The sequence below is a fragment of the Streptomyces sp. CLCI03 genome, from assembly GCF_053615355.1.
On record NZ_CM132132.1, the window covers coordinates 2,815,346 to 2,871,920 of the forward strand.

50 protein-coding genes (1 of these 50 only partly in view) are annotated in these 56,575 nt (G+C 72.6%); 22 read left to right on the top strand and 28 right to left on the bottom strand.

All coding sequences use genetic code 11. The features are described 5' to 3' along the window. On the bottom strand, positions 1-152 hold the 5' end (the start) of the coding sequence (locus ACWG52_RS12620) for an AurF N-oxygenase family protein (protein WP_033218781.1). Its footprint begins 778 nt before the window's first position; the window shows 152 of its 930 coding nt (coding positions 1-152); the start codon lies at positions 150-152; the stop codon falls past the left edge of the window. 168 nt (positions 153-320) lie between these two features. Here ACWG52_RS12620 and ACWG52_RS12625 point away from each other — a divergent pair, with 168 nt between their 5' ends. Beyond that, entirely contained in the window at positions 321-1,430 is a 1,110-nt protein-coding gene (locus ACWG52_RS12625) for a ferritin-like domain-containing protein (RefSeq protein ID WP_389805735.1), read from the top strand. Here ACWG52_RS12625 and ACWG52_RS12630 read toward each other — a convergent pair. Together ACWG52_RS12630 and ACWG52_RS12635 are read right to left on the bottom strand one after the other, a co-directional pair. Next, the gene (locus ACWG52_RS12630; RefSeq protein WP_389805737.1) at positions 1,427-2,902 is read right to left on the bottom strand and encodes a penicillin-binding transpeptidase domain-containing protein; all 1,476 of its coding nucleotides are present in this window, start codon (positions 2,900-2,902) and stop codon (positions 1,427-1,429) included. The genes ACWG52_RS12625 and ACWG52_RS12630 overlap by 4 nt on opposite strands. Beyond that, entirely contained in the window at positions 2,899-4,269 is a 1,371-nt protein-coding gene (locus ACWG52_RS12635; protein ID WP_389805740.1) for an FtsW/RodA/SpoVE family cell cycle protein, read from the bottom strand. The genes ACWG52_RS12630 and ACWG52_RS12635 overlap by 4 nt, the downstream gene beginning before the upstream one ends. 106 nt (positions 4,270-4,375) lie before the next feature. Here ACWG52_RS12635 and ACWG52_RS12640 point away from each other — a divergent pair, with 106 nt between their 5' ends. The 6 genes from ACWG52_RS12640 to ACWG52_RS12665 all read left to right on the top strand — a co-directional run bounded on the left by ACWG52_RS12640 (position 4,376) and on the right by ACWG52_RS12665 (position 8,721). Further along, complete coding sequence (locus tag ACWG52_RS12640) at positions 4,376-4,783, top strand: DUF6325 family protein (protein ID WP_033218774.1); 408 nt, start codon at positions 4,376-4,378, stop codon at positions 4,781-4,783. Further along, on the top strand, positions 4,783-5,175 hold the full coding sequence (locus tag ACWG52_RS12645) for an SHOCT domain-containing protein (protein WP_390137984.1): 393 nt from the start codon (positions 4,783-4,785) through the stop codon (positions 5,173-5,175). The genes ACWG52_RS12640 and ACWG52_RS12645 overlap by 1 nt, the downstream gene beginning before the upstream one ends. An 84-nt stretch (positions 5,176-5,259) precedes the next feature. Further along, positions 5,260-5,727, top strand: coding sequence for a hypothetical protein (locus ACWG52_RS12650; protein ID WP_453128708.1), 468 nt, complete (start codon positions 5,260-5,262; stop codon positions 5,725-5,727). 213 nt (positions 5,728-5,940) lie between these two features. Further along, complete coding sequence (locus ACWG52_RS12655; protein WP_453128709.1) at positions 5,941-6,414, top strand: carboxymuconolactone decarboxylase family protein; 474 nt, start codon at positions 5,941-5,943, stop codon at positions 6,412-6,414. A 78-nt stretch (positions 6,415-6,492) separates the two neighbouring features. Next, a complete protein-coding gene (locus ACWG52_RS12660) occupies positions 6,493-7,416 on the top strand; it encodes an RNA polymerase sigma-70 factor (protein WP_389805751.1) in 924 nt (307 codons plus the stop codon). Positions 7,417-7,551: 135 nt separating this feature from the next. Continuing rightward, positions 7,552-8,721 (top strand): C40 family peptidase, encoded by a 1,170-nt coding sequence (locus tag ACWG52_RS12665; RefSeq protein WP_390137980.1) that lies wholly within the window; start codon positions 7,552-7,554, stop codon positions 8,719-8,721. Here ACWG52_RS12665 and ACWG52_RS12670 read toward each other — a convergent pair. The 5 genes from ACWG52_RS12670 to ACWG52_RS12690 are packed head-to-tail and all read right to left on the bottom strand — an operon-like array spanning position 8,673 to position 14,501. Then, positions 8,673-9,932, bottom strand: coding sequence for a styrene monooxygenase/indole monooxygenase family protein (locus ACWG52_RS12670; protein ID WP_390137978.1), 1,260 nt, complete (start codon positions 9,930-9,932; stop codon positions 8,673-8,675). The genes ACWG52_RS12665 and ACWG52_RS12670 overlap by 49 nt on opposite strands. Positions 9,933-9,957: 25 nt before the next feature. Beyond that, a complete protein-coding gene (locus ACWG52_RS12675; RefSeq protein WP_390137976.1) occupies positions 9,958-10,590 on the bottom strand; it encodes a GTP-binding protein in 633 nt (210 codons plus the stop codon). After that, positions 10,571-10,960, bottom strand: coding sequence for a DUF742 domain-containing protein (locus ACWG52_RS12680; protein ID WP_030730968.1), 390 nt, complete (start codon positions 10,958-10,960; stop codon positions 10,571-10,573). The genes ACWG52_RS12675 and ACWG52_RS12680 overlap by 20 nt, the downstream gene beginning before the upstream one ends. Continuing rightward, positions 10,957-11,442: a roadblock/LC7 domain-containing protein gene (locus ACWG52_RS12685; RefSeq protein WP_389805763.1), complete on the bottom strand. Its 486-nt coding sequence runs from the start codon at positions 11,440-11,442 to the stop codon at positions 10,957-10,959. The genes ACWG52_RS12680 and ACWG52_RS12685 overlap by 4 nt, the downstream gene beginning before the upstream one ends. Next, positions 11,439-14,501: a sensor histidine kinase gene (locus ACWG52_RS12690; RefSeq protein ID WP_453128713.1), complete on the bottom strand. Its 3,063-nt coding sequence runs from the start codon at positions 14,499-14,501 to the stop codon at positions 11,439-11,441. Before ACWG52_RS12690 ends, ACWG52_RS12685 begins: the two co-directional genes overlap by 4 nt. Positions 14,502-14,898: 397 nt before the next feature. Between ACWG52_RS12690 and ACWG52_RS12695 the strand changes: the two genes are divergently transcribed. Further along, a complete protein-coding gene (locus ACWG52_RS12695; protein ID WP_389805768.1) occupies positions 14,899-15,672 on the top strand; it encodes a protein phosphatase 2C domain-containing protein in 774 nt (257 codons plus the stop codon). A 21-nt stretch (positions 15,673-15,693) separates the two neighbouring features. Here ACWG52_RS12695 and ACWG52_RS12700 read toward each other — a convergent pair whose 3' ends face one another. The 5 genes from ACWG52_RS12700 to ACWG52_RS12720 form a co-directional block, all read right to left on the bottom strand. Beyond that, positions 15,694-16,134, bottom strand: a complete 441-nt coding sequence (locus tag ACWG52_RS12700) for a MarR family winged helix-turn-helix transcriptional regulator (protein WP_033218751.1) — start codon at positions 16,132-16,134, stop codon at positions 15,694-15,696. A gap of 116 nt (positions 16,135-16,250) precedes the next feature. Continuing rightward, positions 16,251-18,656 carry an endopeptidase La gene (lon, locus tag ACWG52_RS12705; protein WP_389805772.1) on the bottom strand — a complete coding sequence of 802 codons (2,406 nt, stop codon included), beginning with the start codon at positions 18,654-18,656 and terminating at the stop codon, positions 16,251-16,253. A 94-nt stretch (positions 18,657-18,750) separates the two neighbouring features. Beyond that, positions 18,751-19,515 (bottom strand): DUF4097 family beta strand repeat-containing protein, encoded by a 765-nt coding sequence (locus ACWG52_RS12710; RefSeq protein ID WP_390137972.1) that lies wholly within the window; start codon positions 19,513-19,515, stop codon positions 18,751-18,753. A gap of 92 nt (positions 19,516-19,607) precedes the next feature. Continuing rightward, entirely contained in the window at positions 19,608-20,513 is a 906-nt protein-coding gene (locus ACWG52_RS12715) for a sulfurtransferase (RefSeq protein WP_390137970.1), read from the bottom strand. An 85-nt stretch (positions 20,514-20,598) separates the two neighbouring features. Then, on the bottom strand, positions 20,599-21,993 hold the full coding sequence (locus ACWG52_RS12720) for a hypothetical protein (protein ID WP_390166262.1): 1,395 nt from the start codon (positions 21,991-21,993) through the stop codon (positions 20,599-20,601). Positions 21,994-22,029: 36 nt separating this feature from the next. Here ACWG52_RS12720 and ACWG52_RS12725 point away from each other — a divergent pair, with 36 nt between their 5' ends. Then, complete coding sequence (locus tag ACWG52_RS12725; RefSeq protein ID WP_390137966.1) at positions 22,030-22,623, top strand: hypothetical protein; 594 nt, start codon at positions 22,030-22,032, stop codon at positions 22,621-22,623. 41 nt (positions 22,624-22,664) lie between these two features. Here ACWG52_RS12725 and ACWG52_RS12730 read toward each other — a convergent pair whose 3' ends face one another. Further along, positions 22,665-23,327: a TetR/AcrR family transcriptional regulator gene (locus ACWG52_RS12730; RefSeq protein ID WP_390137964.1), complete on the bottom strand. Its 663-nt coding sequence runs from the start codon at positions 23,325-23,327 to the stop codon at positions 22,665-22,667. 201 nt (positions 23,328-23,528) lie between these two features. On the opposite strand from ACWG52_RS12730, the gene ACWG52_RS12735 reads away from it, so the two are divergent. The 6 genes from ACWG52_RS12735 to ACWG52_RS12760 all read left to right on the top strand — a co-directional run bounded on the left by ACWG52_RS12735 (position 23,529) and on the right by ACWG52_RS12760 (position 32,287). Continuing rightward, on the top strand, positions 23,529-25,286 hold the full coding sequence (locus tag ACWG52_RS12735) for a glycoside hydrolase family 3 protein (protein WP_453128715.1): 1,758 nt from the start codon (positions 23,529-23,531) through the stop codon (positions 25,284-25,286). A gap of 223 nt (positions 25,287-25,509) precedes the next feature. Next, the gene (locus tag ACWG52_RS12740) at positions 25,510-26,250 is read left to right on the top strand and encodes a response regulator transcription factor (RefSeq protein ID WP_030730938.1); all 741 of its coding nucleotides are present in this window, start codon (positions 25,510-25,512) and stop codon (positions 26,248-26,250) included. Between the two features lie 17 nt (positions 26,251-26,267). Continuing rightward, positions 26,268-27,338, top strand: coding sequence for a HAMP domain-containing sensor histidine kinase (locus tag ACWG52_RS12745; RefSeq protein WP_033219085.1), 1,071 nt, complete (start codon positions 26,268-26,270; stop codon positions 27,336-27,338). Positions 27,339-27,609: 271 nt separating this feature from the next. Further along, the gene (locus tag ACWG52_RS12750) at positions 27,610-31,518 is read left to right on the top strand and encodes a multifunctional oxoglutarate decarboxylase/oxoglutarate dehydrogenase thiamine pyrophosphate-binding subunit/dihydrolipoyllysine-residue succinyltransferase subunit (RefSeq protein WP_390137959.1); all 3,909 of its coding nucleotides are present in this window, start codon (positions 27,610-27,612) and stop codon (positions 31,516-31,518) included. A gap of 103 nt (positions 31,519-31,621) precedes the next feature. Continuing rightward, positions 31,622-31,777 (top strand): hypothetical protein, encoded by a 156-nt coding sequence (locus tag ACWG52_RS12755; RefSeq protein ID WP_389805806.1) that lies wholly within the window; start codon positions 31,622-31,624, stop codon positions 31,775-31,777. 60 nt (positions 31,778-31,837) lie between these two features. Further along, complete coding sequence (locus tag ACWG52_RS12760) at positions 31,838-32,287, top strand: hypothetical protein (protein ID WP_453128718.1); 450 nt, start codon at positions 31,838-31,840, stop codon at positions 32,285-32,287. Positions 32,288-32,497: 210 nt separating this feature from the next. On the opposite strand, the gene ACWG52_RS12765 is transcribed toward ACWG52_RS12760, so the two are convergent. After that, positions 32,498-33,166, bottom strand: coding sequence for a YdcF family protein (locus ACWG52_RS12765; protein WP_390166256.1), 669 nt, complete (start codon positions 33,164-33,166; stop codon positions 32,498-32,500). Further along, entirely contained in the window at positions 33,163-34,251 is a 1,089-nt protein-coding gene (locus tag ACWG52_RS12770) for a helix-turn-helix domain-containing protein (protein WP_390166254.1), read from the bottom strand. Before ACWG52_RS12770 ends, ACWG52_RS12765 begins: the two co-directional genes overlap by 4 nt. Before the next feature lie 317 nt (positions 34,252-34,568). Between ACWG52_RS12770 and ACWG52_RS12775 the strand changes: the two genes are divergently transcribed. Further along, positions 34,569-34,775, top strand: a complete 207-nt coding sequence (locus ACWG52_RS12775; RefSeq protein WP_389805816.1) for a hypothetical protein — start codon at positions 34,569-34,571, stop codon at positions 34,773-34,775. A gap of 305 nt (positions 34,776-35,080) precedes the next feature. On the opposite strand, the gene fxsT is transcribed toward ACWG52_RS12775, so the two are convergent. From fxsT to ACWG52_RS12810, 7 genes are all read right to left on the bottom strand, one after another. Next, positions 35,081-38,113: an FxSxx-COOH system tetratricopeptide repeat protein gene (fxsT, locus tag ACWG52_RS12780; protein ID WP_453128720.1), complete on the bottom strand. Its 3,033-nt coding sequence runs from the start codon at positions 38,111-38,113 to the stop codon at positions 35,081-35,083. A 63-nt stretch (positions 38,114-38,176) separates the two neighbouring features. Next, positions 38,177-39,433 carry an HEXXH motif domain-containing protein gene (locus tag ACWG52_RS12785; RefSeq protein WP_389805822.1) on the bottom strand — a complete coding sequence of 419 codons (1,257 nt, stop codon included), beginning with the start codon at positions 39,431-39,433 and terminating at the stop codon, positions 38,177-38,179. Next, a complete protein-coding gene (locus tag ACWG52_RS12790; RefSeq protein WP_453128722.1) occupies positions 39,430-41,013 on the bottom strand; it encodes an FxsB family cyclophane-forming radical SAM/SPASM peptide maturase in 1,584 nt (527 codons plus the stop codon). The genes ACWG52_RS12785 and ACWG52_RS12790 overlap by 4 nt, the downstream gene beginning before the upstream one ends. Positions 41,014-41,152: 139 nt before the next feature. Further along, positions 41,153-41,347, bottom strand: coding sequence for an FxSxx-COOH cyclophane-containing RiPP peptide (gene fxsA / locus ACWG52_RS12795; protein WP_030730904.1), 195 nt, complete (start codon positions 41,345-41,347; stop codon positions 41,153-41,155). A 112-nt stretch (positions 41,348-41,459) separates the two neighbouring features. Next, on the bottom strand, positions 41,460-44,711 hold the full coding sequence (locus ACWG52_RS12800; protein ID WP_453128724.1) for an SAV_2336 N-terminal domain-related protein: 3,252 nt from the start codon (positions 44,709-44,711) through the stop codon (positions 41,460-41,462). 6 nt (positions 44,712-44,717) lie between these two features. Further along, on the bottom strand, positions 44,718-45,797 hold the full coding sequence (locus tag ACWG52_RS12805; RefSeq protein ID WP_389805832.1) for an AAA family ATPase: 1,080 nt from the start codon (positions 45,795-45,797) through the stop codon (positions 44,718-44,720). A gap of 131 nt (positions 45,798-45,928) precedes the next feature. Then, positions 45,929-48,082, bottom strand: a complete 2,154-nt coding sequence (locus tag ACWG52_RS12810; protein WP_389805835.1) for a VMAP-C domain-containing protein — start codon at positions 48,080-48,082, stop codon at positions 45,929-45,931. Positions 48,083-48,187: 105 nt separating this feature from the next. Between ACWG52_RS12810 and ACWG52_RS12815 the strand changes: the two genes are divergently transcribed. From ACWG52_RS12815 to ACWG52_RS12825, 3 genes are all read left to right on the top strand, one after another. Further along, the gene (locus ACWG52_RS12815) at positions 48,188-48,376 is read left to right on the top strand and encodes a DUF6104 family protein (protein ID WP_030730893.1); all 189 of its coding nucleotides are present in this window, start codon (positions 48,188-48,190) and stop codon (positions 48,374-48,376) included. 121 nt (positions 48,377-48,497) lie between these two features. Next, the gene (locus tag ACWG52_RS12820) at positions 48,498-48,866 is read left to right on the top strand and encodes a hypothetical protein (protein ID WP_453128726.1); all 369 of its coding nucleotides are present in this window, start codon (positions 48,498-48,500) and stop codon (positions 48,864-48,866) included. 64 nt (positions 48,867-48,930) lie between these two features. Continuing rightward, positions 48,931-49,356 (top strand): HD domain-containing protein, encoded by a 426-nt coding sequence (locus ACWG52_RS12825; protein WP_390138215.1) that lies wholly within the window; start codon positions 48,931-48,933, stop codon positions 49,354-49,356. 211 nt (positions 49,357-49,567) lie between these two features. Here the strand turns inward: ACWG52_RS12825 and sodN are convergent, their stop codons facing one another. After that, positions 49,568-49,963 carry a superoxide dismutase, Ni gene (sodN, locus tag ACWG52_RS12830; RefSeq protein WP_030009413.1) on the bottom strand — a complete coding sequence of 132 codons (396 nt, stop codon included), beginning with the start codon at positions 49,961-49,963 and terminating at the stop codon, positions 49,568-49,570. A 171-nt stretch (positions 49,964-50,134) separates the two neighbouring features. On the opposite strand from sodN, the gene sodX reads away from it, so the two are divergent. Further along, positions 50,135-50,557 carry a nickel-type superoxide dismutase maturation protease gene (gene sodX / locus ACWG52_RS12835; RefSeq protein WP_390137937.1) on the top strand — a complete coding sequence of 141 codons (423 nt, stop codon included), beginning with the start codon at positions 50,135-50,137 and terminating at the stop codon, positions 50,555-50,557. Here the strand turns inward: sodX and ACWG52_RS12840 are convergent. Beyond that, on the bottom strand, positions 50,461-51,090 hold the full coding sequence (locus ACWG52_RS12840) for a CGNR zinc finger domain-containing protein (protein WP_033218713.1): 630 nt from the start codon (positions 51,088-51,090) through the stop codon (positions 50,461-50,463). The genes sodX and ACWG52_RS12840 overlap by 97 nt on opposite strands. An 83-nt stretch (positions 51,091-51,173) precedes the next feature. On the opposite strand from ACWG52_RS12840, the gene ACWG52_RS12845 reads away from it, so the two are divergent. Continuing rightward, the gene (locus ACWG52_RS12845; protein WP_390166244.1) at positions 51,174-51,962 is read left to right on the top strand and encodes a methyltransferase domain-containing protein; all 789 of its coding nucleotides are present in this window, start codon (positions 51,174-51,176) and stop codon (positions 51,960-51,962) included. Between the two features lie 105 nt (positions 51,963-52,067). Here ACWG52_RS12845 and ACWG52_RS12850 read toward each other — a convergent pair whose 3' ends face one another. The 3 genes from ACWG52_RS12850 to ACWG52_RS12860 are packed head-to-tail and all read right to left on the bottom strand — an operon-like array spanning position 52,068 to position 54,775. Beyond that, positions 52,068-52,832: an amino acid ABC transporter ATP-binding protein gene (locus ACWG52_RS12850; RefSeq protein WP_390137932.1), complete on the bottom strand. Its 765-nt coding sequence runs from the start codon at positions 52,830-52,832 to the stop codon at positions 52,068-52,070. Then, positions 52,832-53,773 carry an amino acid ABC transporter permease gene (locus ACWG52_RS12855; RefSeq protein ID WP_390137930.1) on the bottom strand — a complete coding sequence of 314 codons (942 nt, stop codon included), beginning with the start codon at positions 53,771-53,773 and terminating at the stop codon, positions 52,832-52,834. The genes ACWG52_RS12850 and ACWG52_RS12855 overlap by 1 nt, the downstream gene beginning before the upstream one ends. Before the next feature lie 39 nt (positions 53,774-53,812). Continuing rightward, positions 53,813-54,775, bottom strand: coding sequence for an ABC transporter substrate-binding protein (locus tag ACWG52_RS12860; RefSeq protein ID WP_390137928.1), 963 nt, complete (start codon positions 54,773-54,775; stop codon positions 53,813-53,815). Positions 54,776-55,301: 526 nt separating this feature from the next. Between ACWG52_RS12860 and ACWG52_RS12865 the strand changes: the two genes are divergently transcribed. Next, positions 55,302-56,504, top strand: a complete 1,203-nt coding sequence (locus ACWG52_RS12865; RefSeq protein ID WP_150259204.1) for an NAD(P)-dependent malic enzyme — start codon at positions 55,302-55,304, stop codon at positions 56,502-56,504. Positions 56,505-56,575: the final 71 nt, after the last annotated feature.

Here is a 56,575-nt window from a genome sequence, read left to right on the forward strand (position 1 = left end):
CCCTCGATCGGCGGGGCGTCCCAGTCGAGTTCCTTGTCGGGGTCGAAGGAGTGCTTGGCCGAGGATTCGAGCAGGCGCTCGGCTATCTGCTCGCGGTCCTTGAGCAGGCCGAGGGCGTCCTGGAGCGCGGCTCGTTCGGTCACGGTGGTCATGGGTTCGGACACCTCGTCGTCGAGTTACCGGCTGTCACTTCTTATGAGACTGCCTGTCAGCAAGGTCGTCAATCCCTCGCGCACGACTTGTTGACCCCGTGTCTACCAACGTGTGACGCTGCCAACTGTCCGGTCCCACACGGCGGTACGTGAGACGAGGGGGCGTCAGTGTCGACGCATGAGCTCTACACCGAGAACCCGGGCGAGTCGGTCTGGCAGGTCCCCGCCGCCGGCTCCGCCCGCTTCAGCTGGGAGTACGCCGACGGCCGCGAGCGGCTGCTGGCGCTCTACCAGAAGGGCAAGGACAAGCAGTGGGACGGCGGGAAGCGCATCGACTGGGACATCGAGGTGGACCCGTACGATCCGCTGGGCACCCCCGAGGAGGCCCTGCCGCTGTACGGGACGCGGCACTGGGCCAAGCTCACCGCGAAGGACAAGGGCGAGCTGCGCCGGCACTACGCCTCCTGGAACTTCAGCCAGTTCCTGCACGGCGAGCAGGGCGCGATGGTGTGCGCGGCACGCATCGTGGAGTCGGTGCCGGACCTGGACGCGAAGTTCTACTCCGCCACGCAGACCATGGACGAGGCCCGGCACGCCGAGATCTTCGGGCGCTTCCTGCACGAGAAGGTCGGGATGCTGTACCCGATCAACGACAGCCTCCAGGGACTGCTGGGCGACACCCTGCGCGACTCCCGCTGGGACATGCCGTACCTGGGCATGCAGGTGCTCATCGAGGGGCTGGCCCTGGCCGCCTTCGGCATGATCCGCGACACGACGACCAAGCCGCTGCCGAAGCAGCTCCTGGCGTACGTGATGCAGGACGAGGCCCGGCACGTGGCCTTCGGGCGGATGGCGCTGCGCGACTACTACAAACAGCTCACGGACGCCGAGCTGCGCGAACGCGAGGAGTTCGTGATCGAGGGCTGCTACCTGATGCGGAACCGGCTGCTCGGGGTCGAGGTGCTGGAGAACTTCGGCATCGGGGCCGAGGAGGCGACGCTGCTCAGTGAGCAGTCGGAGTTCCTGCACCTCTTCCGCAAGCTGCTGTTCAGCAGGATCGTGCCGTGCGTGAAGGACATCGGGCTGTGGGGCGAACGGCTGCAGCGGGCCTACCTGGACCTCGGCGTCTTCGACCTGGGCGACTCGAACCTGGACCTGCTGATGAGCCAGGACGAGGAGATCGCCGAGGCCCTCGACCGCGAGCGGTTCGCCGCCGAGGAGTCGGCGCGGGTGGCGGAGGTCGCCTCCGCCGTCGCCGAGGGGGCGGAGGCTCCCTAGAGGGCCTGCTGTCGGTCGGTGGCCAGGGCCGCTTCCATCACGGCGCGCGCGATCGGGGCCGCCGCGCCGTTGCCGCTGATGTCACCCCGGTCGGCCGACGCGTCCTCGACCACCACCGCGACCGCCACCTGCGGCAGGGCCGTGCCCTCGGCCTTGGCCCAGGAGATGAACCAGGCGTACGGCGTGCCCGCGTTGCCGACCCCGTGCTGCGCGGTGCCCGTCTTGCCGCCGACCACCGCGCCCGGGATCGCGGCGTTGCGGCCGGTCCCGTTCTCCACGACCTTGACCATCAGGTCCTGCAGCCGGACGGCGGTGGCCGGGTTCATCGCCCGGCCCAGGCTGCGCTCGCCCCCGCGCCGGACCTGGGAGCCGTCGTCCTGGGTGGTCCGGTCCACCAGGTAGGGGTACTTGAGCTCGCCGCCGTTCGCCACGGCCGCCGCGACCATCGCCATCTGCAGCGGGGTGGCCTTCGTGTTGAACTGCCCGATCGATGACAGGGCCAGCTGGTCCTGGCTCATGTCGGTGTCGAAGTTCGACCGGGACACCCACGCGGGCACCCGCAGACCCTCACTGTTGAATCCGAAGCGGCGCGCCGCCTCCACCATGCCGCGCAGCCCGACCCGCACACCGATCTTCGCCATGACCGTGTTGCAGGACCACTGCACGGCGTCCGCCATCGAGGCGTCCTCGCAGCCGGTGCCCGCGTTCGGCAGCAGGGTGCTGGTCCCGGGCAGCGGATAGGGGTCGGGGGTCCGGGTCGGCGCGTCCACGTCGGTGACCACGCCCGCGTCGAGGGCGGCCGCCGCCGTCACGATCTTGAAGGTGGAGCCGGGCGGGTACGTCTCGCGCAGCGCCCGGTTGAGCATCGGCCGGGCAGGATCGGCGTTCAGGGCGGTCCAGGCCTCCTTGACCTTCGTGCCCGTCCCGGAGAGCACCGAGGGGTCGTACGAGGGGCTGCTGACCAGCGCGAGGATCTTCCCGGTGGCCGGCTCGACGGCGGCCACCGCGCCGCGCTTGCCCGCGAGCCCGGCGTACGCGGCCCGCTGCATGCCGGCGCGGACCGTGGTGGCGGCGTTCCCGCCGGCGGGGCGGCCACGGGCCAGTTCGTACCAGAGCGGGAAGGCCGAGAGCCCCGGGTCGGTGCCCGAGAGGATCGCGTCCTCGGCGCGCTCGACGAAGCTGGTCCCGTAGGTCTGGGAGGAGAAGCCGGTGACGGGCGCGTAGAGCGGGCCGTTCGCGTACGTGCGCTCGTAGCGCAGGAGTTGGCCGCTGTCGCGGGAGCCGGTGACGGGGCGCCCGTCGACCAGGATGTCCCCGCGGGGTTCGGCGTAGCGCTCGATGGCGGGGCGCTTGTTGGCCGGGTTCGCGCCGTAGGCGGCGGACTCCCAGACCTGCACGCGGGCGATGTTGACCAGCAGGGCGACCAGCAGGAGGGCGCAGAAGTACGCGCACCAGCGGATGTAGCGGATCACTCGGCCGGCTCCTTCGCGGGGCGGGGTCTGCGGGCGCTGTCGCTGAGCCGGACCAGTAGCGCGACGATGATCCAGTTGGTGACGACGGAGGAGCCGCCCTGGGCGAGGAAGGGCATGGCCATGCCGGTGAGGGGGATCAGGCCGGTGACGCCGCCCGCGATGACGAACACCTGGAGCGCGACGATCGAGGCGAGCCCGGTGGCGAGCAGCCGCCCGAAGGGGTCGCGCAGGGCGAGCCCGGCGCGGAATCCGCGGGCGACGAGGAGCCCGTAGAGGAGCAGGATCGCGGCGAGGCCGACGAGACCGAGCTCCTCGCCCGCGGTGGCGAGGATGAAGTCCGACTTGGCGGCGAAGCCGATGAGGAAGGACTGGCCGTGGCCGAGGCCGGCGCCGAGGAGGCCGCCGGCGCCGAAGGCGAAGAGGGACTGGGCGAGCTGGCCGGGACCCTCGCCGCGCTCGATGGAGGCGAAAGGATTCAGCCAGTCGTCGACGCGGCTGTGCACGTGCGGTTCGAAGGTCCCGACGGCGTAGGCGCCGAGGGCGGCGAGCAGCAGCCCGATCGCGATCCAGCCGATCCGCCCGGTGGCCGTGAACAGCATGATCACGAAGAGTCCGAAGAACAGCAGCGAGGTGCCCAGGTCCCGCTCCAGGACCAGGACGCCGACGCTGAGCAGCCAGATCGCGAGGATCGGGCCGAGGACACGGCCGGGGAGGAGTCGGAGCTTCCAGAAGAGCCGGCGGCCGGTGAGGGCGAGCGCGGTGCGGTTCGCGGCGAGGTAGGCGGCGAAGAAGACCGCGAGCAGGATCTTGGCGAACTCCCCCGGCTGGAAGGAGAGCCCGGCGAACCGGATCCAGATGTGCGCGCCGTTGACCGCCGGGAAGAAGACGGGGATCAGCATCAGGACGAGGGCCACGGCGACGGAGAGGTAGGCGTACCGCTGCAGCACGCGGTGGTCACGGAGCAGTGCGACGACCAGGACGAAGAGCGCCACGCCCAGGGCGGACCACAGGAGTTGGTCGCCGGCGGTGAGATGGCCGGGGGTGGTCACGTCCAGGCGCTGGATGAGGACGAGGCCGAGGCCGTTGAGGAGGACGGCGATGGGGAGCAGGAGGGGGTCGGCGTACGGGGCCCGCAGGCGGACGGCGACGTGTGCGAGCAGGGCGGCGGCGCACAGGCCGGTGGCGTAGCGGGCGGCGGGGCCGGGGAGGTGGCCGGTGGTCACGAGGCCGACGTAGAGGTGACCGAGGACGGAGATCAGGACGGCTCCGGCGAGGAGCGTCAGCTCGACGCCGCGACGCTTGGGGGCGTCGGCGCCGGGGGGCGGGGGCGGGACGGGCTCCGTCACCTTCGCCGTCAGAGCGGTCATGCACCGAAACGTAGCAAGCAGACGGATGATATGTCCGCTTATGCCATAGTGTGCCGAAGAGTCGTCACAAACGGTCGGAAGTATCGAAAGTGAGGAGCCGAGGCGCATGGGACCTGTGGAATTCATCGTCCTCGCCTTCCCGGAGGAGCAGCTGCGGGCCCCGGCGGTCGAGGCCGTGATGGGGCTGCGCAAGACCGGGGTGGTCCGGCTGATCGACGGGATCGTGGCGACGAGAACGGCGTCGGGAGATGTCCTGGCGGCCGAGTTCGACGAGTTCGTCGAACTGAACGGGCTGCTGACTGGCCGGGACGTGGCACGGCTGATCGGGCCGGAGGACATCCAGGAGGCGGCGGGGCTGCTGGAACGCGGGAGCTGCGCGCTGCTCCTCGTCGTCGAGCACCTGTGGGCCGAGGACGCGGCCATCGCCGTACGGGCGGCGGGCGGCCGGATCGTCGGCTCGGTCCGCATCCCGCCGGACCGGGTACCGGCCGATCCACGGGCGGGGGTGGCCTGATGTTCATCCGCCCGATGGGAGTGACGGTCCGCGCGGCGAACCGCCCGCCGGGGCACCCGTTGCTGCGGGGCCTGCTGGCGCGGGCCTCCGGAGCGGCGGAAGCGACGACGGGCTCGGTGGGGACACCGGGCCCGGCGACCACCACGGGCCCGGCGGACGCCCCGGACCGGGGCGGGGTACAGGCCGAGCGGCCCCCGACCGGGGCACCCTTCGAAGCCCCGCCCGAGCCCCCGCAGCCGGCCGGACCGGAGCCGGCGGCGGCGAGCACGCCCGATCGCCCCGCCCCGGCCGGCCTCGTGGCGGAACTCACCCAGCTGGCCGACCTCGCCCGCGAGGGCCTGCTGACCCCCCAGGAGTTCACGACGGCCAAGGCCCGCCTGCTGCGGGGCTGACCGCGCCGGCCGGAACGGAGCCCACGGTCCACGCGACCGCACCGGCGCGGCGCGTTGTCGGTGGCCGGATCCAGAATCGACCGCATGAGTGACTACCACGACCTGTTCCTGACGGTGGAACTGCCGGAGGACCTGCCCGAGCCGGCGATGCGGGAGCTGAGGTGGCTCCTGGGCGAGGCCGAGGCGCCGACCCCGCTCACCTCGGCCGACTGGGAGACCTGGGGGTACCCGTGGCAGGTCTTCGACGGCGGCATCCCGAGCCACGCCTTCGACGGCGTGGACAGCTCGTCCCTGCTGCGGACCGAGCGGACGTACGCGGACGGCAGCACGCCCTGGGCCCTGACCGTCCGGACCTGCGTCCACGAGGACGAGTTCGGGATCGTGATGGAGGTCGTCGCATGGGTGCTCCGGCTCGCGAGCACCCGGGGGTGGGTCGGCTTCCTGCGGTATTCCGGCTCGGACACGGTCCAGCACCTCCTGCGCCATGAGGACGGGTTCGACGTGGCCGACGTCCGCGCGACGGGGCGGCCGGACCGGGTGACCTTCGAGTAGCCGCGCACCGTGGGCCGTTCGGTTCGGCCGTCGCCCCCTCGCCCCCGAGGCGCCCCTCGGCCAGGACGCCCGCGACGCCCGTACGCGCCGGCTCCGGCGCGTGCTCACGCGGTCCGCGAGCCGGGAGACGTAGGTCACACGCGTCCATGTCACAGGGGGTCGGGCCATCTCGTCCCAGGGATGTAGCCGACGACGACCACCGAGGAGCACACCATGGACGCGCGACTGAACCTCTTCGCCGGACCGACCACCGGCAAGGCCCTGAAGCACCTCATGTCGGCCGGCAAGGTGATCAAGGACTCGCCGCTGCCGGCCGCGACGCAAGAGCTGGTGTCGCTGCGCGTGAGCCAGATCAACGGCTGCGCCGTCTGCATAGACATGCACACCAAGGAGGCCACCGCCGCGGGCGAGACCCCGGTGCGGCTGCACCTGGTGGCGGCGTGGCGCGAGGCCACGGTCTTCACCGAGGCCGAGCGTGCCGCGCTGGAACTGGCCGAGGAAGGCACCCGGACCGCGGACGGGGCGGGCGGGGTGGCCGACGGGGCATGGGCACGGGCCGCCGAGCACTACGACGAGGAGGAACTCAACGCCCTCGTGCTGCTGATCGCCTTCATGAACATGGCGAACCGGATCAACGTCATCACCCAGCAGCCGGGCGGCGACTACGTGGCCGGACAGTTCCACTGAACGGCGCCGGCGAAGGCTTGCCCTCCCCCACCACCACCCTGATGATCATTCAGGACCACCTGGGGGAGTGAAGCCGACATGAGCAAGGTCGAGGAGTTCGAGGAACTGCGGCCGCTGCTGTTCTCGATCGCCTACCGGATCCTGGGCAGCGTGAGCGAGGCCGAGGACGCGGTGCAGGAGACCTGGCTGCGCTTCGACGCCTCGGCGACCCGTCCCGCGTCCACCAAGGCCTTCCTGTCGACCACGATCACCCGGCTCTCGATCGACGTACTGCGCTCCGCGCGGGTGCGGCGCGAGGAGTACGTCGGACCGTGGTTCCCGGAGCCCCTGCTGAGCGATCCCTACCAGGACCCCGCGCGATCGGTGGAGCTGGCGGACTCGGTGTCGATGGCCGCGCTGCTGCTCCTGGAGCGGCTCAGCCCGCTGGAGCGCTCGGTGTTCGTCCTACGGGAGGTCTTCGCCTTCGGCTTCGACGAGGTCGCCACGGCGGTGGGCCGCTCGGAGGCGGCCTGCCGCCAACTGCTGGTCCGGGCGCGGCGGCACATGGAGGCCGGCCGACCGAGGTTCCGGGCGGACCGTCAGGAGCGGCAGGAACTGGCGACGCGGTTCCTGGACGCGATGAAGGACGGCGACATCACCGGGCTGCAACGGCTGCTGGCCGCCGACGCCCAACTGGTCGGGGACAGCGGCGGCAAGGCCCCGCAGCTGGCGAAGACCGTCAACGGCGCCCAGAACGTGGCCCGCCTGCTCGCCGCGTTCTTCCCCTGGCTGTCCCGCATCGGCGTGACCGCCGAGCCCCACGACGTGAACGGCGAGCCGGGCGCGATCGTCCGCGACCCGGACGGGCGGGTGCTCCACGTCCTGGCCTTCGAGATGCTCGACGGCAGGATCGGCACCATCCGCTCACTGGTCAACCCCGACAAGCTCGCCCACCTGGGCCCGGTGGCGGACGCCTGGGCGATCACCCGCAAAATCCACGAGGCCCGCCGCGCGGCGAGGTGACGGCGCGGGCGGGGTCGGGTGGCGGGGCGGGCCCCCGCACCGCCCCCAACCGGGTGAGGGGGCGCGACCGGCCGACTCCGTTGGGGGATTTGTCATACCGGGCGTGGCAGCATCGGCCGCCTCGGAGGTGATCCCATGTCATATCGGCTGTCGCCGAAGCCGCTTCGCGCCGTCTGCATCGCCGCGGTGCTCGTCGTCGCCGGGCCGGTCCCCGGGGCCGGGGCCGAGCCCGGGCTGCCCGAAGGGGAGTCCGTCGGGGTGCTGCTCACTCGCCTGCAGGGGCTGTACCAGAAGGCCGAGGAGGCCACCGAGGCCTACAACGCCACCGACGTGGCCCTGCGGGCCGGCCAGGCCGAGGAGCGGCTGCGCGCCGCCGAGCTCGGCAAGGCCCGTACGGAGCTCGACTCCGAGCGGGCCGTCGCCGGGCGGCTCGCCCGGGAGCAGTACCAGGGCGGCCAGGGGCTGTCCCCGTACGCCCGGATGCTGCTCGCCGGGAATCCGCAGGCCGCCCTGGACCAGCGGCGGCTCGCCGCCCGCGAGGGCGCCCGGCGGGCGGGGGTGCTGGCGCGGCTCGCGCGGGGCGAGAAGAAGGCCGACGCGCTCGCCGTACGGGCCCGCGAGGCCCTGGACGCCCGGCAGACGCTGGCCGCGCAGCAGAAGCTCCACAAGGACGAGGTCGCGGCGCAGCTCAAGGAGGTCGAGCGGGTGCTCGCCGCCCTGACCCCGGACCAGCTCACCCGGCTCGGCGCGCAGGAGGCCGAGAACACCGCGGTCGCGCAGCGGAGCCTGGTGGATTCGGGCCGGCTGCCGACCCGTACGGGCACCCCCACGGCTGCCGGTGGCGCCGCGCTCACCTACGCGGCGGCCCAGATCGGCAAGCCGTACGTGTGGGGCGCGGAGGGGCCGGGGTCCTTCGACTGTTCCGGGCTGACCTCGCAGGCCTGGGCGCACGCCGGGCGCGCCATTCCGCGGACGAGCCAGGAGCAGTGGGCCCAGTTGCCGAAGGTGCCGCTGGATCAGCTGCGGCCCGGGGATCTGGTGGTCTATTTCCCCAAGGCCACCCACGTGGGCCTGTACGTCGGCGACGGCAAGGTGATCCAGGCGCCGCGGCCGGGGGCCGTGGTGAAGGTCTCGCCGATCGCCGCGAATCCGCTGCTGGGGGCGGTCCGGCCGGACCCGGACGGGGCCCCGCTCGCGGAGTTCACCCCGCCCGCGCTGCCGGAGGCACCGGCGGCGCAGGCGGGGGACGACACGGGTTACTCGGCCGAGGAGGCTCCGACGGAGGAGGCGACCTCCGCCAGGTAGTCGGCGGTGTCCTCGGGGTCGTAGAAGTACGTGTCGAAGTCGGCCGGGTTGTCGAAGCCGTTGGCGAATCGATTCGCCACCGGCTGGAGCTGCCCGGCCGCGCCGATCAGGTTCAGTACGTGCTCCGGTGGGACGCCCAGCATCGCGTTCGTCCACTGGGTCACCGGCTTGCCGGTGGTGAACCAGTACTTGTCGAAGGTGGCCTTCATCCACGACTCGTCGAACGGCTGGTCGCCGTGCATGAGGATCGAGGAGAGGTACGAGGCCGCGCACTTGGACGCGGAGTTCGAGCCCTGTCCGGTGATCGGGTCGTTGGCGACGACCACGTCCGCGACGCCGAGGACCAGTCCGCCGCCGGGCAGGCGTCCGATCGGGTTGCGGACGATCGGCGCGTAGCGCCCGGCGAGCGTGGCGCCCGCGTCCGTCAGCTCCACCTTCGTGGCGCGGGAGTACTCCCACGGCACGAACTTCTCCATCAGCTCCAGCGTGAGCGCGAGGTGCTCCGCCGGGTCCTTGACTCCCTTGAAGACGTCCAGCGGACCGCCCGGGATTCCCTCCCAGAAGAGGATGTCGGCCCGGCCCGAGGTGGTCAGGGTGGGCATGACGAACAGCTCGCCGACGCCCGGGACCAGGTTGCAGCGGACCGCTTCGGTCTCCGGGTGCTCCGGGCGCGGGCCGAGGCCGTGCACGTAGGCGACGGCGAGCGCGCGCTGCGGGGCGTCGTACGGGGAACGCGCCGCGTCCCGCCCGAACATCGAGACCAGTTCGCCCTTGCCGGCGGCGACCAGCACCAGGTCGTACGTACGGGAGAAGAAGTCGAGGTCGGCGACCGAGGCGCCGTGGATGACCAGCTGGCCGCCCCGCTGCACGAAGGTGTCGAGCCAGCCGGCCATCTTCACGCGCTGGTCGACGGACTGCGCGTACCCCTTGAGCTCGCCGAGCCAGTCGATGGCGCGGCCGGCGTCGGGGGTGGCGACGGAGACGCCGAGGCCTTCGATCTTCGGGGCCTGCTGCTCCCAGAAGTTGATCTGGAGATCACGCTCGTGCTGCAGGGCCGTGTCGAACATGCACTGGGTGGACATCACCCGCCCGGTGCGGATCTCGTCCGCCGTCCGGTTGGACATGAGGGTGACCTCGTACCCCTTCGACCGGAGTCCGAGGGCGAGCTGGAGACCGGACTGGCCGGCTCCTACGACAAGTATCTTGCGCATCTCTCACGCTCTCTGTTCGGGGGCTCTATTCGGGAGTGGTGTCGAGGGCGTGGCCCACCAGGGCGAGCAGTGATTCGATCACCGTGTCGCGGCGCCTCGCGTCCATGATCACGACGGGGACGTGGGGCGGGACGCTGAGCGCCTCGCGCACGTCGTCGGGTTCGTACGACTGCGAGCCGTCGAAGTGGTTGACGGCGACGGCGTACGGGAGTCCGCAGGTCTCGAAGTAGTCGAGGGCCGGGAAGCAGTCGCGCAGTCGGCGGGTGTCGGCCAGGACCAGACCGCCGATGGCGCCGCGCACCAGGTCGTCCCACATGAACCAGAACCGCTCCTGGCCGGGGGTCCCGTACACGTAGAGGACGAGGTCGTCGTCGAGGGTGACGCGGCCGAAGTCCATGGCGACGGTGGTGGTGTGCTTGTCGGGGGTGCCGGACAGGTCGTCGGTCGGGGCACTCGCCTGGGTCATCACCGCTTCGGTGCGCAGCGGGGTGATCTCGGAGACGGAGGAGACGAAGGTCGTCTTGCCGACGCCGAAGCCGCCCGCGACCAGCACCTTGACGGCGACGGGTGCGCGGGAGCGGTCGTACTGCCAGGGCTGGGCCGGCTCGTCGTCCGACTGCGGCAGGGACACCGGGTTGTCAGAGACGGCGGAGACCACTGAGCACCCTTTCCAGCAGCGCGCGTTCGGGACGGCCGCTGCCGTGTCCCGTTCCGTAGACGCGGATCCGGCCCTGGTCGGCGAGGTCGCTGACCAGGACGCGGACCACGCCGAGCGGGAGCTTCAGCAGGGCGGCTATCTCGGCGATCGTCCGCATGCGGCGGCAGACCTCGACGATGGCGGGCATCTCGGGCATGCGGTCGGGCTTCTGCGGCTCCGAGACCTTGGTGTCCAGGGCGGCGACGAACGTCTCGACGTGCAGGACCTGCGTGAAGCGGGTGCGACCGCCCGTGAGGGAGTACGGGCGGACGCGGGCGGGGCGGCGGTCGGCTCCGCGTATCGGCAGCCGGTCGGAGGCCGTACTCCTCACGGGGTGTTCTCCATCGACTGGCGCAGCTCACTGCGGACTTCGGGGGTCAGGACGTGGCCGGCGCGGCCGACGAACAGGGCCATGTGGTAGGCGACGACGCTCATGTCGCAGTCGGGGGTGGCGTGCACGCCCAGCAGTGAGCCGTCGCTGATGGCCATGACGAAGACGGAGCCGTGCTCCATCGCCACCATGGTCTGCTTGACCGAGCCGCTGTCCATGAGGGCGGCCGCGCCGGTGGTGAGGCTGCCGAGGCCGGAGACGATGGTGGCCAGGTCGGCGGACGCGCCGCGCGGGCCCCGGGGCTTCGGCCGGTCGGCCGGCTCGACCGTGCCCGCTCCCGGGTCGGAGGACAGGAGCAGCAGCCCGTCCGAGGAGACGACGGCGACGGAGTTGACGCCGGGCACCTCCTCGACCAGGTCGGTCAGCAGCCACTGCAGGTTGCGGGCCTGGGTGCTCAGTCCGTACGTACTGGGCGCGGTCATGTGCGTGCCTCCTGTGCGGTGTCCCCCCGGTCGGTCTTGCTCTGGCCCGGTCGCTGCGTCCGCCCTTGGTCGAGGGTGTGGTCGAGCGCCTGGTCAGGGGCTTGGTCGGGCCCCTGCTCCTGGGCGAGTTCGGCGGCGACGACGCGCCTGCCGTCCTGGGCTCCCTGGTAGAAACCTCCGAGTCGGCGCCGCAACTCCTCGGCGTCGACGCGACGGGGCGGCTCGGGCGGTCCGTCGGCACGGGCCGCGCTCTTGGCGGGGACGGTGCGCGGGGTCCGCTTGGGCAGGCCCTTGTCGGTGACGGCGCCTTCGCCTTCGGCCTGGTCGGCCGGGTGGCTGCCCTGGCGGGGGAGCCAGTTGCCCTCGGCCGGGGCGTGGGTGTGCGGCTCCGTCCGCGGTTCGGATTCCTGTACGTCGGCCACGGGTGCGGTGGGGTGCGCCGCGGTCGGGATCTCCTCGGCGGGGTCCGCCACACCGGGGGCGGCCGGCTCCGCGTCGGGGACGACCCGCGCGAGCAGTTGCTCGTCGGGGGTGGGTTCGGCGGCGCGGGGCGCGGCGACGAACACCTGCTCGGCGGGCGGCAGTCCGTCCGTGGCGGGCGGGTCGAGGAGCGGCTCCGCCTCGGCGGGCGCCGGCTGCTGCTCCGGCTCCGCCGGGGCTTCGGCGGCGACGGCGGGGCCGGCGAGTGCTTCGGCCAGGGTGATCGGGACCGCCGCGACGGCGGGCTCCGGCTCCGGCTCGACGGCGGGCTCCGGCTCCGGCTCGACGGCGGGCTCCGGCTCGACGACCGGCTCCGGCTCGACGGCGGTCGGGACGGCCGGCTCCTCGGCGAGGGCCTCGGCGGCGACCGGGGCGTCGGCCTCGGCCGGGACCACGGCGTGGGCCTCGGCCTCCACGGCCGCTTCCACCGCGTCCTCGTCCGGGTCCGGAGCGGCGTGCGTCCCGCGCCGTCGCGTCGGCAGCGTGTTCTCGTTGGCTTCCGCTATCACTCCGGGCAGCCGCAGCGCGGGCCCGCCCGGCATGGCCAGGGTGTGCACCGGGGAGACCACGGGGGTCGTGGGCAGCAGCGCCGCCGGGACGACCACCAGGGCCTCGGTGCCGCCGTGCTTCGGGGTGCGCAGCTCGGCGGTGACCCCGTGTCGGGCCGCGAGGCGCCCGGCCACGTACAGGCCGAGGCCGAGGCCGTGTTCCGCCTCCGTCTCCTCGTCGTAGGCGTCGGGCGTGGACAGGCGGGTGTTCAGTGCTTCGAGGCGGTCCTCGGTGACGCCGATGCCCTCGTCCACGACGGACAGCACCACGTCGCCGGCGCCCTGCAGCCAGCCGGACACCTTCACCTTGACGTCCGGCGGGGAGAACGTGGTCGCGTTCTCCAGCAGTTCGGCCAGGACGTGCGAGATGTCGTCGGCGGCGTGTCCCGCGATCTGGGTGTACGAGGGCAGGGCGGCGAGGTCGACGCGCTCGTACCGCTCGATCTCGCTGACGGCGGCCCGCATCACGTCGACCAGCGGCACCGGCAGGCCCTGTCCGTGGCCGTGTTCCTGGCCGGCGAGGACCAGCAGGTTCTCGTTGTGGCGGCGCATCACGGTCGCCAGGTGGTCCAGCTTGAAGAGGGTGGCCAGCCGGTCGGGGTCCTGCTCCTTGGACTCCAGCTCCTCGATGACCGCGAGCTGGCGCTCCACCAGGCCCAGGGTCCGCAGCGACAGCGAGACGGAGGTCGTCGACATGATGCGCCGGTGCTCCTCCAGCCCCGCCCGCAGCTGTGTCAGCTCTTCTTCCAGCGCTTCCCGGCCGGCGGCGAGGGCCTCGGTGCGGCCGATGATCCGGCGCCGGTCGGCGTCGAGTCCGGCGATCCGGGTGTGCAGGGAGACCGTCTGGTCGCGCACCGCGTTCAGGTGGCGCACGACCTCGGCGAATTCGTCGTTGCGGCCGGTGAACCGCACCGGTTCCACCGAGCCCTCCGGCGTGGCCAGGCGCTCCGCGCCGCGGCGCAGGACCGACAGCGGACGGGTCAGCGACCGGGCCACGGCGGTGGAGAAGCCGACGGCGAGCAGGAACAGCAGGCCCAGCAGCGCGACGACGATCTCCAGCCGGGTCACGTCGTCGTCCCGCAGCGCGGCCAGGGCGGAGGCCCGTTCGCTCGCGAGGGTGGCTTCGACGGTGCGCATGCGGTCGATGCGGGCGGTGAGCGCGGTGCCGACGGTGGCCCCGTCGGTCTTGCGGTCGGCGGGCGTCAGGGTGGGCCGGTCGGTGAGCCGCTTGAGGAAGTCGTCGGCGGTCTTGACCTCGGGGCCGGTGACGGTGGCGGCCAGGGTCTGGCGTACGTCGGGTCGCGCGGCCCGCGCGAAGTCGTCGAGGGCGGCCTGTTCCCGTACGCGGGTCCGCTGGGCGGCGGTGGTGAGTTCGTCGACCACGGCCGAGTTGGGGGACTGGTCGCCGCGCGGCACGGCCAGTGCGGCGAGCAACAGGCCGCGGGTGGCGGAGGCCTGTTCCACGGCCTGGCCCAGCGGGGCCAGCGGGCGGGTGGTGGCCAGGGCGGCCTCGGCGCGCGGCGGGGTCAGCTCGGCGAGCCGTACGCCGGGGGCGAGGAGCTCGGTGATGACGCCGGTGTAGGCCTGGTGGGCGGCGAGGGGGCTGCCCTTGCCGTCGACGGCCTCGGCACGGACGGCCCGTACCCGGGCGAGGGCCCGGGCGGTGGCCTCGTCGGCCTCGGCCTGGACCTCGGCGAGCTGCCGGTCGGTCCCGGCGATGCGCTCCTGGGCGGGTCCCTTGGCCGTGCCGGGTCGCCCCTTGGCGGCGTACTCGACGACCGCGTCACGCTCGTCACCGAGGAGGTGCGTGAGGGTGAGGGTCTGTCGGGTCCGGTCCGCGAGGGTGACCAGGCGCTGGGAGTCGTTCAGTTCCCTCGACGCGGAGACGACGGCGGGCGCGCCCGCCGCGAGGACGGTGAGGCCGGCGACGGCTACGCCGACGACCAGCCTGCGGCGCACGCGGACGCGGCGTCCTGCGGGGGCCGGGCCGTCGGCGGCGGTGCCGTTCTTCCGAGACCGCTTCTTCTGCACCGGTGCTCGCAATCCTGTACGTGTGCTCTTGCTCGTCTACTCGTGTGGCCGAGGTAACGGCCGGTCAACAAGTAAACGCCCCCTGCTCCCTCGTACCGCCTCAGACCTTTGCAGCGTGCTGGGGAGAGAGCCGCACATCGCCCAACCGGCCACTCGAACGAGTGAACATCACGGATGAGTTGCCGACCAACTCGGGCACCCTGTGCCGGAGCGCCGCCGTGGACAGGTGGTTGAAAGATCGATACGGCCTTTGACAGGATGCCCGCCCACACTCCCGCTCCGCCGTGCCGGCGTTCGGCGACCGCCTCGGGCGGTCGGTGCGCGACGCCACCGGCGCGCGCCCGATTTGGTACGGACCTACCCGCGCCCGCCGCGTCCCGCGCGGCAGAATGCGGGGATGCGCATCGACCTCGCCTCGGCCCCCGGCCACCAGGAACGCCCCAATGAGGACTGGGTGTCGGCCGCGATCCCCGCTTCGGGCGGCGGCGTCCTGGTGGTTCTGGACGGGGTCACCCCGCCGAGCGGCGACGACGGGTGCGTGCACGGAGTGCCCTGGTTCGTGGGTCGCCTCGGCGGTCGATTGACCGAACTGTCCGGATCGCGGCGGGACATGCCGCTCGATCAGGTTCTGGCCGAGTCCGTCCGCGCCACGGCCGACGCACACCGCGACACCTGTGACCTTTCTCACGTGCGAACCCCGCAGGCGACGGTCGTCGTGGTCCGCTGGGACGCGGAGTACGTGGAGCACCTCGTCCTCTCGGACTCCGTGCTGCTCCTGCAGGCGCCCGGCGGCGAGGTGACGGCCGTGCTCGACGACCGGCTGGACCGGATCCCGCGGGAGGTGCTGGGCTCGGTGGCCGCGACGGACGCCCTGCGCAACGCGGAGGGCGGCTTCTTCACGGCGGCCGCCGATCCGGCGGTGGCGGCCCGGGCGGTGACCGGGCGCACCCCGCGCGGGCGGGTGCGGGCGGTGGCCGCGCTCACGGACGGGGCGAGCCGGTGGACGGACACCTTCGGGCAGGGTGACTGGGCCGACTGCATGGGGGTGCTGCGGAAGGAGGGTGCGCAGGGCCTGATCGGCCGGGTGCGCGCCGTCGAGTCCGATCCGGCCCGCCCGTCGGCCCGGTACAAGCGGCACGACGACGCGTCGGCGGTGTACGCGGAGCTCTGAGCGGTCCGGCTCCGCGGCGCGCTACTCCCCGCCGGCGTTCAACTGGTTCAGCAGCCGGGCCAGTTCCGCGACCTCGCCGCGGTCCCAGTCGGCGAGCTTGCGCATGTACTGCTCGCGCCGCGCCCCCCGGACCCGCAGGAAGCGCTCCCGTCCCTCCTCCGTGAGGCCGACCAGGGAGGCCCGGCCGTCGGCGGGGTCCGGCTCGCGGGCCACCAGGCCGAGGACCTCCAGGGCCCGCAACTGCCGGCTCATGGTGGCCTTGCCGACGCCGAAGTAGGCGGCGAGTTCGGTGGCCCGCTGCCGCCCGGCCGCTTCCAGGCGTACGAGGAGCCCGTACGCGGCCGGCTCCAGTTCGGGGTGGAGCTCGCGGGCCATCTCGCCCGAGGAGGCGCGGGCCCGCCGGAGGAAGACGGACAGCTCCCGCTCCAGGGCAAGGAACTCCTGGTCTTCACTCCCGTGCACGTCCCGCTCCTTCGATGATGTCCGGCACCCCGGTGGGTGCGGGGCCAGTATTTCGCAGCGGGTGTGCCGACGGCCCGGTACCCCGCCGGAGCGGGGCACCGGGCCGTGTGCGTGCGTCAGGCGGCGGCGACGGCCGGGGCCTGCGCCCGGGCCAGGGCGAGTTCCAGGACCTGGCGGACATCCGTCACCGGGTGCACCTCCAGCGTCTCCAGCACCTCCGCCGGGACGTCGTCCAGGTCGGCCTCGTTGCGCTTGGGGATGATGACGGTGGTCAGTCCGGCGCGGTGCGCGGCGAGCAGCTTCTGCTTCACCCCGCCGATGGGCAGGACGCGTCCGGTCAGCGAGACCTCGCCGGTCATGGCCACGTCCGTGCGCACCTGCCGGCCGGAGAGCAGCGAGGCGAGTGCGGTGGTCATGGTGATGCCCGCGCTCGGGCCGTCCTTGGGCACGGCGCCCGCCGGGAAGTGGATGTGCACGCCCCGGTCCTTCAGGTCGGCGACCGGGAGCTCCAGTTCCGCGCCGTGGGAGCGCAGGAAGCTCAGGGCGATCTGTGCCGATTCCTTCATGACGTCGCCGAGCTGGCCGGTGAGGGTGAGGCCGGCCGCGCCCGTCTCCGGGTCGGCCAGCGAGGCCTCCACGAAGAGCACGTCGCCGCCCGCGCCGGTCACGGCGAGGCCGGTGGCGACGCCGGGGACGGCGGTGCGCCGCTCGGCCGGGTCCTGGGCGGACTCCGGTACGTGGTGCGGTCGGCCGATCAGGGCCCGCAGGTCGTCGGCGCCGATGTTCAGGGGCAGTTCCCGCTCCCCCAGCTCGTGCTGCGAGGCGACCTTGCGCAGGAGGCGGGCGAGGGAGCGCTCCAGGGTGCGGACGCCCGCCTCGCGGGTGTACTCACCGGCCAGCTTGCGCAGGGCGTCCTCCGCCAGGACCACCTCGTCGGAGCCGAGCCCGGCGCGCTCCAGCTGGCGCGGGAGCAGGTGGTCGCGGGCGATGACGACCTTCTCGTCCTCGGTGTACCCGTCGAGCCGGACGAGCTCCATGCGGTCGGCCAAGGCCTCGGGGATGGCTTCCAGGACGTTGGCGGTGGCCAGGAAGACGACGTCGCTGAGGTCGAGTTCCACCTCCAGGTAGTGGTCGCGGAAGGTGTGGTTCTGTGCCGGGTCGAGGACTTCCAGCAGGGCGGCCGCCGGGTCGCCGCGGAAGTCGGAGCCCACCTTGTCGATCTCGTCGAGGAGGACCACCGGGTTCATCGACCCGGCCTCCTTGATCGCCCGGACGATCCGGCCGGGCAGGGCGCCGACGTAGGTCCGGCGGTGGCCGCGGATCTCGGCCTCGTCGCGGACGCCGCCGAGGGCGACGCGGACGAACTTGCGGCCCATGGCGTGCGCCACGCTCTCGCCGAGCGAGGTCTTTCCGACGCCGGGAGGGCCCACGAGGGCCAGCACGGCGCCGCCGCGCCGGCCGCCGATGACGCCCATGCCGCGCTCGCCGCGCCGCTTGCGGACGGCGAGGTATTCGGTGATGCGGTCCTTCACGTCGCTGAGGCCCGCGTGCTCGGCGTCGAGGACGGCCCTGGCGCCCCGGATGTCGTACGCGTCCTCGGTGCGCTCGTTCCAGGGCAGTTCCAGCACGGTGTCCAGCCAGGTGCGGATCCAGGAGCCCTCGGGGCTCTGGTCGCTGGACCGCTCCAGCTTGTCGACCTCCTTGAGGGCGGCCTCCCGTACCTTCTCGGGGAGGTCGGCGGCCTCGACGCGGGCGCGGTAGTCGTCGGACTCCTCGCCGTCCTTCTCGCCGTTCAGTTCGCGCAGTTCCTTGCGTACGGCCTCCAGCTGACGCCGGAGCAGGAACTCGCGCTGTTGCTTGTCGACGCCGTCCTGGACGTCCTTGGCGATGGACTCGGCGACGTCCTGCTCGGCGAGGTGGTCGCTGAGCGCCTTGACGGCGAGCTTGAGGCGGGCGACCGGGTCGGCGGTCTCCAGCAGTTCGACCTTCTGCTCGACCGTCAGGAACGGCGAGTAGCCGGAGTTGTCGGCGAGCGCGGACACGCCTTCGATCTGCTGGACGCGGTCCACGACCTGCCAGGCGCCGCGCTTCTTGAGCCAGCTGGTGGCGAGTGCCTTGTACTCCTTGACCAGCTCGGTGACCGCTCCGGGCAGCGGATCGGGCACCGCCTCGTCGACGGTCTCGCCCTCGACCCAGAGCGCGGCCCCGGGGCCGGTGGTCCCGGCCCCGATGCGGACCCGGCCGAGGCCGCGGATGAGCGCTCCGGGGTCCCCTCCGGAGAGTCGGCCGACCTGCTCGACGGTGCCGAGCACACCGGTCCCGGCGTACGTGCCGTCGATGCGCGGTACGAGCAGGACCCGGGGCTTGCCGTTGCCGCTCTTCCCGGCGGCGGCCTGCGCCGCCTCCACGGCGGCGCGCACCTCGGCGTCGGACAGGTCGAGCGGTACGACCATTCCGGGCAGCACGACCTCGTCGTCGAGCGGCAGCACGGGCAGGGTGAGTGTGACGGACGTCGAAGCCATGATCTTCCCTCCGGCAGTGAAGTTGAGCTATGCCGACTCAATGCATGTGCGCCTCCCGATGTTCCCCACGGCCCGTTCGCCCGGGGCGAACGGGTCAGACCGCGCTGATGTGGATGTCGCCGGAGCTGGTCCGCACCGAGAGGGGGGAGGTGGCGGAGGGGTCGTCGGGGAGGGTGATGTCGCGGTCGCCGGAGTCGGTGGAGGCCTTGATCGCATACGGGGCGCGGGGGGCCTTGACGGTCACGTCGCCCGAGGTGGTCTCGGCGAGCACCGAGGACGGGGCCTTCGTGAAGTCCACGGTCACGTCGCCCGAGGTCGAGCGGACCTCGGCACTCGGGCCGGACAGCCCGGTGGCGGTGATCCCGCCCGAGGAGGTACGGACCTTCAGCGGGCCGCCGATCCGTTCGGCCGTGACCTCGCCGGAGTCGGATTCCACCTCGGCCGCCGCCACACCCGTGACCGTGATGTCGCCGCTGGAGCTCTCCAGGTCGACCGTGGCCGTGGCCGGGACCTCCAGTCGGTAGTCGACGTAGCAGTCCCCGGAGCAGTCCTTGCTGAAGGTCAGTACGCCGCCGGTGACCTTCTGGCCGGTCTTCGGGACGGTGTCCCCGCGGTAGTGGACCGTGCGCTTGATCGTGACGCCGGGGCCGGCGGCGGGGGTGACGGCGATCGAGCCGGACCGGACACCCGTCAGCTTCACCGCCGTGACCGCCTCCGGGACCGTGGCATCGGCGGTCGCCGTCCGGTAGGCGCCGTCCGCGAAGGAGCCCGAGAAGGAGCAGCCGGCCAGCAGGAGGCCGGCGCCGAGGGCGGTGATCGCGGTGCGGGCCGTGCGGGCGGAGGTGGTGTGAGTGGTCATGGCCCGAGTCTGGCCGGGGAACGTGCCCCGGGCCGATGGTGCACGTACCCGGACCTCCGGTGGGGCTAACCCCCGCCCGATCCTCCGCTCCGCTACAGGTCGGTGGTGACGGGAAGGTCCGAGGGCATGCCCCACTCGCTCCAGGAGCCGTCGTACACCGCGATCTCCTCGTACCCGGCGAGGTCGGCGCCGAGGGCCAGGACGCAGGCGGTCACCCCGGAGCCGCAGCTGAGGTAGAGCCGTTCCCGTTCCCCCGTCAGCGCCCGGAAGGCCGCGCGCAGTTCCCCGGCGGGCCGCATCCGCCCGTGCGGGTCCTGGAGTTCGCCGAACGGCAGGTTGACCGCGCCCGGCATGTGGCCGCCGCGCAGGCCGGGTCGGGGTTCGGGGGCGGTGCCGGCGAAGCGTGCGCGGGTGCGGGCGTCGAGGACGGTAGCCGTGGGATCGGTCAGGGCCCGCGCGACGGTGGCGCTGTCGACCAGCAGTCCGGCCCGGGGTCGGGCGGTGAAGGAGCCGCGCGGCCCCTCGTACACCGGGCCGGTGGTGGAGGTCGGCAGGCCTGCGGCGGTCCAGGCGGGCAGTCCCCCGTCGAGGACGGCGGCCCGGTCGAAGCCCATGGCGCGCAGCATCCACCAGGCGCGGGCGCTGGAGTAGACGCCGGCGCCGTCGTAGACGACGACGGTGTCCGAGTCCGAGACGCCGAGGGCGCGCATCGCCTCGGTGAACTCCGCGGCCCCGGGCATGGTGTGCGGGGCGGGCGCGGTGTGGTCGGACAGGGCTCCGTCGAGGTCGAAGGGGCGGGCGCCCGGGATCCGGTGGGCGGCGCCGCGGTGGGCGCCGACGGAGGCGTCGAAGAGGACCAGGCCGGGCGCGCCCAGTCGGCGGGCGAGCCAGTCGACCCCGACCAGCGGTCCCGGCAGGGCCTCGGGCCCCACTTCGGACCCGACTTCGGACAGGGCTTCGGGCAGGGCTTCGGGCGCGGCGTCCTGGGGCGGGGTCATGCGGCTCCTCCGGCTGTACGACACGGGTCGCCCCATCCTCCGACGCGGCCCGGACCGGCTCCTGCCCGGGGGCGGCCCCGCCGGGTCAGCCGCAGCCGCCCGGCCGGGCGTAGACCGCCACCCGGGCCCCGCGCACCCCGGTCACCGAGCACAGGTCGAAGTTCGCGGCCAGCTCCGCCCGCTTGGCGGCCTCCCGCGGGTACGGGTCCAGCGGTTGGCCTTCCGGGTCCAGCAGGGCGATCACCCGGGGCGAGGCCAGCAGTGCCGCGCGGATCCGGTCCGGGGGCAGTTCGGTGCCCTGGAGGCTGGGCGAGGCCACCGGGGTGCGGTCCAGGGCCACGTCGCGCAGCTCCCCGTACAGCTCGGGCGAGGACAGCAGCCATTCGCGCCTGCGCGAGGGCATGAACACCACCGCGTCGCCGGGCCGCGCCCGCTCCCGGACCGCGGCGGCCACCGCGAGCACGTCGTCCTTGCGGCTCTCCGGTGTGCGCAGCCACACCGACCAGAGGCCGAAGGGCACCAGGAGCGCGCCGGCCAGGAGCCACGGCCACCACCCGCGGGCCCGTGCGAGCCGGACCCCGACCAGCAGGGCGAACCCGGCCAGCGCGTAGATCACGTACCGGTCGACGTACCAGGGGTTGACCAGCGAGATCACCATCAGCAGCCCGGGCGGCAACAGGACGAGCGGGAGCGCCACCCGTACGAGGTCGCCCGGAACGCCCCGCGCGAGGAGCAGGGCGGCGCAGCCCACCACCCCGTACGCCACCCAGTCCTGCCAGCTCGGCCGCCCGAGCCAGCCCAGCTGTTGCTCGGCCTGCCGGGCGCTCACCACGGCCAGCGGCAGCAGCAGCACCGCCACGACCGCGGCGCCGCGCCGCCAGCCGGGCTTGCGCCACGCGGTGATGGCGTGGGCGAGCAGGGCCAGCGCGGCGAACTCGTGCAGCCAGCAGCCGATCAGCAGCACCACCGTGTAGGCCGGCCACCGCTCGCGCAGCATCAGGTAGGTCGCCCAGACCACGGCGGCCGCGACCAGGGCGTACGAGCGCCCTTCCTGGGCGTACATCTGCACGGGCGGCAGTACGGCGTACACGCAGCCCGCGAGCAGTGCCTCCCGCTCCCCCGCGAGCCGGTGGGCGACGGCGGCCACCCCGGCGGCGGCGAGGGCGGTGGCGGCGACGGAGGGCAGGCGCAGCGCCCACAGGCCGCCGTCCCACACCTGGAACAGCCCGTGCATGAGCAGGTAGTGCAGGCCGTGGACTGCGTCGACCTGGCCCAGCAGCTCCACGATCCGGTCGAGCGGCCGGTGGGCCACCTGCCAGGTGACGGACTCGTCGCGCCACATGCTGCCGCCGCGCTCCAGGCCCCACAGGCCGAGGACCACGGCCAGCAGCGGCGGGAGCAGGCGCCAGGGGGCGATCCGGCTGATGTCGGCCTCCGCGTGCGGTCGTGACGGGTGTCGGAACGGGGGTGCGGACTCCATACTCGGGGTTGGACCCGAGTCCCGGCGGAGGTGGGTGTGCACGCGTTACGAGCGGCCGCGGTGGCGGTGCTGAGCACGGTGGTCCTGGTGGGCTGCGGGCCCGCGGGCCCCGGAGGCGGCGACGACGCGCCCCCGAAGGCCTCCACGGAGCCGGGCACGAGCGCGAGCGCGTCCGCGGACCCGAGTTCCGGCGCGCGTACGAGCCCCGGCACGAGCCCCGGTACGGGCGCGACGGCCGGCCCGAGTACGGGCCCCGCGGACGGTCGGGTCCCCGCCCCCGGCGAGACCCTGGTCCGGGTCACCCGGACCGGCGGCTTCGCCGGGCAGACCCACACGCTCGTCGTCAAGGGCGACGGCTCCTGGACCCGGCTGGACGCGAAGGCGCGGCCGACCGGCACCGGAAGGCAGTCCGCGGCGGAGCTCGCGGGCCTGCGCACGGCCCTGCGGGAGGCCGACTTCGCCCGGCTGCCCCGGATCGCGACGGGCGGACCCACCATCTACGACGGCTTCTACTACACCTTCGTGCACGACGGCCACGAGGTGGCGAGTGACCAGGGGTCCCTGCCGGATCCCCTGACGAAGGTGCTGGACGCGCTGCCCCCGTTCACGGGCGGCGACGCAAGCCCTTAGGGCGTGTCCGCAAAGTCCCGCCTGCCCCGCGGCGTCCGGCGCTACTTTCCGGACACCCCCTGGGGCGCCGAGATGTCCCGCAGCAGCCGGTCCAGGAATCCGCGCAGCCGGGCCGGCATGTCCACGCTGTCGGGCGTCAGCACCCACTGGATCTGCAGGCCGTCCATGACGGCGAGGATCTCCCGGCCGACGGCCTCGCAGTCGGTGTCGGGGCGCAGTTCGCCGTGTGCGACGCCCGCCTCCAGCAGGTCGACGGTGTAGGCGAGGACCCGGGCGTAGCGCCGGGTGAAGTAGGCGTGTGCCGGGTGCTCCGGGTTGCCGGACTCGCCGACCAGGGTGTTGAACATCCGGACGATGCCGGGCCGCCGTTCGTTGTCGGCGGCGAGGTCCACGACGGTGGCGAAGTGGGCGGCGACCGAGGCCGCGGGCTCGTTGAAGAGCCGCTCCACGTCGCGCCGTTCGCTCTGGGCGAGGACCGACAGCAGCAGGTCCTCCTTGCCGCGGAAGTGGTGCAGCAGTCCGCCCTGGGTGATCCCGCAGTCGGCGGCGATGCGGGTGAGCGAGGACGCGTTGAAGCCCCACTGCGCGAAGTGCTCGACGGCGGTGTCGAGGATCTTCTGCCGCCGGGCGTCGCCGACCGCGTAGGTCCCGCGGGCCGCGCCCTTGGTGGCCTTGCGCTCCGTCCGCCCCGTGTCCTGTGCCATGCCGACACCCTAGGGCGTGTCCTGTCGGTCGGGGCGGGCTCGCGGTGTCCGGGCGGCAGGGCGTCTCGCCGGCCGCGGTCCTTTTCGAGCCACTCGATCCGTGTGACCCGGCTCACTTTTCAAAAACCTAGCAGGTGCATGGTTTTCAGCTCTACCGTGGCCGTGCCGATCCGCCCGGTCACGCGCACCAGGAGCCCCGCCATGAACGCGACGCCCGCATACAGAGACGCTGCGCTGCCCGTCGGGCGCCGCGTGGAGGACCTGCTCTCCCGGATGACCCTGGAGGAGAAGGCCGGTCAGCTCTTCCACTCGATGCTGATGATGAACGCGGACGGCACCCCGGTCACCGAGACCGACGGCTCGATGCTCCCCTTCACCACGCCCGAGCTGATCGAGGACCGCTTCCTCACCCACTTCAACCTGCTCGGCACCTACGGGCCCCGCGAGATGGCCCGGTGGCAGAACGCCGTCCAGGAGATGGCCGCGGCCACCCGGCTCGGCATCCCGGTCACCCTCTCCACCGACCCGCGCCACACCTTCACCGACAACGTCGGCGCCTCCTTCAACGCCGGCGCCTTCTCCGCCTGGCCGGAGGCCCTGGGCCTGGCCGCCATCGGGGATGCCGAGCTCGTCCACCGGTTCGCCGACCCCGTCCGCCGCGAGTACCTCGCCGTCGGCTTCCGCGTCGCCCTGCACCCGCAGATCGACCTGGCCAGCGAGCCCCGCTGGGCCCGCCAGTCCGGCACCTTCGGCTCCGACGCGCGGCTGACCGGCGAGCTCGTGGCGGCGTACGTACGCGGCCTGCAGGGCGCGACCCTCGGCCCCGGGTCGGTGTCGGCGATGGTCAAGCACTTCCCCGGCGGCGGCCCGCAGAAGGACGGCGAGGACCCGCACTTCGCGCACGGCAAGGAGCAGGTCTATCCGGGCGGCATGCGCGAGCACCACCTGGAGCCGTTCAAGGCGGCCGTCGCCGCCGGATGCGCGCAGATGATGCCGTACTACGGGCAGCCGATGGGCACGGACTGGGAGGAGGTCGGCTTCGGCTTCAACAGGGGCGTGGTCACCGGCCTGCTCCGGGAGGAGCTGGGCTTCGAGGGCATCGTCTGCAGCGACTGGGGGCTGCTGAACGACGCGACGATCTTCGGGCAGGTGCACCCGGCGCGCGCCTGGGGCCTGGAGCACCTGGGCGTGGCCGAGCGGGCGGCCCGCGCCCTGGATGCCGGCTGCGACCAGTTCGGCGGCGAGCAGTGCCCCGAGGTCGTGGTGGAGCTGGTCCGCTCGGGCCGCGTCGCCGAGTCCCGGATCGACGACTCGGTGCGCCGCCTGCTGCGGGAGAAGTTCACGCTCGGCCTGTTCGAGGACCCGTACGTGGACCCGGACGCGGCGGCCGAGATCGTCGGCCGGGCCGATTTCACGGCTCTGGGGGCCGCCGCCCAGCGTCGCTCCCTCACCGTCCTGACCAACCCGGACGGCCTGCTCCCGCTCGCCACGGGCCCGAAGCTGTACGTGCGGAACGTGGACGCGTCCGTGGCCGCCGGGTACGGCGAGGTCGTCGCCGACCCGGCCGACGCGGACCTGGCCGTCCTGCGGCTGCGGACCCCGTACGAGCCGCGCGAGAACATCTTCGAGTCGTACTTCCACTCGGGTTCGCTGGCCTTCCCCGAGCCCGAGCTGGCGGAGATCCTGGCCCTCCTGGACCGGGTCCCGACCCTGGTCTGCATCAACCTGGAGCGGGCCGCCGTCATCCCGGAGATCGCCGAGCGCGCGGCGGCCCTGATCGCCGACTACGGCGCCGGCGACGCCGCACTGCTGGACGTGGCCTTCGGCCGCGCCACCCCCGAGGGCCGACTCCCCTTCGAGCTCCCGCGCTCGATGAAGGCCGTCGAGGCCTCCCGTCCGGATGTGCCGAACGACACGCTCGACCCGGTCTTCCCGCACGGTCACGGCCTGACCCTGTAGGTGCCCGTGGGCACCCCCCGAACGCCCCTCGGAGGGCAGCAACGGCGAGGCACCTGACCGGTCTCGCCCGCCGGGTGTCGGTCCCGTGGGGGGACCGGCACCCGGTACGTCAGATTCCGTTTACTGTGGTCAAGCACATATGCCATGTCCGAACCCCACGTAGCCGCAGGCCGACGCCTCCTCTACGCTGCACCCCATTCACGCGGGATCTTCAGGGGCGGACATGGAACAGACACACACCACCCATCAGGGCGCCGCGGCGACACCCGGCGCCCAGCGGCGTGTGCTGGTCGTCGAGGACGACCACACCATCGCCGAGGCCATCGCGGCCCGCCTGCGCGCCGAGGGCTTCCAGGTGCAGACCGCCGGCGACGGCCCCTCGGCCGTCACGGCGGCCGAGAGCTGGCTGCCCGAGCTGCTGGTCCTCGACATCATGCTGCCCGGCTTCGACGGCCTGGAGGTCTGCCGCCGGGTCCAGGCCCAGCGGCCCGTGCCGGTCCTCATGCTCACCGCCCGCGACGACGAGACCGACCTGCTGGTCGGGCTCGGGGTCGGCGCGGACGACTACATGACCAAACCGTTCTCGATGCGCGAGCTGGCCGCCCGGGTCCACGTCCTGCTGCGGCGCGTGGAGCGGGCCACCATGGCCGCGCACACCCCGCGCGGGGCCACCCTGCGCCTGGGCGATCTGGAGATCGACCACGCGCAGCGCCGGGTCCGGGTGCACACCGAGGACGTGCACCTGACCCCGACCGAGTTCGACCTGCTGGTGTGCCTGGCCGGCACCCCGCGGGCGGTGCTCTCCCGCGAGCAGCTGCTGGCCGAGGTGTGGGACTGGGCCGACGCGTCCGGGACCCGTACCGTCGACAGCCACATCAAGGCCCTGCGCCGCAAGATCGGCGCGGAGCGGATCCGTACGGTCCACGGCGTCGGGTACGCCCTGGAGACCCCGGCCCAGACGTGAGCGGCCCGCCGAACCGGCTGCGCCCGCGGCAACGGCCTCCGGCGGGGCTGCGGCCCTTCTCACCCTTCTCGATCAAGACCAAGCTCGGCACGCTCGTGGTGGTCTCGGTCTTCATCACCACGGGCCTGCTGCTGGTGGCCCTGCGCACCGACACCGAGCTGCGCTTCATCACCGTCTTCTCGGTGATCGCCTCGATGCTGATCACCCAGTTCGTGGCGCACAGCCTGACGGCGCCGCTGGACGACATGACGCGGGTGGCCCGGGCGATATCCCACGGCGACTTCACCCGGCGGGTACGCGGGGCGGGTCGCCGCGACGAGCTCGGCGACCTGGCCTCCACCATCAACCTGATGGCGGACGACCTGGAGGCCGTGGACCGGCACCGCAAGGAGCTCGTCGCCAATGTCTCGCACGAGCTGCGCACGCCGATCGCGGCGCTGCGGGCGGTGCTGGAGAACGTCGTGGACGGGGTCTCGGCCGCCGATCCGGAGACCATGCGCACGATGCTGAAGCAGACCGAGCGGCTCGGCGGGCTCGTGGAGACCCTGCTGGACCTGTCCCGGGTGGACAACGGCGTGGTCCCGCTGCGCGCCCGCCGCTTCGAGGTGTGGCCGTACCTGTCGGGCGTGCTGAAGGAATCGCGACTGGCGGCCGCCGGCCGGCCGGGGCTGCTCTCCGGTTCGGGCGGGCACACCCGCAACGACGTGCACCTGCACCTGGACGTCTTCCCGCCCGAGCTGTGGGCGCACGCGGACGCCGAGCGGCTGCACCAGGTGGTGGCAAATCTGATCGACAACGCGGTCAAGCACAGCCCTCCGCACGGCCGGGTCACGGTCCGCGCCCGGACCGGCGACGCACCCGGAAGCCTGGTGCTGGAGGTACGGGACGAGGGTCCCGGCATCCCCGAGGCGGAGCGCCACCGCGTCTTCGAGCGGTTCAACCGGGGCAGCGCGCGCGGCGGCGACGGAGGGACCGGATTGGGCCTGGCGATCGCCCGCTGGGCCGTGGAGCTGCACGGGGGCCGGATCGGAGTGGCCGAATCGTCACGCGGCTGCCGCATCCTCGTCACGCTTCCGGGCAGCTCGTAGGCGCCGTGTTGACGTAGGGTTCGAGTGGGAAGGACATGATCTCGGCCACACGTACCCGGGGTCCGTCAGGGGTGCGAAGCCATGGGGGCCGCAACCTCGGTGCCGCCTACCCGAACCAGGCTCGTTTCCCGCCATTCCACGTGCCGAAACCCGCCGTTCGATGTGACCTGCGCGACGTAAGTCCCGCCCGGCCTGCATGCAGCGCCCGAGGAGGCGTAGCCTTTATTCCCGCTGTCCATACCTTGTGAAGCGGAAGAGGGCGGTTGCCGCCGTGTCGCCACAGTCCCCCAGTAACTCGAGCACCACGACCGAAGCAGCAGAGGGCGGGAAGAACCCTGCCTCAGGCTTCGGTGCCAATGAGTGGCTCGTCGACGAGATCTATCAGCAGTACCTCCAGGATCCGAACTCGGTCGACCGGGCCTGGTGGGACTTCTTCGCCGACTACAAGCCGGGGGGCGCTGTCGCTCCGGTGAAGTCGGACGGTCCCGAGAAGCCCGCGACGACGGACGGCGCCTCCGCACAGGCCGCCACCACCGTCACCGCGGCGCCGCAGGTCACCGACGCCGCCGCCACGGGGGCGGCGCGCGCCGCAGCCCCTGCCCCGACACCCGCCGCGAGCACCGGCTCCACTGGAGCGGCAGCCGCCGCGCCAGCCGCTGCGCCCGTGTCAGCTCCTGCCCCTGCTCCTGCCACCCCCTCTGGTGCCCCTGCTGTGACTGTCACCTCCCAGGCCCCGGCCGCCGCACCGGCCGCGCCCGCCCCCTCCTCCGTAGCCCCCCAGAAGGCCGCGCCCGCCACCGAGGCCCCCGCGGGCCCCGAGCTGGTGACGCTCCGCGGCCCGGCGGCGGCTGTCGCCAAGAACATGAACGCCTCCCTCGACGTGCCGACGGCCACCTCCGTCCGCGCCGTCCCGGTGAAGCTGCTGTTCGACAACCGCATCGTGATCAACAACCACCTGAAGCGCGCCCGGGGCGGGAAGATCTCCTTCACGCACCTGATCGGCTACGCGATGGTGCAGGCGATCAAGGCCATGCCGGCCATGAACCACTCCTTCGCGGAGAAGGACGGCAAGCCGACCCTGGTCAAGCCGGAGCACATCAACTTCGGTCTCGCGATCGACCTGGTGAAGCCCAACGGTGACCGCCAGCTCGTCGTCGCCGGCATCAAGAAGGCCGAGACCCTCAACTTCTTCGAGTTCTGGCAGGCCTACGAGGACATCGTCCGCCGCGCCCGTGTCGGCAAGCTGACGATGGACGACTTCACCGGCGTCACCGTCTCGCTGACCAACCCCGGCGGCCTGGGCACCGTGCACTCCGTGCCCCGCCTGATGCCCGGACAGTCGGTCATCATGGGCGTCGGCTCCATGGACTACCCCGCCGAGTTCCAGGGCACCTCGCAGGACACCCTGAACAAGCTGGGCATCTCCAAGGTCATGACCCTGACCTCGACCTACGACCACCGGGTCATCCAGGGTGCGGCCTCCGGCGAGTTCCTGCGCATCGTCGCGAACCTGCTGCTCGGCGAGGACGGCTTCTACGACGCCGTCTTCGAGTCGCTGCGCATCCCGTACGAGCCCGTCCGCTGGAACCGGGACATCGACGCCTCGCACGACGACGACGTCACGAAGGCCGCCCGCGTCTTCGAGCTGATCCACTCCTACCGGGTCCGCGGCCACGTCATGGCCGACACCGACCCGCTGGAGTACAAGCAGCGCAAGCACCCCGACCTCGACATCACCGAGCACGGCCTCACCCTGTGGGACCTGGAGCGCGAGTTCGCGGTCGGCGGCTTCTCCGGCAAGTCGATGATGAAGCTCCGCGACATCCTCGGCGTGCTGCGCGACTCGTACTGCCGCACCACCGGCGTCGAGTTCATGCACATCCAGGACCCGAAGCAGCGCCGCTGGATCCAGGACCGCATCGAGCGCCCGCACTCCAAGCCGGAGCGCGAGGAGCAGCTGCGCATCCTGCGCCGCCTGAACGCGGCGGAGGCCTTCGAGACCTTCCTGCAGACGAAGTACGTCGGCCAGAAGCGGTTCTCCCTGGAGGGCGGCGAGTCCGTCATCCCGCTGCTCGACGCCGTCATCGACTCGGCCGCCGAGGCCCGCCTCGAAGAGGTCGTCATCGGCATGGCCCACCGTGGCCGCCTGAACGTCCTGGCGAACATCGTCGGCAAGTCGTACGCGCAGATCTTCCGCGAGTTCGAGGGCAACCTCGACCCGAAGTCCATGCACGGCTCCGGCGACGTCAAGTACCACCTGGGCGCCGAGGGCACCTTCACCGGCCTGGACGGCGAGCAGATCAAGGTCTCGCTCGTCGCGAACCCCTCGCACCTGGAGGCCGTCGACCCGGTCCTGGAGGGTGTCGCCCGCGCCAAGCAGGACGTCATCAACAAGGGCGGCACGGACTTCACGGTCCTCCCGCTCGCGCTCCACGGCGACGCGGCCTTCGCCGGCCAGGGCGTCGTCGCCGAGACGCTGAACATGTCGCAGCTGCGCGGCTACCGCACCGGCGGCACCGTGCACGTGGTCATCAACAACCAGGTCGGCTTCACCGCCGCCCCGGAGTCCTCGCGTTCCTCGATGTACGCGACCGACGTGGCCCGCATGATCGAGGCGCCGATCTTCCACGTGAACGGCGACGACCCCGAGGCCGTCGTCCGCGTTGCCCGTCTGGCCTTCGAGTTCCGCCAGGCGTTCAACAAGGACGTGGTCATCGACCTCATCTGCTACCGCCGTCGCGGCCACAACGAGTCCGACAACCCGGCGTTCACGCAGCCGCTGATGTACGACCTGATCGACAAGAAGCGCTCGGTGCGCAAGCTCTACACCGAGTCCCTCATCGGTCGTGGCGACATCACGCTGGAAGAGGCCGAGCAGGCGCTCCAGGACTTCCAGGGCCAGCTGGAGAAGGTCTTCGCGGAGGTCCGCGAGGCCGCCACGCAGCCCGCCGCCGCGGCGCCGTCCCCGACCCCGCAGCCCGACTTCCCGGTCGCCGTCAACACCGCGATCTCGCAGGACGTCGTCAAGCGGATCGCCGAGTCCCAGGTCACCATCCCCGAGGGCGTCACCGTCCACCCGCGTCTGCTGCCGCAGCTGCAGCGTCGCGCGGCGATGATCGACGAGGGCACCATCGACTGGGGCATGGGCGAGACCCTCGCCTTCGGCTCGCTGCTGATGGAGGGCACCCCGGTCCGGCTGTCCGGCCAGGACTCGCGCCGCGGCACCTTCGGCCAGCGCCACGCGGTCCTCATCGACCGGGAGACGGGCGAGGACTACACCCCGCTGCTCTACCTGTCGGACGACCAGGCCCGCTACAACGTCTACGACTCGCTGCTCTCCGAGTACGCGGCCATGGGCTTCGAGTACGGCTACTCGCTGGCCCGTCCGGACGCGCTGGTCCTCTGGGAGGCCCAGTTCGGTGACTTCGTCAACGGCGCGCAGACCGTCGTCGACGAGTTCATCTCCTCGGCCGAGCAGAAGTGGGGCCAGACCTCCGGCGTCACGCTGCTCCTCCCGCACGGCTACGAGGGCCAGGGCCCGGACCACTCGTCCGCGCGTCCCGAGCGCTTCCTCCAGATGTGCGCGCAGGACAACATGACGGTGGCCATGCCCACCCTGCCGTCGAACTACTTCCACCTGCTGCGCTGGCAGGTCCACAACCCGCACCACAAGCCGCTCATCGTCTTCACCCCGAAGTCGATGCTGCGTCTGAAGGCGGCGGCGTCGAAGGCGGAGGAGTTCACGACCGGTTCGTTCCGTCCGGTCATCGGCGACAGCACGGTGGACGCGAACGCGGTCCGCAAGGTCGTCTTCTGCGCCGGCAAGGTCTACTACGACCTGGAGGCCGAGCGCGAGAAGCGCGGCATCACGGACACCGCGATCATCCGCATCGAGCGGCTGTACCCGCTGGCGGGCGCGGAACTCCAGGCCGAGATCGCCAAGTTCCCGAACGCGGCGAAGTACATCTGGGCCCAGGAGGAGCCGGCGAACCAGGGTGCGTGGCCGTTCATCGCGCTGAACCTGATCGACCACCTCGACCTGGCGGTCGGCGCGGACGTCCCGGCGGGCGAGCGCCTGCGCCGCATCTCGCGGCCGCACGGCTCCTCGCCGGCGGTGGGTTCCGCGAAGCGCCACCAGGCGGAGCAGCAGCTCCTGCTGAACGAGGTCTTCGAGGCGTAACCCGCCCCGATCCCAGCGGTAAGGAAGGCCCGACCCCCACGGGGGCCGGGCCTTCCGGCCGTCCGGGGCGGCGGCCGGGCGAAACCTCTCTGCGCGCCCGAACGTGGCCCGGCAGGGCGTCCGGCTCCCGTACGAGGAGCAGGCGGCGTTCGAGATGTGGGGCGACTCGGCGGAGACGTACGGGCTGCTGTCCCTCATGGACGAGCAAGCCGAACGCCTCACGGCCCACCACCGCGCCTACCGCGACAGGCTGCCTTGAGCCGAGTCGCTCTGAGCACTATTTTGATCATGGCCGAGACCGAGTCGCAGGAGATGCCGCATGTGGGAGTCCCTTTCCGCCATCGTGCTCATGGCGATCGTGGCCGAGCCACTCATTCGCCGGACACGGAACCGATGGCGCCGGAGGCGCGTGTCCCAGATCGTCGGCGCTCTCAGCCGCGGGGAATCCGTCCGCATCCGCTGCGCCGCGCGATTCCGCAACTCCGGCGGAGGCCGACGGCGGGCGCACCTGACGGTGACGTCGGAAGACGCCTTCATCTCGACCGCCGACGGTGCCGTCTCGAAGGTCCGGCTCCGAGCTCCGGGCACCAACGTCGAGATCATCACCGAGAGTTCGATGATCGTGTGTGACGTCACCGGGCGACAACTCGAAATCTTGCTGCCGGCCGGGGAGGAAACGCTTCTCCAGGCAGTGGCGGCCCGCCTCCCGGGCGGCCCCACGAACAGTCCGCAACCAGGAACAGCGTTGAGCCACATCCACCACCCGTGATCGAAGCCAGGCGACCTGCTGCATGCACTTCGTGGTCACGTCGGGCGAGCGGGGCATGTCCAAGCCTGCGCGCGCCGCGTCACTGACGGGCAGACGCCCCCGAGGTCCGGGGCCGCCGCGGACTGGTCGACCGACTCCCTCACCGAACTGCCGCACATCGTCGGGCAGTAGGCACGGGCCCCGCTCGTGGCGGACGCTTGGTGCGAAGGATCAAGGTCGGATGACTCGGCTGGTGAACCCGTCGCGCAGGAGGGACTCGTAGGCGTCGTACACGTCATCCGGAACGTCTTGGGCGATGGCGAACCCGTGTTTGGGATACTCGATCACCCGTTGGAGGTCACCCACGAGCATGTCCAGGACGAGCTTCTCGTCACCGATGCTCTTGAGGTAGTCGTCCAACTCAAGCGGCTCCGAAGCACAGAGAACCACCACCTCGGGCCAGAGCTTGCGCGCAGTGGCGAAGGACCGCCTCTCCATATAGGGCTTGGAGACGAGCAGCACGGTCTTCGGTGTGATGCCGTTCGCGGCCAGGAGGTCGCGAGTGAAGGTGATGTTCTGGCCGGTGTTGGCGGCGCTCGGCTCGACGAGAATCGCGGAATCAGGAACCCCGAGGTCCAGAGCATGCTCGCGAAAGTGGACAGCCTCCCCTCGGGGGAAGCGAGCCCGGGTGGTGGGGCTGTTGCCTCCGGTGAACACGAGTACCGGGAACAGCCCGGCCCGGTAGAGATCGGCAGAGGCCGCGGCAACTCCGAGGTCGTGGCTACCCAACCCGATCGCGACGTCCACAGGCACCAGGTCGTGGCGCATCTGGTGGTAGTCCCAGATCAGCTCGGCGCGCCGCCACTGGTCCTCGGTGATCCCCTGCTGGATGTCCGTCACGCGATCTTCTCCCTTATGGCCCTGATGCCCTCGATGCTGGCCAGCTGATGACTGAGCCCGAACTGTCCGGCCAAGCCGGCGGCCTTGTCGAGGATGGCCGACCCATCATCTCGGGTGGCGGGATCGGACAGCAGGATGTGGCCGTAGGCGGTTTCCAGGCGGACCCGTTGCATCGGCGAGTCGGTGGTCGCAGTCCTTCGCGCAACGCCGATGAAGTGCAGGGCATGGGTGAGATCGCCGGCCCCGCGGTGAGCCAGTGCGAGTTTCTGATGGGCAACCGACCAGTCCTCGGGTTCGCCGAGTTCCTCGAACTCCCGGGTCGCGGCGAGCATGACGCGGGCGGCATACCTGTGGTGTCCGTCCTTGCTCAAGGCCGTCCCCACCCACAGCCGGGCTCGGGCCTGGTCACGGCGGGACAGTCGGTCATCGACCGCCAGCGACTCGTACTGCCGGGCTGCGATCTCCACATTGCCGGACATCTCCGCAACCACCGCGAGAGACAGATCGATCTGCGCAACGCGACGAGGAATGTCCAACTGCCCGAACAGGGACCGCGCCGAGGCATAGACCGGCTGGGCCGACAACGGGCCGACCACGGCGCCTTGGTCCCGCCGCAGATCCCCGAGCAGGGCAGTTGAGCGCGCGAAGAGATAAAGGCCCCGTTCGTCCAGAGCGGTCGGCTTGAAACGTCCGAGCCATCGGCCGATCAGGCTGTCTACGAACCGGAAGTCCTGCCGGGAGAGGGCTACGGCGGCGCGGTCGAGATCGTCGGTCCACGACTCGTACTCCCAGGCCGGCGACCCACCGGAGGCGACCCGACGGACCCTGCCGGCGGATGGGACCCGATCGGCCTCGGACAGAAAGGTCTCGAAGCGGAGATGGGTGGCCGCGTCCGCGCGGGCCAGCGCGGTGTCCAAGATCGCCTGGGTGTCCTGGCGGGGCTCGGTCGTGGCAAGGAGCTTTTCCCACTTGGAGATCGTCCGGATGCCGACACCCAGATGGCACGCAAAGGATCGAACGCTCATCCGCAGGGCAAGTCGCAGGGCGCGCGCCTCCAGCCCGCTCCAACGGTGCACTGCCGCCACGCGCCGCTCCCTTCCTGCCGCAATCGAAGCACGGCCCGGACGTGCCCGGGGGCACAAGTGCAACGGAAGTACAACGGGCGGACATTTCCGCATCCGTGGAGGGCGTCCAGGCTGAACGGTGACCAGCCGACAGACCTTCTGGAAGGACACGGGCATGGAGCCCATGACGCCATGTCGAGCGGACACGTCGCCTCTTGGCAGCCACGAAACCCCGGCCGGCCCATGGCCGACCCAGTGGCCGGAGCTCAGCCAGGAGCTCCTCGACCGTGCTCGCGTCGGCTGGGAGCGTTTCGTCTCCACCTTCCAGGAGCCGGCCGGTGACTGAACGGTACGAATACGTCCCCCATCGCCTGCTGCACCGCCGTGTACGCGATGTCGCGTCCGGCACCGAAGGAACACTGATGGCCGTGATCAACGAGGACGTGTCGGACTCCCTCGACCCCCACTGGATGGAGCTGGCCTACATCCGTGCCGCATCCGGCCGCGAGTTCACCACCGCGGTCGGCAACGTCGAGCCGGCCTGACCGACCGCATCCGCCGGCCCCGGAAGGCCGTTCGCCGCCGTCATGCAGGAGCACGTAGCGATCCGAGGCGTCCAGGCCACCCGCTACGGCGCCGGCTCCGTCCGACCGCCGCGGGACGGAGCCTCGGCCGCCCAGACCCGGAATCCGGTGCGGATGGGCCCCGCCTCGGGATCCGCCGCCCGGCCCCCGCCCGGCAGGCCATCGGCCACCGCCCCGCCACCGAGGGAGGCGGGTGGGCAGTCGCCGCCCCGGAGCGGTGGGGCCGAGGGGGTGAAGGCCCCGCGCGCGTGGGTTCCGTACGCCCCCTACGGCTGTGGTTCGAAGTCCCAGTACGGCCTGGTCTGCTGCTTCGCCGAGATCGTGTGGACGTGTTGCGGGCCCAGGGTGCGGGTGAGGCCCTTGATGCCCGCGTCCTCGTGTTTCGCCGCCTCCTCGTACTCCCGTACCGACCGGAGGTCCGCCGCCAGGGCGATCTGGGCGCTCAGGGCCATGGGGTGGTCCGGGCCCAGGACCCGCTCGGCGGTGCGCAGGGTCTCCCGGCTCAGGTCCAGGGCGTCCTCCAGCCGGCCGGTGATGTTGCGGTGCCCGGTGGCGTTGAGGGCGCAGCCGAGGGTCCAGGGGTGCCGGTCGCCGAGGGCGCCGCGCATGCCGACCAGTGCCTGCTCGGCGAGGGAGAGGGCGGCCGTGCGCTCGCCCTGGGCCCGTAGGACGAGGCCGAGGTTGCCGACCGTGCCGATGCTGTACGGGTGGGCGAGGCCGAGCTGGGACTGGTAGCCGCGGACGACGTCCTCGGAGATCCGGCGGGCCTCGCCGACGTCCCCGTACTCCCTGAGGTAGGTGGCGTAGTCGGAGGCGACCATCAGGGTCCACGGGTAGTCGGCCCCGAACACCCGGGTGGCCCGCTCCCAGACGGTACGCAGCCGCAGGCCCGCGCCGGGGATGTCACCGGAGCGGCGCAGGCACATGCCGAGGTTGTGCTCGGCGCGCAGGGTCTGCGGGTGTTCGAGGCCCAGCACCTGGGTGTTGATCTTCACGCCTTGTTCCTGTCGGGTCTGGGCCTCGTGGTAGCGGCCCATCAGTCGCAGGCCCATGGCGCAGGCGATCCCGGAGGAGAGGGTGGAGATGTGGTGGGTCCTGAGGACCCGTTCGCGGCGGCGCAAGGTGTCCAGGTCGAGGTCGTAGGCGTCCTGGTAGCGGCCGAGCAGGCGGTAGGTGGCGGCCAGGTTGTTCTGGGCGGCGAGGGTGGTGGAGTCGTCCTCGCCGAGGAGTTCGCGGTAGGTGGCCAGGCAGTGTTCGAAGATCTCGCGGGCCGGTTCGAAGCGTGCGATGCACAGCAGGACCCCGCCGTACGAGCTGGTGGCGCGCAGGGTTTCCAGGTCGCGGTCGCCGCGTTCCCCGGCGAGCCGGTCGGCGCGGGCGCGGGTGAGGGTCTCGGCGCGCCGGAACAGGCCGAGGTTGCGCAGGGCTTCGCCGTACTGGTAGCTGAGTTCGCGGACCTTGGGGTGGTCCTCTCCGAGCAGGGCCCGCCAGATGAGGTCGGTCTCCTCGGAGAGCCGCAGGCAGGTGCGGTATTCGCCGGCGAGGATCAGGTAGCGCAGGCAGTGCAGCAGGAAGTTCTGGATGCGCGGGTTGCTGCTGGTGAGCACCCCGGAGGTGGCCAGGTGCGGGACGAGTTCGGCGTACCGGGGCCACAGGCGGGCGTCGGAGGGCCGGCCGGGGTCGGCGGCGGCGAGGACCTGGCGTACGGCGCGGGCGAGCGGTTCGGCCTCGCCCTCGGAGAGGTCCTCGCGGACGATGCCGTGGACCATGCGGTGCAGTTGGACGGTCTCCAGTCCGCCGCCGCCCTCCTCCACGGCGAGGTCGGAGTACTCCAGGCGGACGACGGAGAACTGGACGAGCTTGTTGAGGGCGGCGTTCCACCGGATCTGGTCGTTGATCAGTCCGGCGAGCTGTTCGGGCACGTCGTCGGCGGGGAATTCGCGCAGCAGGCGCAGCGGCACCGGGCCGGGGGCGAAGAAGACGAACAGTCGCAGCAGGGCGAGGGCGTCGGGGAAGTTCTCCCGGACGTTGTTGAGCAGTATGGCGAGGGCGGTGGGGAAGGGCAGGGGGTAGTCCTCGGAGACCGTGACGGCCTCGCGGGAGTCCATCCGGTGCTGGAGCAGGACGAGGTAGTCGCCGACCGGCAGCGGGGAGTCGGCGAGCCAGCCCGCGGTCTGGTCGAGGGCGAGCGGGTAGTCCTCCAGGGCCTCGGCGAGCTGGTCGGCCTCGTCGGCGGTCAGGCGCAGGGCCCGGCGCCGGATGAAGGTGATCGATTCGGGGCGGGCGTAGAGCGGGACCTCGACCAGGCTGGTGTGCCGGGCGGCCCATTCGCGGTTGCGGGAGGTGATGATGACGTCGCCGGCGCCGGAGGGCAGCAGGTCGATCAGGTCGTCCGGGTTGTCGCAGCCGTCGAAGACGATCAGCCAGCGGCCGTACGGGTTGCCGCGCCGCAGCGCTTCGAGGACGGCCCGGATCTGCTCCCCGTAGCTGCCCGCCCCGCGCGGCAGCCCGAGTGCGGGGGCCAGGTCGGCGAGGCGTTCGCGCAGGGTGGGCCGGTCCTCGGCGGGGACCCACCACACCACGTCGTACTCGGAGGCGAAGCGGTAGGCGTACTCGGTGGCGACCTGGGTCTTGCCGACGCCGGAGAGCCCGAGGAGGGTGACGGTGGAGGCGCCGGGCGGGGCTTCGACCAGGGCCTCGCGCAGGGTGCCGATGACGTCGTTGCGGCCGGTGAAGCGCGGGTTGCGGCGCGGGACGCGGCCCCAGATCTCGGGCGGGTCGTTGGGGAAGCGGGGGCCGCGGCGGCCGGTCTCGGTGCCGATCCGGTCGGTGGGCAGTTCCAGGCGGCGCAGCACGCGGTATTCGGCCTCGTACGCGTCCAGGCCCCACAGGTCGGTCTTCTCCAGTACGGCGACGGCGCTGGGCAGCGGGGCGTCGGTGAGGCAGACGGCCGCGAACCGGTCGGGGTGGCGGTTGGTGACGGCGCGCAGGGCTGTGTTCCACTGCTCGTCGGTGTGGGTGCCCGCGGAGAAGTAGCGCTCGCTGAGGACGAGGAGGACCCGGCTGCCGGAGCGGGCCAGGTCGTCGAGGGCCTGGTCGATGCCGGGACTGCTCTGTGGGTCCCAGCGTTGGAGGGCGACGCGGTGGCCGTGCTCCTCCAGGCGGTGCGCGATCCACACCGCCCAGGGGCGGTTGAATCCCGCGAAGCTGATGACGAATCGCTGCGGCTGAGGCGGCTGGGGCGGCTGGGGCGGCTGTTGCGCCGCCGGTTCACGGTCCTGGCGACTACCGGTGGTCATCGGGCCGTCTCCCTGGAATGCGGGCGGTGGACGGGCTTGAAAGGTACCGCAGCGGACGGTCCGTCAGCCTTGTGCGAACGCCGCGAGTTCGGGGTGTGCCTCGCACCAGGCGCGGCGTTCGCGGTCGACGGCCCGGCGGGCCGCGGTGTGCTGGTCGCCGGGCGGCGGCAGGTCGTCCATGGCGCGTTCGGCGGCCCCCATCGCGTCGGTGAACTCCCGTCCGGCGGTGGTCAGTAGTTCGTGCGCCCGCAGGGTGGGCAGGACGGCTGCGACCTGGGCGCGGATGCGGGCGTGCTGGGCCCAGGCGCCGCGGGCCCCGTAGAGGGCGGCGCGCTGCCAGTACCCGGCGAGGGCGAGGTGGGCGTAGGCGCCGTGCAGCAGGCCGTCCAGGGGGCGGGGGTCGCTGCGCCACGGGGCCCAGTGGCGGGGCGTGTGGTCGGCCGTGTGCAGGGTCAGGACGTCGGTGAGGGCGGTCAGTTTGCCGTGCTGGACCTCGTGGACGAGGGTCGCGGCGAGGGCGGGCGGGGCCTGTGCGCGGGCGAGTACGGAGCCGGCCGCCGCGGGGAGGGTGGCGCCGCTGGAGCGGGAGCCGCCGGCCAGCGGTACGACGGAGCGCAGCAGTTGGACGGTCTCCTCCGCGCGGATGGTGTCGTAGCGCTGGAGCAGGGTGAGGGCGCCGGACCACTGGGTGTCCCACCGCTTGTGGCCCTTGGGGGTGAGCCGGCGGGCGGGGCGGATCGGGGCGGGCTGCGCGGGGCCGGGTGCCCGGTAGGGGTCGAGGTCGTCGAGGGCGGTCCGGCCGCCGGGCAGGGCGTGCAGGGGAACGGTGGCCGGGTCGTCGGGGTCCCAGGAGCGTTCGCAGAGGGCGAGCGGGCCGGGGCGGTCCGGGCGCAGCAGGCCGAGGGTGGGCAGGACGAGCCGGCCGTGCAGGGGCCGCAGGGTGTGGCTGAAGGGGATCCCGGCGCGCAGGGCGGCGGCGACGGCGAGGGCCCCGAGGTGTCCGAGGTCGGCCGGGGGGCCGCAGGGGGCGTGCAGCCGGCGCAGGGTCTCCTCGGCCCACACCCCGGTGGCGGGGTAGTGCAGTACGTCGCGCACGGCGCCCGGGTCGCGGCGCTCGGCCTCCTCCAGCAGGGCCCAGTGGTCGGCGGTCTCCCCTGAGTCGCCGCCGGGGGCGGCGTCGAGGACGGCGCGCAGCAGCAGCAGGCGCTTGGAGCGGCGTACGTCGCGGACCAGGCGGGTGCCGTCCGTGGAGGGTTCGGTGGAGGCGAGGGCGCGCAGGGTGGGCGAGGAGACGGTGAAGGCGGTGAGGGCGTCGGTCATGAGGCGACCGCCGGAGGGTGCTCGGCGGGGGCTTCGGCGGCCGGGGCCTCGGCCGGAGCGGTGACCGGGGCGACGGCTTCGGTGCCTTCGGCGGCCGGGGTGTCGGTGGCTCCCGCGGGCGGGGCGCCGGCGGCGGGCCCGGGGGGCTGCGCGGCCCGTTGGACGGCGGCGGCGATGTGCCGGATCAGTCGCTGCAGGTCGGCGCAGTACACGGAGGGCCTACGGAAGCCCTCGCCGGCGCGGTAGCGGTGCGGGTAGTGCCCTCCGCCGCACACGTCGACCAGCTCGCAGGCACGGCACCAGCCGGCGAGCGCGTCCCGGCCGAGCTGGCGTGCGGCGAGTCCGGGGTGGTCGAGGAGCTGGTCGAAGCTGTGGGTGTCGAGGGCCATCCCGGTCGCGGCGGCCCCCTCGTACGCGGATTTCAGTGAGTCGGCCTGTTCGATGGAGCCGTCGGTCTCGATCACGGCGGTGGCGGCGGGCGTGAGCCCGAGGGTCTCGGTGGTGGTGGGCAGGCCGAGCAACAGGGCGATGATCTCCTCGAAGAGCCGGATCCGGGTGCGCCGTACGCCGTCGTGCCACCAGCGCTCGAAGACGGCGAGCAGCCAGTCCGCGTACGGGGTCCGGCCGGGGTGGTGGCCGGGGGGCGGGCTGCTCCAGTTCGCGAGCGGCAGGAGCAGCCCGACGCTGGGTGGGTCGAAGGCGAGCAGGGACTCGTAGGTCTCGATCGGGTCCTGGTCGAGATCGACGACGCAGAGCACCCCGGCGTAGCTCTGCGGGTGGCGGGCCAGCAGCCGTAGACCGCGGGCGGCGGACGCGAAGCCGGGTCGTCCGGCGTGGTCGACCCGGCGGGTGTTGTGGGCGGGCAGCCCGCCGTCGAGGCTGACGCCGACCCGGATCCCGGCGGCGGCCAGGGCGGTGAGGCGGCCGCGGGTGAGCAGGGTGCCGTTGGTCTGGACGGTGGCGGTGACCCGGGTGGCCGGGGCCGCCCCGGCGACGGCGGTCCGTACGGCGTCGACGGGCGCGGCCAGTTGGGCGGGGGCGGAGAGCAGCGGTTCGCCGCCGTGCAGGACGAGGTCGACCCGGGGCAGGTCGTGGGCGGCGGCGTGCTCGGCGATCCGCTGCGCGGCGCGGGCGATGGTGGCGGGGGTCATCGCGGGCGGCTGGTCGCGCCAGCCCTGGTCGGCCATCTCGTAGACGTAGCAGTAGGTGCAGGCGAGGTTGCAGCGGCTGCGGGTCTTGAGGACGAACTGGCGGATCGGGTGGGGCCGGTGGCCGGCGGCGCGCGCGGCGGCCACGTCGAGCCGGGTGTAGGGCCAGGGCGCGTACCGGGCGTGGCGCACCTGCTGGGCGACCGCCGCGTCGACGCGCGGACCGGTGTACGGGTCGGCGTACGGGCCTACGTACGGGCCGACGGCCGGGTCAGGGCCGGTGGGCGGATCCGGGTGCGGGGCGGTGTCGGGGGGCGCGGTCTCGGGAGGTGCGGTCTCGGGAGGTGCGGTGTCGGTGAGGTCGGGCGGCGGGGTGGGGGTGGGGTCGTCGGGTGCGGGCAGCGGGGTTCCGCTCGTGACCGCTCGCCGCATCGCCGCACCTCCCTCCCCCGGCAACAACCGCCCGGGGACACCCCGGCGGACGGTGCATCCCTGCCCTGGGGACGGTCCCCGCTAACGGCGGAAAGTGGTCAACTCGGTTTCAAGGTAGGACGGATCAGGCATGGGGCGATCAGGCCACGCTGGAGTCGAAGGCGTTGAGGATCTCGGCCGGATGGGTCACCCGCTCGACCATGCCCTCGATCACCCGGGCCAGCACGGGATGGTCGATCCCGCGCAGTGCCGCCAGGTCCAGCCCGGAGAGATCCGGCAGCCGCCCCGGACATCCCGGGGTCGTCGCCTCCACTTCCTGCTGCTTCGTCACCATGTGCCGCCGGGCCCCCTGTCGCGTCGCACACCGGATGGTCCACTTCCCTTTCCCGCCCCCCGGGCCGTGGAAACAGCGCTCCCCGGCCCGGTCCGCGCCCTCGGCGCGGGCGTCAGAGCGTGGCCTCCAGGACCGCGATCCGGGCCCGGACGGCTTCCGAGCGCCCTGCGGCGCCCTCGTGGGTCCGCGTCCACAGCTCCAGCGCCGAGCGGTAGGCGTCCAGCGCGGCGCGGGGCCGGGCGAGGCGTTCCAGCACGTCCCCGCGCAACTGCTGTACGCGGGCGGCCAGTTGGACGGCGGTGTCCGCGCGGTCCTCGACGTCGGCCTCCAGGGCGGCCCGCCAGGCCCGCCGGTAGGAGTCCGCCGCCCGGTCGAGGCGTTCCAGCGCCCGGGTGTGGCCGTGGATCTCCTGCTGGACGTCGCCGTGGTCCCGCCAGACGCGCGCCTGTTCCAGCGGGTCGCGGCTGTGCCGGACGGCGAGCTCCAGCAGGTACTCGGCCTCCCGCAGGTCCACCGGGTCGCCCTCGTACGCGTGCCGCAGCCGGAGCCCGGTGGCCAGCCGCAGCAGCCGGTGGGCCGCACCGGGGTCGGACTGCGGGACCGCGGCCCGGCTCTCGCGCAGGACGCGTACGGCGGCCCCGGTGAACGGCCGGCCCTCGGCGGCCCGGGCCCGCTCCAGGAGTACGTCGCCCCACTCGGGCAGGAGTTCCCCGACGGCCTCCGCGTCGCGGGGGATCAGCCGCCTGGCCCGTCCGTACGCCTCGGCAGCGTCCTCCAGGGCCGCCGGGTCGGTGTCCCGCGCGTACCGCGCCCGGTGCACGCGCGCCAGGCACACCAGGGCGGCCACCCGGAGCTCCGGGTCTCCGCCCACCTCCGCCAGGGCCGCGTCCAGTTGACCGGCGGCCTCCTCCAGTCGGCCGGGGAGGTGGCGCAGCGCGTCGGCGAGCTCCACCCGCACTTGGGCGGTGCCCGGGCCGGTGCGGTCGGGGGCGGTGGGCGCGGCGGTCAGGGCCGCGGCCAGCCGGGCCGCGGCCTGTTCGGCCAAGGCCGTGCGCTCGGCTGGGTCCGGGGTGCGGGGCAGCAGGGCCAGCAGTACGCGGCCCAGGGCCAGGTGCAGTTCGGGGTACGGGGACGCCGGGACCCCACCCCCGCCGCCCCCGCCGTCCCCTCCGGAGCCGGGGTCGGGGCCGGAGCCGGGGGCCGGGCCCGCCAGGGGTTCGAGGGCGGCCCGGGCCTCGCGGAGCGCGCCCGCCTCGTCGCGCAGCCCGCTCAGCCGGATCAGGGTCTCGGCCCGCCGCACCGCGCAGTCCCGCCGCAGCTCCGGGTCGGCCTCGGCGCCGGCCGCCGCGAACCGCATGTCCGCCGCCGCCAGCAGCTCCGCGTCCGGTCCGGCGGCCAGCGCCCGCTCGTACAGCACCCGCCCGAGCACCGCCCCCGCGAGTGCCGTCCGCAGCCCGGTGACGGCCCGTTCCGCCTCGGCCAGCAGCTCCGGGTCCCGCTGGGCCGTCCACAGCCTCAGCAGCGCCCCCGCCAGTTCGGTCTCCGCCTCCTCCGGCGGATCGCCGGGACCCGGAGGGGCCGTCACCGCCCGCCGGAGCACCGCCACGGCCTCGTACAGCGCCCGCGCGCCGCCGTCCCCGGCGGCGTCGGCGTCGGCGAGGCGGTCCCGGGCGGCGCGCACCGCCCCGGCCCGGGTCGGCACCGGGGCCGCGGCGGGCCTGCGCACCGCGGGACCCTCCTCGGGCATCCCGGGCAGGTAGCGGCGTACGACTTTGGCCGAAACCTGTGCGAAGGCCTGCGGGAGCCGCCCCTCCGGAGCCCGTTCGTCCTCCTCGGGTCCGGGGTCGGCGACCGCCGGCGGGGCCCCGGTCAGCTGGGAGACCGCGAGCGCGGGGAAGTTGCGTACGCCCCGGCCGAAGTGCGCCAGCACGTACTCCGAGCAGTGCTTGAGCACCAGCGCGGCCTCGTCCCGCCCCAGCGGGCCCAGCAGCACGTCCTGCACCCCGGGGGCGAACTCGTACCAGTGCCCCGACCCCGGCGCGCTGCGCCGCAGCAGCCCGCTCAGCAGCACCTCCGCCAGGTCGGAGGGCTCGGAGTCCGGCAGCATCGTGCGCTGCACCAGCCGCATCACGGGCAGCGTCAGCGGCGCCGCCGACAGGTACACCGCGAGCTGTACGGCCCGGGGCGCGGCCGAGGACCGGAACCGCGCCACCAGCTCGCGCGGCGGGCGCACGGCACGCGGCGGCGGCAGGGGCGCGGCCGGATGATCGGCCAGGACCCGGCCCACCTCGGCCGGTACGGGCCCGGCGGTCAGCCCGGCCAGCAGCCGGGCCCACGCCCCGAGGGCGATCGCGCTCGGCGGGAGCACCGGCACCGTCAGCCCGCCCGTGGGCCGCCCGGGCAGCGGGGGCCGGTCCGGCCGGAACACCAGCCGCTGCCCGCCGCCCTCCGGCCGGGTGAGCGTGCCCCGCTCGGTGGGCAGCCAGCTGCGCCCCCACAGCCGCTGCGGCAGCGGCTGGACGACCATGCACGGGGTGCACTCGGCCCACCGGTGGAGCAGCCGCTGCGCGGTGCCCTCGCGCCACAGCGGCCCGGCGCAGTCGGAGACCACCATGGTCAGGGCCCGGCCGGTCGGGTCCCGCAGTTGGTCCCCGGTGCGCAGGCCGGAGGCGCGGACGCAGCCGGGTGCGGGGCTGCGGCCGAGCGCGGCCGTGCCGTCGGTGAGGCGGTGCAGGTAGTGCACCTGGACGTCCCGGAAGGCGCCCAACCGCTCGCACACGGACCGCAGTTCCTCGAACATGTCCTGCCAGACGGCCATCGACGGGGAGGCGTCCATCACCAGCCGTACGGTCGCCTCGCGCCGGCTCTGCGGGCGGAGCACCGGGATGACCAGTCCGAGGGCGCGGGCGCTGGCCTCGGCGGTGGCCGCCTCGTCGATCACCAGCCGGGTGGGCGGCCCGGGCGGGCGATGGCGCTGGAGGGCGCGCAGGGCCCGTTGGATGTCGAGGATGCGGGGCAGCGCGGCGGCTCCGGGCACCCGTACGGGCACCCCGTACTCCTCGGGCGACTGCTCGGGCCGGTCCCCGTCGGCGCCGTCGTGGCGGGCCGCGCCGGGTGCGTAGAGCCCGACCGGGGCGTCGGGCTCGGCGTCGGGGCGTACCGGTTCGGCGGGCTCCCCGGGCGGCTCCTCGGCCGCGGTCCGCGGGGCGCCCGGTCCCGGCCCGCCGGGGGCGGCCCGCCCGGGCCCGGCGAGGTGCCCGGCCAGCCACAGGGCGTCGGCGAGTTCACCGGCGGACGGGTCGAGCCCGGCGGCGCGCAGCAGCGCGGCCAGTTCACGGACGCCGGGCGCGCCGGCGGAGGCCACGGCCGATCACCTCGGACGGTCGAGGCGTTGGATGAGCAGGTCCGCGAGGTCCTCCCGGGTGGGCGGGGCGGCGTAGTGGGTCAGGTACACGGCGTTGAGGAGTTGGTCGGCGGCGACCAGTTCGGACTGGGAGCGGCTGAGGAACTCCCGGATCAGGTCGGCCCCGAGGCGGGCGGCCTCCTCGCCGAGGTGGGCGCGGACCATGGTGGCGAGGCGTTTCTCGCCCGGCTGCCCGAGCTTCAGCTGGATGCAGCGGCGCAGCAGGGCGGCGGGGAAGTCCCGTTCCCCGTTGCTGGTCAGGATGATGAAGGGGAAGGCGTGGCAGCGGACGCGGCCGCCGCGGACGGTGACCTTGGTCCCGTCGTCGGTGAGCACCTGCACCTCGGGCTCGGCGTCGGCGACGCGTTCCAGCTCGGGGAGGGCGAACTCCCCCTCCTCCAGGACGTTCAGGAGGTCGTTGGGGAGGTCGATGTCGCTCTTGTCGAGCTCGTCGATGAGCAGGACGCGGGGTCGGGCGGTCGGCAGCAGGGCGGTGCCGAGGGGCCCGAGCCGGATGTACTTCCCGATGCCGGGGACCCCGGGGTCCGTGGCGGCGGCCGGTACCCCGGCAGTGGCGCCGGTACCGGAGCCGGAGCCGGTGCCGGAGCCACTGCCGGTGCCGCTGCTCGCCGCGATCTGTACGTCCTGCAGTCGGGCCAGGGCGTCGTAGCGGTAGAGGCCGTCCTGGAGCACGGTCCGGGACACGACGGGCCAGCGCAGCACCCGCCCCAGCTTCAGCTCGTGGGCGACGGCGTGCGCGAGGGTGGACTTCCCGGTGCCGGGGAAGCCGGTCACGAGCAGGGGCCGGCGCAGGTACAGGGCCGCGTTGATGGCCTCCAGCTCCTCCGGTTCCGGCCGGTGCAGTTCGGCGGCCTGCCGGTGCGCGCCGAGCCGCCGGGCCACGTTGCCGTCGGCGACCCGGGCCGGACCGTCCGGCTCGGCCACGGGGCCGCCGTCGAAGTCCCGCCAGGGCGGCGGGTCGGGCAGTGCGTCGATCCCGTCGTGGGGTTCGCCCACCCCGCGGTAAATGAGCCACTCGTCGTTCATGGTGCTCCTGCTCCCTCCCTCGCGTCCGCCGCTCGCGTCCACCCGCGTCCACCCGCGTCCACCCGCGTCCACCCCGCGCCCGCGGCGCCCTCACGCCGTCGCGGTCGCCGTCGGCGCCGTCACCGCCGCCGTCACAGGTCTCCCTGGAGCGGTTCCTCGTCCGGCAGCGGCCGCGCCGGGTCCTCCCACACCAGGCCCGTCCCGGCCGCCCAATAGGCGTCGGGGTCCGCCGCGTACGCCCTCCCCCGGAGGTTCCGCAGTCGCTCCGGGAGCACCTCCGCACGTCCGGCGTCGGCCAGTTCCTCGCGCAGCCCGCGGTGGAAGGGCGCGCAGGAGGCTCCCGGGTCGGGAGGTGGCCGTCGGGTCACCGCCACCCCGTACCCGGCGTCCCGTACCGCGTGCAGCGACCCGAGGGTGGGCTCCTGGTCGGCGGCCCGGCAGTGCACCGGCACGGTGTTGTCGGGGAGGCCCGTCAGCCACTCGGTGGCGGGGGTGCGCGGGCGACCCCGTACGCAGTCGGCGCGTTCGTCCTGCAACGGTCCCGCCTGGACCCGCGCCCAGCGGGCGGAGGCGTCGGTGCCCTCGCGGTCGGCGGGGTGTTCCCTGGCCCCGCCCGGGTGCGTGCCGGCGGGGTGCGTGGTGCCCGGGTTCGCGCCGGCGGGGTGGCGCAGGACCACCGGCCGCTGCACGCCGAGCGGTACGCCGCCCACCACCACCCATTCGTCGACCGCCAGCCCGAACAGCGCGGGGGCCACGGCCACTTCGAGCAGGGCCACCGTCTCGTGGGTGTCGCAGCGCCGGAAGCCTTCGGCGAGCGGGGCCCGTAACGCCTCCGGCAGACCCGTCAGGGTGGCCCGTACGCCCGAGTCCACCGGCGTCAGCCGGCCGGCGTGCGCGGGACCGGCCAGCACCGAGACCCGCCAGTCGTAGACGTCCTCCCAGCCGTGCGCCCAGACCTCCAGCAGCACCGAGGCCCCGGGCGGCAGCCCGCCGGACCGCTTCGCCGGGCCGTGGACCGCCCGCCCGGCCGAGGCCCGACGGCGCCGCTCCCGCTCGGCGAGACCCCGTTCGTGGCGCTCGCCCAGCTCGCGCCGCAGCGGCCGCCACAGCCGCTCGGCCGTGGCCCGTACCCAGTCCCACAGCTCCTCGTCCGCGCCCGGGGTGACCGGCTCGCGGTGGTCGGCCACGCTCACGTCCGTCGCGTAGCGGAGCATCGCCGCGGCCTCCGGCGTCCCACCGGGCGGGTCGTGCAGCAGCCCCAGGCCGTCGCGCCAGCTCAGCGGGGCCGGTGGCAGCGGGTCCGGTTCCTCGCCGCGCGCCGCCTCGACCAAGGCCCGTACGACCTCGGAGGAGCCCGGCGGGGGCAGCTCGGCCAGCAGCCCGCACAGGGTGGTGCGCTCGCCGGGGGTGAGCCGGCCCCGGCCCGCGTACGGGTCGCCCTCCGGCGGCGGGAGCTCGCCGTGCACGTCCGTCCAGGTCCGCCGGTTGTCGAGATCGCTGAGGTGCTGGTCGTAGTGGTGGAGGTCGTGGGCCTGCATGATCCGGCGGTAGAGCCCGACCTGGCCGCGTGCGGCCATCGGCAGGGTGCGCAGCTGTACGACGGAGACGGCGAGCCCGCCGCCGCCCGTCCGGCGCCGGGCCTTGAGCACGCCGACGACCTCGCCGCGGGCGAGGTCCACCACGGGCCCGCCGGACATGCCGGGCTCGATCTCGTCGTCGTCGCCGAGCCGGATGGCCGCGCCGTTGCCGGCGGTGCCGCGCAGGCGGGTGGTGCGGCCGGTGATCTCGGGCGTGCCGAGGTCCTCGGTGCAGCCGAAGTAGGCGACCTCGTCGAAGCGGGGCCTGGAGCGGTCGGTCACGTACACGCAGGCGTGCGAGACGGGGGCCAGGACCCTGACCAGCGCCAGGTCGGGCAGGTCCCACAGGGCGTGCCGGCCGGGCCGCCGTTCCTCCAGCCGCTCGGGCAGGACGCACTCCACGCGCCCGGTGACCGTGCCGGTGCCGCTCCCGGCGGAAAAGGTGATGCCGACCTCGCGTCCCGTCAGACGCACCGCAGCACCCCCTTCGCCGACCACGTGCGCACACGTCAGGACCCAGCCGGGGGCGACGAAGAAGCCGCTCCCCCAGGTGGGACCGGTCCGATGACTGCGAGGGTTCTCATACCCTCCCGGCGGGGCGTGAACGCGTACGGTCGCCGCCTGGACGAGGGGCTCCAGAAGCTCGAAGGCGCGCGCGGATCCAGTCGTGCGCCCGTCCGTCATCCGCACCCCCCGCTCGTTGGGCATCCAGGCTAGACCCGGGAAGGGCGCAGGCGGGAGGTCTCGCCTTAAGGCGGATTATCCTGGCGGGAAACACCCCCTGCAGACCCCCATCACGGCACGGAGCCCGACTTGTACTTCACCGATCGCGGCATCGAGGAGCTGGAGAAGCGGCGCGGCGAGGAGGAGATCACCTTCGAGTGGCTCGCCGAGCAGCTGCGCACCTTCGTCGACCTGAACCCGGACTTCGAGGTCCCGGTGGAACGCCTGGCCACCTGGCTGGCCCGGCTGGACGACGACGAGGACGCGGACGACGAGTGACCCCCGGGGGGCCGGGCACCGGCCTGACGGCCCCGCCCGGACCCCACCCCTACTGGCCGGTTCTGTCCGCCGGCACCGAATTGCCTCGGCTCCGGCGCCTCCGGCGGGCACGATGGGCCCGGTGAAGGACCTCCCGCCCGGCCTGCCGCCGGCCCACTCGCGCAAGTGGCACAACCGACGCTGGTGGGACCAGCTGGGCTACCTCCGCGTGCGCTCCTTGGGAAACCCGCGGTGGCCCCGCGACATGCCGTGGCTGATCACGTGGCTGCGACGCGAACGCCCGACGGCCCTCCCCACGGATCAGCTCCTCTACGACGAGGCGATCGCCGCGGCGCGGCACTACGCACGCCTCCCCCGGCACGCGCCGGAGGCCGAAAGCGCATGGGACCGTCTTCTGGAGCCGGTGGACGAGCTGTTGACCCGCCGCCAGGCCAGACACCTGACCGCGGCCCACGAAGCCCGCACCGGGCAGTCCGACGCAGGCACCTGACCGTCTCAGCGCTCGCCGACAATCTCGGTTGCTCCGGGAGCATTCGGGTCACACGCGGGAGTCCCTGTCCGAGGCCTTCGGGGTCTCCGCGGACACGGTGGCGGCCTGGGAGTCACACGACACCCAGGAGACCCGCACGGGGGACGTCAACCACCTCGGCAAGAAGTACGCGACGAGCGCCGACCCGGTGGCGGTCACGGCCGATCAGACCCTCGGCATGCCGGAGCGGCTGGCCTCGGCGATTCACGAACTCGTCGCCGAGTACGAGGCCAAGGACTCGCCGGAGGCCGTCTGCGCACGTGACGCCGACAAGTTGGAGTGCATGCTCCAAGGCATCGAGTACAAGGCCCAGGGACACGCCAACGCCCAGCGGTGGATCGACAACAGCAGGGCCCGCCTCACCACTGAGACCGGGCAACGGCTGGCCGACGAGCTGCTGGACCAGGAACCGCTCGACTGGCTGCGGACCGTTCTCGGCGAGAAGCACTGACGGCGGGCCTGGAGCCATGCCCGGGCAGGGGCGAGCGGTGGCGTACTCGTGGGGTGTGGCGCTGGACGCCGTCGACGGACTGGGGCGGCCCGGTCGGCAGGACGCCCCGTAGGGGCTGCGTACGACACCGGCCCGGCCGCTCGGGGCGGTCGGGCCGGTGTCGTGTGCGCTCCGGTGACGGAGCGCTGGGAGGTTCCTCGGGCGCCCGGGATCAGGCGGCCTTGGTCTCCCAGAAGATGCGGTCGATCTCGGCGATGAGCTCAAGAGCCTTCGCGCCGGTCGCCGGGTCGTTCGACGCCTTGGCGGCCGAGAGGGCCTTCAGGGTGTCGTTGACCAGGGTGTGCAGCTGCGGGTACTTCTCGAAGTGCGGGGGCTTGAAGTAGTCGCTCCACAGCACCGAGACGTGGTGCTTGGCGAGCTCGGCGCGCTGCTCCTTGATGGTGATGGCGCGCGCGCGGAAGTCGGCGTCTTCGTTGGCCTGGTACTTCTCCTGCACGGCCTTGACGGACTCGGCCTCGATGCGGGCCTGGGCAGGGTCGTACACGCCGCACGGAAGATCGCAGTGGGCGGAGACCTTCGCCTTGGGGGCGAAGAGGCGGGAAAGCATGGAGTTTGTCCTCCTCGTGATCGTCTTCTCAAGGGGGAGATTACTCGCTGAACAACCGGATTTCGCGGCCGCCCCCATGGGCTTAGGACAAAAGTCCAGGGGCGCGGCCGGACCGGTGAGCGAATGTACGGACCCGTGCGGCAGCATGCGGGGGTGACGAGGAGGACACGCATGGTGGAGAACGGGCGCCCGCGCAGGCGGTTCGAGGTGGTGGAGGTGACGGGGCCTTCGATGGTGCCCACGCTGCTGAACGGGGACCGGCTCGTGGTCCGGTACGGGGCTGCCGTACGGCCGGGCGACGTGGTGGTGCTGCGGCATCCGCTCCAGCAGGACCTGTTGGTGGTCAAGCGCGCGGTGGAGCGGCGGCCGGGCGGCAGCTGGTGGGTGCTCGGCGACAACCCGTACAACGAGACCGGCGACAGCACCGTCTTCGGGCCGGTGCCCGCCGAGCTGGTGCTGGCGACGGCGGTGCTGCGCTTCCGGCCGCGCGAGGAGGATCAGCGTTCGCTGAGGGCGCGGCTGTCCTGGGCGGCCTCGGCGCTGCGCCCGCTGTGGGCGGACGCCTCGGCCTCCAGCCGCTTGCGGGCGCGGTAGGCGGCCACGTTCGCCCGGGTGGCGCAGCGGTCGGAGCAGTAGCGCCGGGAGCGGTTGGTGGAGGTGTCGAGGTAGGCGTTGCGGCAGGGCGCGGCCTGGCACAGTCCCAGGCGGTCGGGGCCGTGCTCGGTGAGGGCGAAGGCCAGCCCCATCGCGGCCATGGCGGCGTAGCCGGCCGAGGCGTTCGAGGGGTGCTCGGCGAGGTGGATGTGCCAGTCGGGGCGGCCGTCGTCGGCAAGGGTCTCGTGGCCGGACACCTGGGGGCTGACGGGGAACTCCATGAGCAGCGAGTTCAGCAGGTCGACGGCGAGGACCTCGTCGCCGCCGTCGGCGGCCTCGAAGACGGAGCGCAGGCGGCCGCGGACGTTGCGGAAGCGGGTGACGTCACCGTCGGTGACGCGGCGCGCCATCTGCTGACTGGCGCCGAACAGGGCGCGGACGGCGTCCACCGAGGTGAGCGAGTCCTTGTTGCGGGCCGGCTCCTCGGTGTTGACCAGGCGCACGGCGAAGTCCGAGTAATGGGCCAGTTCCACTTGTAGTCCTTACGGCTGCGGATTAGTGTCCCAGGTAACGGCTGAGACGTCTTCGAGGGTATTACGTGTGGAGGGGGTTCGGGATGACGGATACGGCGAACACGACGGATGCGACCGGAGCGACGGGCACGACCGACTGGCAGGCCTGGCAGGACAGCTGGGACCGACAGCAGGAGTGGTACATGCCCGACCGCGAGGAGCGGTTCCGCGTGATGCTGGACATGGTCGAGGCACTGGTGGGACCCGCCCCCCGGGTGCTGGATCTCGCATGCGGTACGGGAAGTATTACGGACCGCGTCCTCAAGCGGTTCCCGGAAGCCACCAGTACGGGCGTCGATCTCGACCCCGCCCTGTTGACCATCGCCGAGGGGCACTTCGCGGGTGACGCACGCGTCACCTTCGTGACCGCCGACCTCAAGGACCCGAACTGGCCCGACGCCCTCCCCCGCACCACGTACGACGCGATCCTGACGGCCACCGCCCTGCACTGGCTGCCGAGCGAGGGGCTGACCGTCCTGTACGGGCAGCTCGCACCCCTCCTGCCCCCGGGCGGGGTGTTCATGAACGCCGACCACATGCCCGACCCGGCCACCCCGCGCATCGACGCCGCCGAGCACGCCCACCGGCACGCCGGCATGGACCGGGCCAGGGCGGCCGGGGCGGTGGACTGGCGCGAGTGGTGGGCGCTGGCGGGCGCCGAGCCGGCGCTGGCCGAGCAGGTGAAGCGGCGCTTCGAGATCTACGGGGAGCACGCGGACGGCGACACCCCCTCCGAGGCCTGGCACGCCGAGACCCTGCGCGCCGCAGGCTTCGCGGAGGCCCGTACGGTCTGGCGCTCCCCCTCGGACGCCCTGGTCCTAGGTCTGAAGTAGGGACCTGGAGCGGCAATCCGGAACCCGGAAAGGACTGAGGGGCGGTACGGGGATCCGTACCGCCCCTCGTCCGTCCGCGGACGCGGACCGCAGCACCTGTCGGAGCTACAGCACCTTGGAGAGGAAGGCCTTCGTGCGGTCGTGCTGGGGGTTGCCCAGGACGTCGCGGGGGTGGCCGGACTCCACGACGACGCCGCCGTCCATGAAGACGAGGTTGTCGCCGACCTCGCGGGCGAAGCCCATCTCGTGGGTGACCACGATCATGGTCATGCCCGATTCGGCGAGGTCCCGCATGACGTCGAGGACGTCACCGACGAGCTCCGGGTCGAGCGCCGAGGTGGGCTCGTCGAAGAGCATCAGCTTCGGTTCCATGGCCAGCGCGCGGGCGATGGCCACGCGCTGCTGCTGGCCGCCGGAGAGCTGGGTGGGGTAGTTCCCGCCCTTGTCACCGAGGCCCACGCGGTCCAGGAGCTTGATGGCACGCTCGCGCGCCACCGCCTTCGACTCCCCCTTGACCATGACCGGGGCTTCCATCACGTTCTCGATGGCCGTCATGTGCGGGAAGAGGTTGAAGCGCTGGAAGACCATGCCGATGTCCCGGCGCTGGGCCGCGACCTCGCTGTCCTTCAGCTCGTAGAGCTTGTCACCCTTCTGGCGGTAGCCGACGAGCTCCCCGTCGACGTACAGCCGTCCGGCGTTGATCTGCTCCAGGTGGTTGATGCACCGCAGGAAGGTCGACTTGCCGGAGCCGGACGGGCCGACCAGACAGAAGACCTCACGCGGGGCGACCTCCAGGTCGATGCCCTTGAGGATGTGCGCCGCACCGTAGGACTTGTGGACGCCCTCGGCCTTCACCATGGCAGTCGTCATCAGGCCACCGCCTTGCGATTCGAGAAGCTGGACAGTTTCGCCTTGATCTTCTGCAGCGGTGTCGGCGGCAGCGAGCGGAGCGCGCCACGGGCGTAACGGCGCTCCAGGTAGTACTGGCCGACGCTGAACACGCTGGTCAGGGCGAGGTACCAGATCGACGCGACGAAGAACATCTCCATCACCGCGAACGAGGTCGAGGCGATGTCCTGGGCGGCGCGCAGCAGGTCGAAGTACTGAACGGCCACGACCAGCGACGAGGTCTTCAGCATGTTGATGAACTCGTTGCCCGACGGCGGCACGATCACCCGCATGGCCTGCGGCAGCACGACGCGACGCATCGTCTGCGTGCGGGTCATGCCGAGCGCGTGCGAGGCCTCGGTCTGGCCCTCGTCGACCGACTGGATGCCGGCGCGGACGATCTCCGCCATGTACGCGCCCTCGTTCAGGCCCAGACCCAGCAGGGCGGCCAGGAACGGCGTCATGACCTGGGTCATCTCGTCCTTGTAGAACCCGAGGTTCAGGATCGGGAAGATCAGGGCGAGGTTGAACCAGATCAGCAGCTGCACGTACACCGGGGTGCCGCGGAACAGCCAGATGTAGAACCAGGCGATCGTGCTGGTCACCGGGTTCTTCGAGAGCCGCATGACCGCGAAGAGGACGCCGAGGACCAGACCCAGGGCCATCGAGGTGATGCTGATCCAGACCGTGTTGACGACACCGCGCAGGATCGACGGGTCGAACAGCTTCTCCGGCACGGTGGCCCAGCGCACGTTGCCCTGCGAGAAGGCGACGGCGAGCGCCACGACCAGGCCGATGACGACCACGGCGCTGATCCAGCGGCCGTAGTGGCGCACCGGGATGGCCTTGATGGCCTCGGGGGGGACGGCCCCGGCCGGCGGGGTGTCCGCCGGGCCCGGGACCTTGTCGAGCTTGTCAGTCACAGTGACTGCCCTTCAGTGTGCTGCGGTGGTACGCGGAGATCAGGAACCGGCGTTGATCTTGGCCTCGGTGACGGCGCCGGAGCCGGCGTTCCACTTGTCCAGGGCGGCCTTGTACGTGCCGTCCTTGATGACCGCGTCAAGGGCTTCCTTGAGCGCGTCGCGCAGCTGGGTGTTCTTCTTGTCCACCGCGATGCCGAAGAGACCGGCGTCGGTCGGGTTGGCGATGGCCTCGAAGTCGTTGCCGCCGCCGGCGGTCTGCGCGATGTACGCGGCGACCGGGGAGTCGTTCAGGTCGGCGGCGGCGCCACCGGCCTTCACACGGGTCTGGGCCTCGGCGTCGGTCGGGAAGGACTCGATCTTGAGCTCGCCCTTGCCCTCCGTCTTGCACTTCTCGGCCTGGGTCTTGGCCGACTCCTCGTACGTGGTGCCGCGCTGCACGGCGACCGTCTTGCCGCACAGGTCGTCGAGGGTCTTGATGCCCTGGGGGTTGCCCTTCTTGACCAGGATGCCGGTCGAGGCGGAGAAGTAGTCCACGAAGTCGACACCGGCACCGGTCTTGGCGCCCTTGTCGTCCAGGCCCTCCTGACGGGCCTTGGTGTCGGTGAGCGAGGACATGACCAGGTCGCTGCGGCCCGTCTGCATGCTGCCGATCAGCGTGTCGAAGGTGCCCGACTCGAACTTGAACTGCACGCCGAGCTGCTTGGCCAGGGCCGCCGCCACGTCGGGGTCGACACCGACGATCTTGCCGCCCTCGGTGAACTCCATCGGCGCGTAGGTGGCGTCCGTGCCGACCTTGATGACACCGGCGTCCTGGATCTTCTTCGGGAGCTTGGAGAAGAGCGGGGCGCTGCTGTTGGCGGCCGCGCCCGAGGGGGTGCTGGAGGCCTTGTCGGTCTGGTCACCACAGCCGGTGAGGATCAGGGCGCCCGCGACCGCGATCGCGCCGACCGCGGCGATCCGGGACCGTGCGGCGGTCGTACGACGGGTGGTGCTAGCGGTCATGGCTTGGTTCCTCCGGCGCTGGTGGAAAAGCAACGAAAAACGGTCGGACACGCACCATCGAGTGTCGCGACCTTGTGTGATTACGGCATCTTGCCATTCGGACTGAGACATTCAGGGTGCCCGTCAGGTCAAAATCGCATAACGGGCGCCCGGGGTAGCCCAACAGGACTGCGGAGAACGGGGTTCGAGGCCGCAGATACTGCTGTGACCTGCTGTTTTTACCGCAGTTTCTACGGGGCGTCTCGCCCACTGGACGGCAAGGTTTGGACTTTTCGCCAAAAGCCGGGCAGCGGGCCTACAGTTGAGCGGGAATCGACTCGTCTGGGCGAGCGTTCTTCGGGTAGAACAGATCCTTACACCCCTCATCCGGGGCTCAGGGCGCGCGTGCGGCGCGCCCGCGCGTACGAACCTCCCCTTCGCGGAGACGGGCCAACCGTTGACGCGGAGTACGGACGCGGTGCCCGCCCACCCCTTAACCAGGAGTGGCCACCCTCAACGAACAAAAGGAATTAAGGGGTCACACGAAGTGGCAGCGGAGATCGTCAACCCTCGCAGCGACAGCGCGACGGACAACAACCCCGACGCGGTGTTCGCGCTGCACCGGGGCGGCAAGATGGCCATCCAGGCCACGGTTCCGGTGAACGACAAGGACGACCTGTCCCTCGCGTACACGCCGGGCGTGGCAAAGGTGTGCACGGCCATCGCCGAGCAGCCGGAGCTGGTGAACGAGTACACCTGGAAGTCCAACGTGGTCGCCGTCGTCACCGACGGCACGGCCGTGCTCGGCCTCGGTGACATCGGCCCGGAAGCCTCCCTCCCCGTGATGGAGGGCAAGGCCATCCTCTTCAAGCAGTTCGGTGGTGTGGACGCGGTTCCGATCGCGCTCGCCACCAAGGACACGGACGAGATCGTCGAGACGGTCATCCGTCTGGCCCCGTCCTTCGGCGGGGTCAACCTGGAGGACATCTCGGCGCCCCGTTGCTTCGAGATCGAGCGCCGCCTCCAGGAGGCACTGGACATCCCGATCTTCCACGACGACCAGCACGGCACGGCCATCGTGACGCTGGCCGCGCTGCGCAACGCCGCCAAGCTCACGGGTCGCACCCTCGGCGACCTGCGCGCCGTGATCGCGGGCGCGGGCGCGGCCGGTATCGCCATCGCCAAGATCCTCGTGGACGCGGGTATCGGCGACGTCTGCGTCACCGACCGCAAGGGCGTCGTGTCCGCGGACCGCTCCGACCTGACGGACGTCAAGGCGGAGATCGCGGGCCTGACCAACAAGACCGGTCAGACGGGCTCCCTGGAGACCGCGCTGAACGGCGCGGACGTCTTCATCGGCGTCTCCGGCGGCTCCGTCGCCGAGGAGGCGGTGGCCACCATGGCGAAGGACGCGTTCGTCTTCGCCATGGCCAACCCGAACCCGGAGGTCCACCCGGACGTCGCGCACAAGTACGCGGCGGTCGTGGCCACGGGCCGTTCGGACTTCCCGAACCAGATCAACAACGTGCTGGCGTTCCCGGGCATCTTCGCGGGCGCCTTCAAGGTGCGCGCCACCCGGATCACCGAGGGCATGAAGATCGCCGCCGCCGACGCCATCGCCGGCGTCGTGGGTGACGAGCTCGCCGCCGACTACGTGATCCCGTCGCCGTTCGACGAGCGCGTGGCCGAGGCCGTCGCCACGGCCGTGGCCGCCGCGGCCAAGGCCGACGGAGTGGCCCGCCTGGTCTGAGACCGGAGCCGAGCAGTACGCAGAGGCCCGACCGGATCCTTCCGGTCGGGCCTCTGCGTGTCCCCGTCACC

What these genes read in the sequence shown, in the direction of transcription:
- sodN (WP_030009413.1), bottom strand. Translation starts at nt 49,963, where the DNA reads ATGCTTTCCCGCCTCTTCGCCCCCAAGGCGAAGGTCTCCGCCCACTGC.
- ACWG52_RS12785 (WP_389805822.1), bottom strand. Translation starts at nt 39,433, where the DNA reads ATGACCGACGCCCTCACCGCCTTCACCGTCTCCTCGCCCACCCTGCGC.
- ACWG52_RS12790 (WP_453128722.1), bottom strand. Translation starts at nt 41,013, where the DNA reads ATGCGGCGAGCGGTCACGAGCGGAACCCCGCTGCCCGCACCCGACGAC.
- ACWG52_RS12650 (WP_453128708.1), top strand. Translation starts at nt 5,260, where the DNA reads ATGAGTGACTACCACGACCTGTTCCTGACGGTGGAACTGCCGGAGGAC.
- ACWG52_RS12660 (WP_389805751.1), top strand. Translation starts at nt 6,493, where the DNA reads ATGAGCAAGGTCGAGGAGTTCGAGGAACTGCGGCCGCTGCTGTTCTCG.
- ACWG52_RS12655 (WP_453128709.1), top strand. Translation starts at nt 5,941, where the DNA reads ATGGACGCGCGACTGAACCTCTTCGCCGGACCGACCACCGGCAAGGCC.
- fxsA (WP_030730904.1), bottom strand. Translation starts at nt 41,347, where the DNA reads ATGGTGACGAAGCAGCAGGAAGTGGAGGCGACGACCCCGGGATGTCCG.
- ACWG52_RS12665 (WP_390137980.1), top strand. Translation starts at nt 7,552, where the DNA reads ATGTCATATCGGCTGTCGCCGAAGCCGCTTCGCGCCGTCTGCATCGCC.
- ACWG52_RS12685 (WP_389805763.1), bottom strand. Translation starts at nt 11,442, where the DNA reads ATGACCGCGCCCAGTACGTACGGACTGAGCACCCAGGCCCGCAACCTG.
- ACWG52_RS12645 (WP_390137984.1), top strand. Translation starts at nt 4,783, where the DNA reads ATGTTCATCCGCCCGATGGGAGTGACGGTCCGCGCGGCGAACCGCCCG.
- ACWG52_RS12810 (WP_389805835.1), bottom strand. Translation starts at nt 48,082, where the DNA reads ATGCCCAACGAGCGGGGGGTGCGGATGACGGACGGGCGCACGACTGGA.
- ACWG52_RS12760 (WP_453128718.1), top strand. Translation starts at nt 31,838, where the DNA reads ATGTGGGAGTCCCTTTCCGCCATCGTGCTCATGGCGATCGTGGCCGAG.
- ACWG52_RS12715 (WP_390137970.1), bottom strand. Translation starts at nt 20,513, where the DNA reads ATGACCCCGCCCCAGGACGCCGCGCCCGAAGCCCTGCCCGAAGCCCTG.
- ACWG52_RS12710 (WP_390137972.1), bottom strand. Translation starts at nt 19,515, where the DNA reads ATGACCACTCACACCACCTCCGCCCGCACGGCCCGCACCGCGATCACC.
- fxsT (WP_453128720.1), bottom strand. Translation starts at nt 38,113, where the DNA reads ATGACCACCGGTAGTCGCCAGGACCGTGAACCGGCGGCGCAACAGCCG.
- ACWG52_RS12730 (WP_390137964.1), bottom strand. Translation starts at nt 23,327, where the DNA reads ATGGCACAGGACACGGGGCGGACGGAGCGCAAGGCCACCAAGGGCGCG.
- ACWG52_RS12670 (WP_390137978.1), bottom strand. Translation starts at nt 9,932, where the DNA reads ATGCGCAAGATACTTGTCGTAGGAGCCGGCCAGTCCGGTCTCCAGCTC.
- ACWG52_RS12850 (WP_390137932.1), bottom strand. Translation starts at nt 52,832, where the DNA reads ATGACGACTGCCATGGTGAAGGCCGAGGGCGTCCACAAGTCCTACGGT.
- ACWG52_RS12735 (WP_453128715.1), top strand. Translation starts at nt 23,529, where the DNA reads ATGAACGCGACGCCCGCATACAGAGACGCTGCGCTGCCCGTCGGGCGC.
- ACWG52_RS12845 (WP_390166244.1), top strand. Translation starts at nt 51,174, where the DNA reads ATGACGGATACGGCGAACACGACGGATGCGACCGGAGCGACGGGCACG.
- lon (WP_389805772.1), bottom strand. Translation starts at nt 18,656, where the DNA reads ATGGCTTCGACGTCCGTCACACTCACCCTGCCCGTGCTGCCGCTCGAC.
- ACWG52_RS12635 (WP_389805740.1), bottom strand. Translation starts at nt 4,269, where the DNA reads ATGACCGCTCTGACGGCGAAGGTGACGGAGCCCGTCCCGCCCCCGCCC.
- ACWG52_RS12740 (WP_030730938.1), top strand. Translation starts at nt 25,510, where the DNA reads ATGGAACAGACACACACCACCCATCAGGGCGCCGCGGCGACACCCGGC.
- ACWG52_RS12640 (WP_033218774.1), top strand. Translation starts at nt 4,376, where the DNA reads ATGGGACCTGTGGAATTCATCGTCCTCGCCTTCCCGGAGGAGCAGCTG.
- ACWG52_RS12695 (WP_389805768.1), top strand. Translation starts at nt 14,899, where the DNA reads ATGCGCATCGACCTCGCCTCGGCCCCCGGCCACCAGGAACGCCCCAAT.
- ACWG52_RS12805 (WP_389805832.1), bottom strand. Translation starts at nt 45,797, where the DNA reads ATGAACGACGAGTGGCTCATTTACCGCGGGGTGGGCGAACCCCACGAC.
- ACWG52_RS12860 (WP_390137928.1), bottom strand. Translation starts at nt 54,775, where the DNA reads ATGACCGCTAGCACCACCCGTCGTACGACCGCCGCACGGTCCCGGATC.
- sodX (WP_390137937.1), top strand. Translation starts at nt 50,135, where the DNA reads ATGGTGGAGAACGGGCGCCCGCGCAGGCGGTTCGAGGTGGTGGAGGTG.
- ACWG52_RS12720 (WP_390166262.1), bottom strand. Translation starts at nt 21,993, where the DNA reads ATGGAGTCCGCACCCCCGTTCCGACACCCGTCACGACCGCACGCGGAG.